This is a genomic window from Bradyrhizobium sp. SZCCHNRI1009 (assembly GCF_032487575.1).
Taxonomy (GTDB): Bacteria; Pseudomonadota; Alphaproteobacteria; order Rhizobiales; family Xanthobacteraceae; genus Bradyrhizobium.
On sequence record NZ_JAUEUL010000021.1, the window covers coordinates 1 to 57,508 of the forward strand.

Sequence of the window (57,508 nt, forward strand, 5' to 3'; positions counted from 1 at the left end):
CTTCAGGATGTGCCCAACACGTCTTCCTGTGGTTATGGGTCCCGGGTCAAGCCCGGGACGACAGCGGAGAACGAGGCGGGTGCGTGCCCATGCCATCAAGCTTGGCGCGCGCTCGACAACTACTTCCTGATCTTCACGCCCTTGGTCGTGAACCGCTGCGGGCGCGGCTCGGGCCGTACCGGCCGCCGCGTGACGGCAGCCTTTCCCGTCCCCGGCGGCTGATGTGCGGGCACCAGCTGATCCGGGCGCGAGCCGATCAAATCGGCGCGGCCCATGGCGCGCAGCGCGTCCCGCAGCACCGGCCAGTTGTCCGGGTCGTGATAGCGCAGGAACGCCTTGTGCAGGCGGCGCTGCTTCAGGCCCTTGATCGCCTCGACCTTGTCGCTGCCGCCATGGCGGACGCCGCGCAGCGGGTTGACGCCGGTGTGGTACATCGCGGTGGCCGTGGCCATCGGCGACGGCAGGAAGGTCTGGACCTGATCGGCGCGGTAGCGGTTCTTCTTCAGCCACAGCGCGAGGTTCATCATGTCCTCGTCGGACGTGCCGGGATGGGCGGCGATGAAATACGGGATCAGATAGTACTTCTTGCCCGCCTGCGCCGCGGCGGCATCGAACATCTGCTTGAAGCGGTGATAGGTGCCGATGCCCGGCTTCATCATCTTGTCGAGCGGACCGCGCTCGGTATGTTCCGGCGCGATCTTCAGGTAGCCTCCGACATGATGCGTCACGAGCTCCTTGATGTAGGCCGGGCTCTCGACCGCGAGGTCGTAGCGCACGCCGGAGGCGACCATCACGCGCTTGACGCCCTTGACCTCGCGCACCTTGCGATAGAGCCGGATGAGATCGTCATGCGAGGTGTTGAGGTTCGGGCAGATCTCCGGGAAGACGCAGGACGGCCGGCGGCACGCGGCCTCGACCTTGGGGTCCTTGCAAGCCATCCGGTACATGTTGGCGGTCGGGCCGCCGATGTCGGAGATCACGCCGGTGAAGCCCGGCGTCTTGTCCCGGATGCGCTCGATCTCCTGCAGGATCGAGCCTTCCGAGCGGCTCTGGATGATGCGGCCCTCATGCTCGGTGATCGAGCAGAAGGTGCAGCCGCCGAAGCAGCCGCGCATGATCGTCACCGAGAACTTGATCATGTCCCAGGCCGGGATCTTGGCGTCGCCATAGGACGGATGCGGCGCGCGGGCGTAGGGCAGATCGTAGACGCTATCCATCTCCGCCATGGTCAGCGGGATCGGCGGCGGGTTGAGCCAGAGGTCGCGGTCGCCATGACGCTGCACCAGGGGACGTGCATTGCCCGGATTGCTTTCCCGGTGCAGCACGCGCGAGGCGCGCGCATAGGCCTCCTTGTCGGCCTCGACCTGCTCGCAGGACGGCAGCCGGACCACGACACAGCCCTTCTCGCGCGCCGCGCCTTCATCGGCGGAGTCGAGATCGTCGGCGTGCAGCTCGATGTAGGTCTCGGGCACTTTCCGGAACAGCGCGGTGCCGCGCACCGACTGGATGTCCTTCGGCGCTTCGCCGCTGGCGATGCGGTGCGCGACCTCGATCACGGCGCGCTCGGCATTGCCGTAGATCAGGATGTCGGCCTTGGCGTCGGCCAGCACCGAGCGGCGCACCTTGTCGGACCAGTAGTCGTAATGCGCGATGCGGCGCAGCGAGGCCTCGATGCCGCCGAGCACGACCGGCACGTCCTTGAACGCCTCGCGGCAGCGCTGCGCATAGACCAGCGTGCAGCGGTCCGGCCGCCTGCCGCCTTCGCCGTTCGGCGTGTAGGCGTCGTCGCTGCGGATGCGGCGGTCGGCGGTGTAGCGGTTGACCATGGAGTCCATGTTGCCGCCGGTGACGCCGAAGAACACGCGCGGGCGTCCCAGCGCCTTGAACGGCTCGGCCGAATGCCAGTCGGGCTGGGAGATGATGCCGACGCGAAACCCCTGGGCCTCGAGCAGCCGGCCGATGATTGCCATGCCGAACGAGGGATGGTCGACATAGGCGTCGCCGGTCACCAGCACGATGTCGCAGACGTCCCAGCCGAGCGCGTCCATCTCCTTGCGGCTCATCGGCAGGAACGGCGCAGGCTTGAGGTCGGCGCGGTGGCGCGGCCAGGAACTCAACGGGGGGGCGGTGAGGGCGATGTTCATCGCCCACGCATAGAGCCGCGGCGCTGCGAGTTCAACCAAAGCCCCGGTCGCAGACGAGGGCCGGTGGTCAAATTGTCCGGAATGGTTCCCGCGGCTTTGCGCGGCCGACCAGCCGTCTCAGTTGAGGTGATGCGACGCGCCGTTGCGGCGCTTGAGCCAGCCATGGCCGAAATAGGCCAGCAGCGCGGCTGCGGCGAGCATGATCCAGATCGAGGGCATCTTCGAGCGCGGGCTGCCGCCGGCCTCGCCGACCGTGACCGGCCCGGTGCCGGGCTCGGTCATCGATACCAGCCGCAGGCCGGCAGCGTCGGTCGCGCGCCGCATGTCGGCGATGGCGGAATGGGGCAGCGGGTCGGCGGCGAACGGCCGACCAGTCGCCGGCGGGGGCTCGTCGGACGCGGCGAGGTCGCCCGGCGGCGGCTCCATCGCGGATTGCGCGGCGTGGCTGCCGGCGGGCAGCTGGGCGAAGGAGTTCAGGTTCGCCGGCCGATGCGGCTTCGGCCCATGCTGCGCCATCCGGTCCGGCTTCTCGGCCTTGTCCATCTTTTTCGGCGTCATGCTCTGCGGCACCGCGACCCGCACCTGCGGCCGCGAATAGGACGCGGGCTGGGTGACGGCCAGCATGCGGTCGGACCAGGCCATATAGGCCTTGCAGAGATCGTTGCAGTATTGGCCGTTGACCATGTCGGCGGATCCGGCCTGCGCGGCGCCGGGCGCGGCAACACAGATGATCGAGACCAGCGCGGCGGCCGCTCCGAGCCTCGACGATGTCAAAACAGGCAATGCGCTCAACTGGCCGATCATCGCAATTTCCCCCGTCGCGGTTTCACGCCGTTTGAGGAATAACGACAGCCGGTCTGGTCGAGAGTTGGATCAGATCGCGTCAACATCCGGATGAGTTGAGGTCAATTTGCTGATGCGAGGCGTTATCAATAAGCGGCGGGCTTTGCTGTTCGACATCGACGGCACGCTCGCCGATACCGACGCGCTGCACCTGCAGGCCTTCAACGCGGTGTTCGGGCCGTATGGCCATGTGTTCGACCGCGCGCGGGCGGCACGCGAACTGCTCGGCCGATCCAATTTGTCGATCTCCGCCCAATTTCTGCCCGATGAGCCGCCCGAGCGGCGCGCGGCGGTCATGGCGCAGAAGGAGGAGGTGTTTCGCAGCCTCGCCGCCGGCGCGGTGCAGCCGCTGCCGGGCCTGATGGCGTTGCTCGATCGGGCCGCGGCGGCGGCGATTCCGGTGGCGGCCGTCACCAACGCGCCGCGCGCCAATGCCGAGCTGATCCTGCACGGGCTCGGGCTGATGGACCGGTTTCGCGTCGTGATCATCGGCGACGAACTGCCGCACGGCAAGCCGCACCCGCTGCCCTATCTGGAAGGCCTGCGCGCGATCGACGCCGTGCCGGAATGGTCGGTCGCCTTCGAGGATTCCCGCGCCGGCATCGCGGCGGCGACGGCGGCTGGCATCGCCACCGTCGGCATGCGCACCAATCTCGCTCATGACGAGCTGATCGCGGCGGGCGCGGCGCTGACCGCGGCGGCGTTCGATGACGCCGACGTGCTCGATCTGGTGATGGCGCGGCTGGGAGAGCGACTGTGAGCGACGCCGCGGAGCTGACATGTCGCTGACATCAGGCAACAGCTTGCGGTCACCGCGCTTGCGCGATGGTCTCGACCAACGCGGCCGCTCGCTTGGCCGTCACGAGATCAAGGTGAGACGCATGCGCAAGTTGTTGATCGCGGCCGGCCCCTCGGAACAGCCGTTCCGGCTGATGTTGCAGGTCGATGACGAAGGATCAGTATCCAATCAGCGCGGCCGTCGCGGCAGTGGAGCCGGGCGAGCCAAGCGCGGCCGCGCCAAGCGTTCGGCCCGGCCGTTTCGCTGGGCGCAGCCGTCGCGCGCAATGGCCGCCATCCTTCGCGGCTTGCGGGCGACGCTGCTGGCTCTCTCTCCCGTGGAGATCCGGAACGATGTGAGCGTACGGCAGGAGGCCTTGCGGGACACGTCGCCGGTCGTGCCACGGCTTCGCGCCGTCAGCGGCTGCGGAGGAGCGCGCGAGGCCGCCGCCGCGCCGGCCGGCGCGCCCAACGCGGTCTTCTGCGCTGCGGCCACGCCGCGCCATCACGTCCGGTCGATGGAATCGCCGCGCGCCCAGCGCCGGCGGCTGCGGGCGCGCTGATCGCATCACCGCATGGGTGCCCTGCATGCTCCGTCCGTCGCCCCTTGCTTGTCTGCAGCCCGATGCCGTGATTGAAACGGACGGTGCGCGCCAGGCTCGCTGGGCTCGCCTCGCAGGAGGACGGATCGATCATGTTCGTGGCGCGTGTCGTGCCGATCGCCGTCGCCTTTTTCTGCGCGACCGCCGCCCTCGCGGCCGACAAGCCCGGCGAGACCAAAGGCACGGTGCTGGAGCCGTCGCCCGCCAATCTGGCGCTGACGTGGAGCGGGGCCAACCTGGTGTTGCCGGCGACGCTCGCCGGCGGACGGCGCTGGGAGGGCCGTGCGGAGGACGCGCCCGACGTGATCGGGATCGCGCCGCTCGCGATCGTGATGCACGGGTCAAGCGGCGTGGCGCCGGCCGTGAAGGAGTTCCAGGCCTGGCTCGCCGACGAGCTCGGCGTGGCGTCGGTGGCGCCCGACAGCCTCGCGATTCCCGACCGGCTGACCTACACCTCGCCGGTCGACGTCGCGACCTATGAGCGTGTCCACGCCCTGCGGCTGGCCGAGCTCGAGAACGCGCTGAAGGCGTCGCGCGACTGGAGCTGGGTCGACCGGCTGCGGATCGTGCTGGCGGGCACCAGCGAGGGTGCGGTGGCGGTCGGCCGCTACGCCGGCAAGGACGTGGCGGCGCGGCTGATCTATTCGTGGTCGTGCGAGGACAACTACTTCGTCAGCGCGCCCCGGCTCGGCATCGGTCCGAACGAGCCGGTGCTGAACGCGATTTCCGCGCGCGATCCGTATTTCACGGCCGCCAATCCCTGGAACAAGGACCGCGCCGTCACCGGCTCCTGCGCCGCCGCGCTCAAGGACGATGCCAAGGCGGAGGTGATGGTGATCGATGCCGACGTCCATACGATCCTGAACCGGCCGGAGGTGCACGAGCGGAGCGCGCGATTCCTGCGCGGCGTGTTGGAGCCATGATGGGCCGGGCGGAGGATTGACGACGTGCTGAGACTGCTCGTGCTCGAAGGCAATTCGCTGGACGGAAGGCGCCGCTGGGCCGAGATCGCAGGTGCCACGCCGTCGGAGAGCTACGCCGACGTGCTGCGCGCGCTCGCGCCAGAGGCGGCGATCGACATCGCCACGCCCGCCGATGCCGATGCGCGCCTGCCGCAGCCGATCGAGGCCTATCAGGGCATCGTCATCACGGGATCGGCGCTCAACATCTATCAGCGCGAGCCGGAATCGCTGCGCCAGATCGAGCTGGTGCGCACGGTCTTCGCGCGGGGCGTGCCGATGTTCGGCTCATGCTGGGGACTTCAGCTCGCCAGCGTTGCGGCCGGCGGCGAGGTTTCGCTCAATCCGGCCGGCCGCGAGGTCGGCTTCGCGCGCAAGATCGCGCTGACGGAGGCGGGCCGCGATCATCCGATGCATGCGGCGCGGGGCGCCGTGTTCGATGCACCGGCGATCCACAGCGACATCGTCACCAGGCTGCCGCCGGATGCGACGGTCACCGCGCGCAATGCAATGAGCGAGGTGCAGGCCGCGGAGATCCGCAGCGGCCGCGGCCGGTTCTGGGGCGTGCAGTATCATCCCGAATTCAGCCTGCAGGACATCGCCTGGGTGATCCGCCGCATCGGCCGGCCGCTGGTCGAGGAGGGGTTCTTCGCCGATCCGGCGGAGCTCGAGCGCTACGCCGCCGATCTCGCGACCCTGCATCATGACCGCGCCCGGCGCGACATTCTGTGGCGGCTCGGGCTCGATCAGGACGTCGCGAATGACCGGGTGCGGCAGGCCGAGATCAGCAACTGGATCGTCTCGCTCGGGCGGGGCTGAGCGCTCTACCGCATGAACTGAATGATGAGCGGCGCCAGCGTCACGTTCATCAGCCCGACCAGCACCATCACGAGGCCGGCGACCGCGCCTTCCTCGCGGCCGATCTGGTGGGCGCGTGCGGTGCCCGCGCCATGCGCGCCGACCCCGAACAGGGCGCCCTTGGCCAGCGTCGAGCGCAGCGGCAGCCGTGCGAGCACGACGTCGCCGACGGCCGCGCCGATGATGCCGGTGAGCACGACGAACACGGCGGTGAGATCGGGGATGCCGCCGATCTCGCCGGAGACTTCCATCGCGAACGGCGTGCTGATCGAGCGCGGCAGCAGGCTGAGGCGCAACTCGCCGTCGATGCCGAGCACATAGGCCAGCGCCCAGCTGGTCGCCACCGCGGTGAGGCTGCCTGCGACCATGCCGGCCAGCAGCAGCGGCCAGCGGCGGCGGATCAGAGCCCGCTGCTCGTAGATCGGCACGGCGAAGGCGACGGTGGCCGGCCCGAGCAGCGCCACCAGCCAATGCGTGCCGCGGATGTAATCGCGGTAGGAGACGTTGAGCGCGAGCGCCGCGATCATCAGCAGGGCCGGCGCCACCGCGAGCGGCATCAGCCACCAGCGCGGCCAGCGCCGGTGCACGCGCTTGGCGAGCAGATAGAGCAGGATCGTCGCGAGCGACCAGACCGCCGCCTGGATCAGCGGCTCACGCCACAGCGCGGCGAGGGTCATGACGCTCGGTCCAACGGTAGCAGAGGTCGATTGTGAGCGCGGTCACGCACATCACGGCGGTGGTGCTGACGACGATCAAGGCAAAGATCTTCAGGCCGAGCAGGCCAAACAGCTCACGATGGTCGAGCAGCGCCAGCACCGCCGGCACGAAGAACAGCAGCATCTCCGCCAGCATCCAGTTCGCGCCGCGCTTGATGCTCGCGACCTTCAGTCCGCCGGCCAGGATCAGGACGAGCGCCAGCGCCATGCCGATGATGCCGCCGGGCAATGGCAGGCCGGTCGTCCGGACCAGCGCCTCGCCGACGGCCCAGAACAGGCCGAGCAGACCGATCTGCGCCAGCCGGTTGCGGCGGATCAGGCGATGAACCCCAATGGAAATGCTGCGATGCATCATGCGGTGGCGTCCGAAAAGTGATTGCGCTTGCAATGTATGCCGCATCGCAGCATGTAGAAAGCGAATTGAATGAATGATAATAAGTCGAATATGGAATATTGGGCCTGATTATGGAACTTCGTACCCTCAGGACCTTCGTCGAGGTCGTCCGCCAAGGCGGCTTCTCCCAGGCCGCCAAGGTGGTGTTCGCGACCCAGTCGACCGTGAGCAAGGCCGTCAAGCAGCTCGAGGACGAGCTGGGATTGCCGCTCTTGGACCGGCTCGGCCACAAGAGCCGCATGACCGCCGCCGGCGAGATCGTCTATCGCCGTGCCATTCGTCTGCTGGCGGAGCGCGATGATCTGCAGGCGGAGCTCGCCGAGCTGCGCGGCTTGAAGCGCGGCGTGCTGCGTCTCGGCCTGCCGCCGATCGGATCGAGCACGCTGTTCGCGCCGTTGTTCGCGCTCTACCGCCAGCTCTATCCGGAGATCGAGATCCGGCTGGTCGAGCACGGCAGCGACCGGCTCAGCGAATTGCTGGCTGCAGGCGACATCGATTTCGCCGGCCTGCTGCCGCCGATCGCCGACGAGTTTGCCGCGCAGATCGTGCGCCGCGAGCCGCTGATGGCGCTCGTCGCGGTCGATCATCCGCTGGCCCGCCGCGAGACGATCACCCTTGCAGAGCTGCGCGAGACGCCGTTCGTGCTGTTCGAGGCCGGCTTCGCGCTCAATCGCATTCTTCGCGAGGCGTGCCGCCGCAACGGCTTCGAACCTGTCGTGGCGGCGCGCAGCACCCAGATCGATTTCATCGCCGAGCTCGCCGGCGCCGGTCTCGGCGTCGCCTTCCTGCCGCGCATGATCGCGACCCAGCGCACGCAGGTGCCGATCAGTCTCGTCCTGCTTGATGAGCCCGGCACCGAATGGACATTGGCGATGGCCTGGCGCCGCGGCGCCTATCTGTCGCCTGCGGCTGCGGCGTGGTTGAGGCTGGTACGCGAGCGCGGCGAGGCTTGAGCAATCACTGCGACGATGTCGCTTCAACGGTGAGAGACGTGCGGCAAGGGATCCCAGTCCTACGGCCTGACTCACAGCGCGCGACTCGCAGCGCGGAACCAGCTCTGCTCCGAAGGCGTTTCCGTATGATCCGAAAAGAACGTGACACGTTTTTGCGTGCCTCGAGCTCATTCATTGAACCGGAGGGCAAGGATGTGCCGTTGGATCGCCTATCGCGGAGAAACGACCGCCTTCGAGCATTATGTGACCGAGCCGGAACATTCCCTGGTGACGCAGAGCATCCGCGCGCTGGAATCGACCGCGGGCACCAATGGTGACGGCTTCGGTCTCGGTTGGTACGGCGATCATCCAGAGCCGGGGCTTTATCGCGAGACGCGGCCGGCCTGGTCGGATGAGAATCTCCGCTATCTCAGCCGGCATCTGCGCTCGCATCTGTTCTTCGCTCATGTCCGCGCCGCGACCGGCACGGCGGTCACTCGCCAGAACTGCCATCCCTTCGCCTGCGGCCGCTGGCTGTTCATGCACAACGGCTTCGTCGGCAGCTGGAACAGGCTGCGGCGCAAGGTCGAGGCTCTGATCCCGGACGCGCTGTATCCGTCACGGCTCGGCACGACCGACTCCGAAGCCGTGTTCCTCGCCATTGTCGGTGCCGGCATTGATCCGGACCCGATCGGCGCGACGCGCAAGGTGCTGCGATCACTCTGTGAGCTCGTCAATGAGGATGGTCTGCGTGAGCATCTGCGCTTCACCTCGGCGCTGTCCAACGGCCACGATCTCTATGCGTTTCGCTTCGCCGAGAATGACCGCGCCAATTCGCTGTATTTCCGCGAAGACGGCAATCAGGTGATCGCGGTCTCCGAGCCGTATGACAAGGAGTCTGACTGGATCGAGGTGCCGCCGGACCACCTGCTGGTCGCGCGCGCGGCAAAGCCCGCCGAAATTGTTCCGCTATTCGCCGCAGGGACTGCTGATTTTGCCGCGGAACGCAAGCGATCACAACGGGTTGTCGGAGGTACTTAGAACAGCAGGAACTGAAAGATCCCGCGATGTGCGGCATTTGTGGCGAAATCAGCTTTTCCGGAAGGCCCTCATTGTCCACGCTCGGCCGCATCAACGATGCGATGCAGGCGCGTGGTCCTGATGCGGCCGGCCTCTACGTGCAGGGCGGGCTTGCGCTCGGCCATCGCCGCCTGAGCATTCTCGATCTCTCGGCTGCGGCACAGCAGCCGATGATCGACGCAGCGCTAGGTCTCGGCCTGGCATTCAACGGCTGCATCTACAATTTCCGTGAACTTCGCGACGAGCTGAAGGCGAAGGGCTATCGCTTCTTTTCCGACGGCGACACCGAGGTCATCCTCAAGGCCTACCATGCCTGGGGCAAATCCTGCGTGCAGCGCTTCAAGGGGATGTTCGCCTTTGCGCTGTGGGAACGCGACAGCGGGCGCGTTCTGCTGGCGCGCGACCGTCTCGGCATCAAGCCGCTCTACTACACCGATGGTCCTCACGGCTTTCGCTTTGCGTCGTCATTGCCGGCGCTGCTGGCGGGCGGCGAGGTCGATACGGCGCTCGATCCGATCGCCTTGCATCACTTCTTCAGCTTCCACGCCGCCGTTCCGGCGCCGCGCACGATATTGCGCGGCCTGAAGAAGCTCGAGCCTGCCACTCTGCTCACGATCGAGCCCGACGGCACGCAGCATCGCGAGCGCTACTGGAGGTTCTCGGTCGGCGAGCAGCGTCCGACCGATCGCGCCATGAGCCAGGAGGAGTGGTCGGAGGCGCTGCTCGAGGCGATGACGACAGCGGTCGACCGCCGGCGCGTGGCCGACGTGCCGGTGGGCGTGCTGCTGTCCGGCGGCCTCGATTCGTCGCTGCTGGTCGCGCTGCTGTCGAAGCTCGGACACGACGACATCCGCACCTTTTCGATCGGGTTCGATGCGGTGGGCGCGCATTCCGGCGACGAGTTTCGTTACTCGGATATCATCGCGCGGACGTTCGGGACCAATCACGAGCAGATCAGGATCGGCGGCGACCGCGCGCTGCAGGCGCTCCCCGGCGCCATTGCTGCAATGTCGGAGCCGATGGTCAGCCATGACGCCGTCGCGTTCTATCTGCTGTCATCTGAGGTCGCCAAGCGCGTCAAGGTGGTGCAGAGCGGACAGGGAGCCGACGAAATATTCGGCGGCTACAGCTGGTATCCGGGCTTCCTCTCGGCCAATGATCCCGTTCAGCAATATCAGAACGCCTATTTCGACTGGACGCATTCCGACCTGCAGCGGCTGCTGGCACCGGAGATGCTTGGCGACGACGTCAGCCTAGCCTTCGTGGAGCGCTTCTTCGCCGACCACGCGGGCGCCTCCGCGATCGACAAGGTTCTGCAGATCGACACCGAGATCATGCTGGTCGACGACCCCGTGAAGCGGGTGGACAACATGACGATGGCGTTCGGGCTGGAAGCGCGGGTGCCGTTCCTGGATCACGAGGTCGTCGAGCTGGCCGCGCGCATGCCCGCCGAGCTGAAGGTGAAGAACGGCGGCAAGCATATTCTCAAGGAGGCGGCGCGCCGTTGCGTGCCGGCGGAGGTGATCGACCGCCCCAAGGGATACTTTCCGGTGCCTTCGCTGCGCTATCTGCGCGGCCCGTTTCTCGACTACGTCCGCGACCTGCTCAATGACGAGAAGGCGCGTGCACGCGGTCTCTACCGACGCGATTTCATCGACCACATGTTGCAGCACCCCGAGGCCGAGATGAGCCCGAAGGGACATTCGCGGTTGTGGCAGGCGGCCCTGCTGGAGGCATGGCTGCAGACTCACGGCATTTGACGTCGGAGAGGATTGATCACATGGGATTGGATCCACGCATCCTGGAGAAGCTGCGGCTCGGCCTGAGCGATGACGAGCGGCGTCTGGTGATCCGCTCAGCCACCGGCAGCGAGGAGGTCACGGAATATTCGTTCGGCATCGAGGAGGAATACTTTCTCGTCGACGCGCAGACGCGCGATGTCGCGATCCGGACGCCGGACGACCTGTTCGAGGCCGCCAACTGGTCGACCGGCGGACAGGCGATGCGCGAGATGCTGCAGGCCCAGCTCGAGGTCGCCACCAACGTCCATGTCGACGTCGGCGATGCGCGCGAGGAGCTGAAATTCCTGCGGCGCGAGGTTGCCAGCGTGGCGAGCCAGTATGGCCTGACCATCCTGGCCTGCTCCACGCATCCGACCGCGACGTGGCGCAGCTCACTGCCGAGCCCCAAGCCGCGCTACGCGGAGATGCTGGAAGACCTGCGCATCGTCGGCCAGCGCAACATGCTGTGCGGCATGCATGTGCATGTGCAGTTGCCGGACCCGGACCTGCGCTTCGCGGTGATGCGGGCGATGCTCCCCTACATCCCGGTGTTCATCGCGCTCTCGGCGTCCTCGCCGTTCTGGAATTCGCGCGAGACGGGCTTGAAGGGCTATCGGCTCGCCGCCTACGACGAGCTGCCGCGCAGCGGTCTGCCCGAGCTGTTCACCTCGAAGCAGCAATATGATCGCTATGTGGCGGCGCTGACGAAGTCCGGCGTGATGCCGGACGAGAGCCATGTCTGGTGGGCGATGCGCCCGTCGCTGCGGCATCCGACGCTGGAGCTGCGTGCCCCCGACGTCTGCACCTCGGTCGACGACGCCGTGGCAATTGCCTCGCTCTATCGCGCCTTGGCGCGCCATCTGTACCTGAACCCCGATCTTGCCGAGGCCGTCGGCAACGTCGAGCGTGCGATCGCGGTCGAAAACAAGTGGCGGGCGCAGCGCTATGGCACCGACTGTCTGTTCGTGACCGAGGACGGTCCGGTGACGGGCCAGGAGATCCTGAACCGCATGATCGCGGACGTCGCGCCGCATGCGGAGGCGCTGGGATGTCTCGCCGAGGTCGAGCACTGCCGCATCATCATGCAGTTCGGCAGCTCGGCCGACTATCAGCTGCAGGCCTATCGCGAGTCCGGCGGGCAGTTGTCGGCGGTGACGCGCTGGATCGAGGCCGCCACCGTGTCGCGCGCCGAGCCGCCGCGCCGGCAGGCACCGGTCGAGCCAGCCCAATGACGCCGGCCTAGATCGGTTGCCTGATCACACGGCCGTCGCGCGCCACGAGGCGGCCGTCCTTGTAGACCGAGCGGCCCTTTGGCAAGGCGACGACGGCCTGCGGAACGTGCTCGGCATCGAGGGTGACAAAGTCGGCCCGCGCGCCGGCGCGCAGGCCGTAATCGGCAAGCCTCAAGACCTTGGCGCCGGCCTCGGTGACGAGGTCGAAGGCCATCCGCAACTCGTCATCGACATAGAACCCGGAGCGGTAGCCGACCATCATGGCGCGGTTCAACAGATCGCCGTCGCCATAGGGCCACCAGGAGTCGCGGATGTTGTCGTTGCCGCTGAACACGGTGACGCCGGCCGCGCGCAGCAGCGCCACCGGCGGGAAGGGCCGCGCGCCCGGCGCATTGGTCATGATGGCGACGCCAGACGCCGCCAGGACGTCGGCAATCTTCTTCAGCGGGTCGGCGGGCAGGTCGCCGAGCGCATAGGCGTGGCTGACCGCGACGTGGCCCTGCATGCCGAGGGCGCGCGTGCGCGCCGCGATCTGCTCCAGCTCGAACAGCCCGAGCATGCCCGGATCGTGCAGATGGATATCGACGTCGACGCCGTGTTTCTGGGCTGTGCCGAACACGACGTCGAGATGCTTCTCGACGTCGCGGTCGAAGCTCGCGGGATCGAGCCCGCCGACGAGGTTGGCACCGAGCCTGATGGCCTCGTCGAGCAGCTCGGGCGTGCCCGGGCTCTTGAGGATGCCGCTCTGCGGAAAGGCGACGAGCTGGATCTCGATCAGCTCGCGATACTCGTCGCGTACGCGCAGGATCGTTTCCAGCGATGTGAGGCCGACGGAGCCGTCGACCATGACGTGGCTGCGCATCCGCGTGGTGCCGTGGCCGATGCAGAGATCGAGCTGGTTGCGGGCGCGCACGTCCATCGGCGCGGCCGCGGCCATGTTCTGGGCCTGGAAGGTGACGCGCTCATGCACGTCGAAGCCGTTGGTGCAGGGTTTGTGCGGCTTCCACGCATCGCCATAGAAGCTGGTGTCGAGATGGATGTGGCCCTCGACGAAGCCGGGCACGACCAGCGCGCCGCCGAGATCGACCACCTCGCGCGCCTCGGGGCGCTCGGTCTCGGCGAGAAGGCCGCTGATGCGGCCGCCGTCGACCGTGATCGTATGGCGCGCGCCGCGGTCGAGCCGCGCATTGATGAACAGCTTGTCGACGGCCATGCCCAAGATCCTTCCCATCCATCCGCCAGCATCGGAGCCGCGCGAGGGCGGTCCGATGCGTGATGAGACGACATTCTTGGTCAGGAGCGGCCGGAGCCGCAAGCATCTTCAGGCGGCAATCGCCTGCGGCAGTCCGGCGATCCAGTCGCGCGCCAGCGCGATGTCCGCCTGCGACAGCTGGTGCCCCGCCGGCAGCGTCGTGTGGGTCACGTCAGCGCCGGCCTCGGTGAGCTCGGTGCACAGCTTCGCCGAATTGCTGGCGGGCACGATCGGATCGGCCAGCCCCGACAGCATCAGCACCGGCTGACGCGTCAGCTTGACCGCCGGCGGCTGGCTCAGCGGCACCATGGCTCGGAACAGCACCGCGCCCGCCAGCGTCTCCGGCTGCAACAGCAGGAGCGCTGCGGCGATGTTGGCGCCGTTGGAGTAGCCGACCGCGACCGGCGCTCCGATCCCGTAGTGCCGACGCGCCTCGCCGACGAACGCGCCGAGCTCCCGCGCGCGGCGGCGGACGTCGTCCTCGTCGAACACACCTTCCGCCAGGCGGCGGAAGAAGCGCGGCATGCCGTGCTCGAGCACCTGCCCGCGTGGCGAGAGGAGAGCCGCGCCGGGCGAGAGCGTGGCGCCGAGCGGCAAGAGATCGTTCTCGTCGCCGCCGGTGCCGTGCAGGAGCAGCAGCGGCGCTGCGCCGTCCGCGCTTGCGGGCTGGAAGCGGTGGGTGAAGGACAATGTGGCGGTCATGATGCGGCCTCCTCGAGGTTGGGCAGCACGCCCTCGATCTGCTTGCGATGCGATTCGAGGAAAGCGGGCAGCTTCAGGTTTTGTCCGAGCTCGGCGACCGGCTCGTCGACCGCGAAGCCCGGGATGTCGGTCGCGATCTCGAACAGCACGCCGCCCGGCTCGCGGAAGTAGATCGAGCGGAAGTAGTTGCGGTCCTTCTGCTCGGTCGGATGCAGGCCGTGGCGATCGACCAGCCGCCGCGCCATCACGCCCTGTGCGGCGTCGTCGGCGGCGCGGAAGGCGATGTGGTGGACGGAGCCCGCGCCCTGCGCGCCGCGTAGAAAGCCCTTGGCCTCGTAGATGTCGACCACGCTGCCTTGCGCATCGCCCGGCGCCTTGAACCGGATCACCGAGCCTTCGCGGCCCGTCTCGGCAAAGCCGAACACGTCGGTCAGCACGGCTGCGGTCTTCTCGGCGGAGTCGAGCAGCAGCGTGACGCCGTGGAAGCCGCGGATGGCGTGCTCGGCCGGGATGTCGCCGTTGCTGTATCCGGGCTCGTTCTCCGCGCCGGGGATGCCGACCAGCGCGAGCGCCATGCCGTCCGGATCGGTGAACGGCAGCACGGATTCACCGAAGCGCTTTTCCAGCGCCTCATAGGCGATGCCCTTCTCGGTCAGGCGCTGCGTCCAGTAGCCGAGCGAGCGCTGCGGCACGCGGAACGCGGTCTGGTGGGTCTCGCCGACGCCGCGACGGCCCGGCCGCACGCCGGCCCAGGGGAAGAAGGTCAGGATGGTGCCGGGGCGGCCGGTCTCGTCGCCGTAATAGAAGTGATAGGTGCCGGGATCGTCGAAATTGACCGTCTTCTTGACGAAGCGCAGCCCGAGGTCGCGGGTGTAGAAGCCGAAATTGCGGATCGGGTCGCCGGCGATGGCGGTGACGTGGTGAAGTCCGGGCATGTGAATCTCCTGTCGGTAGGCCCAAAAGGGCCGCTTGAATTCCTGGACGCCATATTGGTCTGCTTTGATTTGGAGACAATCCGTGCTCTTGTGACGTCTCTGTCTACGATTTGGCGACAATGACGGCCCGGAGATCCCATGGACAAGCTGAGCAGCCTGCGGGCCTTCGTGAAGGTGGTCGAGAGCGGCAGCTTCGCCGAAGCCGGCCGGCAGCTTCGGCTGTCGCGCTCGGCAATCTCGAAATATATCGGCGAGCTCGAGCAGAGCCTCGGTGCGCAGTTGATCGTCCGCACCACCCGCCATGCCAGCCCGACCGAGACCGGACAGCTCTATTTCGAGCGCGCAGTCTCGATCCTCGCCGAGCTCGACGCCGCCGATCAGGCCGTCAGCCAGTCGCAGGCCGCGCCGCGTGGGCTGTTGCGCGTCAATGCGCCGATGTCGTTCGGCACCATGCGGCTCGGGCCGGTCGTGGCCGATTTCATGGCCCGCTATCCCGAGCTGCAGTTGCAGATCGTGCTTAGCGACGACCTGCTCGATCCGGTGCAGGACGGTTTCGACGTGACCTTGCGGATCGCCGAGCTGGAATCGTCGAGCCTGGTGGCGCGGCGGATCATGCCGGTGGAGCGCGTCATCTGCGCCGCGCCGGCCTATCTGGCGCGGCACGGCACGCCCGGCAGTCCGGAGGAGCTGCGCCGCCACACCGCGCTGACCTACGGCTTCCTGCTGACCGGCAATCAGTGGAAGCTCACCGGCCGCGACGGCGACCATTGGGTGCAGCCGGCGTGGTCGTTGTGCGTCAACAATGCCGAGGTGCTGCGCGATGTCGCCATCAAGGGACAGGGCATTGCGCTGATCCCGCGCTTCATCGCGGCGGACGCGCTCGAGAGCGGCGCGCTGACCGCGATCCTCGCCGATTACGCCGCGCCGCCGCTCGCGCTCTATGCGATCTATCCGCCGACGCGGCACCTCTCGGTCAAGGTGCGGCTGTTCATCGACTTCCTGGTCGAGCGGTTCGGCAGGGAGCGCGACGTGACCAGCCCATAGGCTGCAACTGAACGGCAAATCGCCTCGAACCTTTAACCGGGCGCTGATAGGGTTCCGAGCCGGCAGCAGAGAGGAAACGATGCATGGGGCGGCTGAGCACGCATATTCTGGATACGGTCAGGGGCAAGCCCGCGGCCGGTGTCGCGATCGATCTCGATGTCCTCGAACCGGACGGCTCCTGGCGCCGCGTCAAGCAGGTGCGGAGCAATGCGGACGGGCGGACCGATCAGCCGATGCTGGCGGACGATGACTTCGCCACCGGCACCTACATGCTGACCTTCCATATGGGAGCTTATTTCAAGACCCATGGCCTCGCCTTGGGCGACCCGCTGTTTCTCGATCTGATCCCGCTCCGCTTCTCCGTCGCCGATGCCGGCGCGCACTACCATGTGCCGCTGCTGGCGACGCCCTGGAGCTACCAGACCTATCGCGGGAGCTGAGCCGGATGAGTGCTGACGTCTATCCGCGCGACATGGTCGGCTACGGCCGCACGCCGCCGCATCCGCGCTGGCCCGGCGATGCCCGCATCGCGGTGCAGTTCGTGATCAACTACGAGGAGGGCGGCGAGAACAACATCCTCCACGGTGACGCTGCCTCCGAAGCCTTCCTGTCCGAGATCGTGGGCGCCCAGCCGTGGCCGGGCCAGCGCCACATGAACATGGAGTCGATCTACGAGTTCGGCTCGCGCGCCGGCTTCTGGCGGCTGTGGCGGATGTTCACCGCCCGCAAGCTGCCGGTCACGGTGTTCGCCATCGCCACCGCGATGGCCCGCAATCCAGATGCCGTGGCGGCGATGAAGGAGGCCGGCTGGGAGATCGCCTCCCACGGCCTGAAATGGATCGACTACCGCGATGTCCCCGAGGCCGACGAGCGCGCCGATATCGAGCAGGCGATCCGCCTCCACACCGAGCTGACCGGCGAGCGGCCGCTCGGCTTCTACCAGGGCCGCACGTCGGAGCGCACGCTCGACATCGTCCTCAACCAGCAGGGCTTCGTCTACAGCGCCGATTCCTATGCCGACGAATTGCCGTACTGGATCGCGGGGCCGCACGGCCCGCAACTGATCGTGCCCTATACGCTCGATGCCAACGACATGCGCTTCGCCACCCCGCAGGGCTTCAACTCCGGCGCCCAGTTCTTCGCCTATCTGAAGGACAGCTTTGATACGCTCTACGCAGAGGGCGCGGAGAGCCCGCGCATGATGTCGGTCGGACTGCACTGCCGGCTGGTCGGCCGCCCCGGGCGCGCGGCCGCGCTGGCGCGCTTCCTCGACTACATCACGGGTCATGACAAGGTCTGGGTCGCGACCCGGCTGGACATCGCCCGGCACTGGATCCGGACGCATCCGCCGGCTGGCGTATGGCGGCCGTCGCAGATGTCGCGCGTGCTGTTCGTCGAGCGCTATGGCGACATCTTCGAGCACTCCCCGGAGATTGCCGACCGCGCCTATCGTGCCGGCCTGTCCGCCTTCGACGACGCCGCGGATGCGCTGCATACGACGCTCATGAACGTCGTCCGCGCCATGAGCCGCGACGAGAAGCTGAAGCTGATCCGCGCCCATCCGGAGCTCGCCGGCCGCGAGGCGCTGGCGGGTGAGATGACGAACGACTCGATCGGCGAGCAGGGTCGGCTCGGCTTCACCGCGCTCTCGCGCGCCGAGTTCGAGCGCGTCGCCGACATCAACCGCCGCTACCGCGACAAGTTCGGCATGCCGCTGATCGTCGCTCTGGCGCTGCACGCCGACCGTCCCTCGGTCATCGCCGAGATGGAACGCCGCATCGGCAACGATATGGATACCGAGATCGCCAACGCGATCGACCAGATCGGCCACATCACGCGGGCGAGATTGGCGAAGAAGTTCGAGCAGGGGTGAGCAGGCGGGCTGGTGTCGTCGCCTGTTAGTTGGTTCGGTGCGCGCGCCTCGCAGCCGGTGGGCTCCCTCTCCCCGTTCTTACGGGGAGAGGGTTGGGGTGAGGGGCAGCCGCACGAGTGGTGTTCGTTGTTGGACCTGTACCCCCTCACCCGGATTGCATCTGGCGATGCAATCCGACCTCTCCCCGCAAGCGGGGCGAGGTTAAGACCGCCGTGAGCTCATTCAAACGAACCAAGCAACACTCTCTCCGCCCGCGCCGCCACGTCCAGCAGCATCCGATCGCGCCCGCGTGCGGCGATCAGTTGCAGGCCGAAGGGCAGGCCCTGCGAATTGGTCCCGCACGGAATCGAGATCGCCGGCACGCCGGCGTGGTTGGCGTAAGGCGTGAACACCGCGTGCGCCCGCGGCATGGCGGGTTTGCCACCAATCTCCGCTGGGCCGAGCTGCGTGAACGGCCAGGCGACGCAGGGCACGGTCGGCGCGAGCAGCACGTCGACCGCGGTGAAGAACGCCGCAAACGCGCGCGCGATCTGCGTGCTCGCTTCCATCGCGCGCGCCACGTCTGCGCCGCTCAGGCCGAGGCCGCGCTCGATCTGTTTGGCGATGTCCGGGTCGAACTGCGTGGGATCGCTGCGAAAGCCTTCGCCGTAGAGTGCGGCCAGCCCGGCGTGCTGCAGCGGCATCACCGCATCTTCGGCAAGCCCTGCCGGCCAGATCGGATTCTTGTCCTCGATTGTCATGCCACTGGCGCGGAGCCGGGCGACGGCCTGCTGCAAGCCGGCACTCACCTCGTGATCGACGGCGACATCCAAGCCGAGCCGCGGCGAGAATGTCACGCGAAGCGGCTTCTCCTGATCGGCCGCGGCCACATCGAACGCATCGGGATCGCGCGGATCGGCACCGGCCATGACCTCGAACGCAAGCCTGGCATCGGCGACATCGGCGGCGATCGGCGCGATCACCGAGATGCGCCAGAACGGCTCGGCAAAGCCAGGCCCATAGGGGATCGCGCCGTAGGACGGCTTGAATCCGACCACGCCGACATGGGCCGGCGGCCGGCGGCTCGAGCCGCCGGCATCGGTGCCGATCGCGAGCGGCACGAGCCCGGCCGCCACCGCCGCAGCCGGCCCGCCGGACGAGCCGCCGGGCGTGAGCTGCTGATCCAGCGGATGGCGGGTCGGCCCGTACAGGAGCGAGGTCGTCACGCCCTTGCAAGCGAATTCGGAGGTCGCGCCGATGCCGACAATGACGGCGCCAGCGCGCCGCACCCGCGCGATGGCGATCGCATCCTCTGGCGCAATGAAATCGGTGAACAGCCGCGAGCCCTGCGTGATGCGCCAACCCTCGACCCAGATGTTGTCCTTGACCACGATCGGCACGCCAGCCAGCGGGAGCTGCTCTCCGACTGCAACACGCGCGTCGACGGCATCGGCCTCAGCGTACGTACGTTCGGGATCGATCGTGACGACGGCGTTGAGGTGGCGCGCCGCGGCAATGCGCGCAAGCGCCTGCTCGGCCGTCTCTCTGGCCGATGCCTGCCGTTCCAGGACAGCGCTTGCGATCTGGGATGCCGTCACGGACATGATGTCTCAGTCCATTGCGTGGCTGGCGCGACGACCGATTTCGCGTCTATCATCGCAGCAAAGACAGGATGAGGTGGGTGATGGCCGGCGGGATCTCGGTTCATGCGGTTGACGTGGCGAACGGGCGCCCCGCGCGTGGCCTGCGCGTCGCGATTTGGCGCGTGACGCCGGATCGCACCTTGCTCGCGGAGGGACAGCTCGGCGCCGACGGCACGCTGCAGGCGCCAGTCGTCAAGGGCGAGGGCGTCACGGCCGGCGAGTATGAGGTGCTGTTCCATGTCGGCGAGTTCTTCGGGGCAAACGCTCAAACGAAATTCCTCACCACTGTGCCGTTTCGCTTCGCGATCGACAAGGTCGAGGAGCATTTTCACCTGCCGCTGAAATTCACGCCCTGGGGCTATTCGATCTTTCGTGGGGCCTAGTGCGTCGCGCGCGGCCGTCCTTCGAGACGCCCGCCTGCGGCGGGCTCCTCAGGATGAGGGCTGATTTCGCGGCGAGATATTCACCCTCTCCATGAACACACGGCTCATAGTTCACGTGTAGCTCCAGCTTCGGCGCCGGACTCTCTTCTCGCTTCCCGATCTCTGGTCTTTTGATGCAACCTCCGCAACGCTGCGCGATGCAGTGCCCTCGCCCCTTGTGGGAGAGGGCATCGCCGGCTGATCCTCAGGCTCGGTCGGGTGAGGGGTCCTCTCCGCGAGCGCAACTCGTTGAGACAGACCCCTCACCCGACCGAGATCGTTGCGCTATTGTAAATGCCCTCTCCCATAAGGGGCGAGGGCGCAGTCACGGCCGTCCCGCCCGCGGCAAGGTCGATCGGTTTCTCGCTTCTCCATGAGGTTGCTCTCCATGAACACGCTGACAGCATGTTCATGGTCCTGTGTGCAGCGGCCGCTCCGCCGCTTGACCCTCATGGTAAGGAGCGCCGCCTCGCGGCGCGTCTCGATCCATGAGGCCCCCGACCTCGCGCCACTAATCCGTCAGCCGCTTCGACAGTCCCGTCGTCCTCTCCATGATCGCCATCAGCGCGATCGTGGCGATGATCAGCACGCTCGACAGTGCAGCGATGGTGACGTCGAGCTTGCCTTCGAGGTCCTGCCACATCCGGATCGGCAGCATGTCGGTGGCGGCATCGCGCAGGAACAGCGACACCGGCACGTTGTCGAACGACGACATGAAGGCGATGAACGCGCCGGAGATGATGCCGGGGCGGATCAGCGGCAGCACGATGCGGCGGAACGTGTAGAGCCTGCTGGCACCGAGGATCGCCGAGCTTTCCAGCAAGGTCGGCTCGAGCTGGGCCAGGGCGGCGACGGTGTTGCGGACGACGTAAGGCACGCAGACGATGGTGTGGCCGATGACGAGTGTCAGCAGCGACACCGGCAGGCCGACCAGCGAGAAGAACATCAGCGCCGCAAGCCCGAAGGCGAGCGCGGGCAGCACCAGCGGCGACATGAACAAGGAGTCCAGGAGCTTTGCGGTCAGCGTCCTGGAGCGCGAGATCGCCAGCGCCGCGGCGACCCCGAGCACGATCGAGAGCCCCGTCGACCACAGCGCGACGACGACGCTGTTGCGCGCGGCGAATTGCAGTTGCCAGGCGTTCCACAATTCGACGTACCAGCGCGTCGAATAACCGGGCGGCGGGAATTTCAGCGAGAAGCCGGACGTGAAGGAGACGATGACCACGACCAGCGACGGCGAGACGATCAGGATCAGCGCCATGATGGCAATGACCGTCATCACGATCTGGAAGCTCAGCGCTTCCCAGTTTTTTCGCCGCCTGCTCATCGCGCCTCTCCATAGCCGCGGGCACGCCGCCCGAGCATCGAGAACAGCGCGACGATGGCGAGCACCGCGAACAGGAAGATGATCGAGATCGCCGCCGCGAACGGCCAGTTCTGCAGGGTCGAAGCCTGCTGGTACAGATACATCGGCATGAACAGCATCTGGCCGCCGCCAACCAGCGACTGGGTGATGAAGGCGGTGATCGCCGCAGCATAGGTCAATGTGCAGCCGGCGATGATGCCGGGCATCGACAGCGGCAGCATCACCTTGAAGAAGGTGCGCCAGCTGCCGGCGCCGAGCGAGGCCGAGGCGTCGGAGAGGTTGGGATCGATGCGGCCGATCGCCGTGATCAGGGGCAGCACCATCAGCGGCATCTGCACCTGCGCAAGCGCGGCGATGAGCCCGCCTTGCGTGTAGATCATGCGCAGCGGCGTGCCGATCAACCCGAGTGATTGCAGAACGGAGTTGATGATGCCCTGCCGTCCCAGAATGACGATCCAGGCGAAGGTCCTGACCACGACGCTGGTGAGCAGCGGCAGCAGCACGATCATGATGATGAGCGTCTGCACCCGGCTGCCGGAGCGCTGGTACAGCCAGGCGATGGGATAGCCGAGCACGAGGCAGGCGAGCGTCACCTCGGCGCCGAGCAGCAAGGTCGAGCCGAGCACGGCGAGGCTGAAGGGGTCGGTCAGGAACTTGATGTACTGGCCGAGCCCCCACACCGTCGCCGCGGTGTCGTTGTGCAGCGAGAGAAAAAGAAGTTGCGCCAGCGGCAGCACGAAGAAGATGGCGAATGCCAGGCTCAGGGGCAGCGCAAGCCCCAGGCTGAAGCTGGTCACGTCTCCAGGCGCTGCCGTCGCGCTCTTCATCGCGTCAGATCTTGATGTCGCGGTTGAACTTCTCGATCCAGGACGCGCGCTGCTCGTTGATCTTCTTCCAGTCCTGGAACACGAACTTCTTCTTCAGCTCCGCGGTGTCCTTGGCCAGCACCTTGGCGATCTCGCCGGTCATCGCGACCTTGGTGTTGGTCGGCACGATCAGGTAGGGCGGGTTCATCAGCGCCGTCTGCACCTCCGGCGACAGCGCCGCCTCGATCAGCTTGAAGGCGAGCTCCTTGTTCGGCGAGTTCTTGACGATGTGGATGGTGGTCTTGAAGGCGATGGCGCCTTCCTTCGGCGCCACGAACTCGACCGGCACGCCCCGGGCCTTCAGGATCTGGATGGCGTTGAAATTGCCGGGCGAGATGTCGATCTGGCCCTGCTGGAACAGGGTCGCCAGCGCGCCCGGATTGGCGGCGACGGCGGCGAGGTTCGGCTTCAGCTCCTCCAGCGCCTTGAAGCCCTCATCGACATTGGCCTCCGAGCCGCCGCGCATGCGCGCGATCTCGACCAGCCAGCCGGTGCCGAGCGTGGAGTTCAGATTGGTGATGCCGACCTTGCCCTTGAATTCGGGCTTCCACAGATCGGCCCACGACGTCGGCGGCGTCTTCACCGTCTCGGGATTGTAGGTGAGGCCGACGACCTGGAAGAACGGCGCCGGGCCCATGGCGTCCTGCGCTTCGGGAATCAGGTCCTTGAAATAGGTGCTCTTGTCGGCCGGGTAGGGCTCGACGAGATCCTGTCCGATCGCGACCAGCGCCGGACCGGGATCGTGCAGCATGACGTCGATCGGCGGATTGGCCTTGGCGGCGTTGACCTTGGCGATCTGGTCGACCGACAGCATCGGATCGAGCACGATCGCGGCATCAGCGTTGGCCTTGCGGAAGGCGGGCACCAGCACCGCCTTGTGCGCCTCCTCCCAGCTTCCGGTGAAGGTCGCGAACACCAGCGGACGCGCCTGCGCGAGGCTGAGACCGGGGAAGGCGTGCATGGCTCCCAGCGTCAACGCGCTGGTCAGGAGCCGGCGGCGATCAAGCATCATGTTTCACTCCGATGTGTCGGTTGGTTCATTGGGGGAAGACGGTGGCGAGGCCCGGCGCGAGCGGCGCGACGCGCACCGGCGTGCCGGCCTCGCGCAAAGGCGTGCCGCCGGTGCGGGCCTGCGAAATCTTGATGCTCGATCCGTCGCGCGCCTTGATCTCATGGACCACCGTGGCGCCGAGCGGCAGCGCCATGCCGATCTCGCCGGCAAAGCCGGAGTCATCGCCGACGAAGGTGAGATGCTCGGGACGCAGGCAGACGGTGACCTTGTCGGAGGCACGGACCGGCTGCGGCGCTCGGGCGATGATCTCGCCGCCGGCCTCCAGCGCGACCTTGACGCCGTTAGCATCGGCCGTCACGACCACGCCCTTCATCTTGTTCGCGGTGCCGACGAAGCTGTTCACGAACAGCGTCTGCGGCTGGTCGTAGATCTCGGACGGTGTGCCGAACTGTTCGAGATGGCCATGGCTGAGCACCGCGACGCGATCGGCCATCGACAGCGCCTCCTCCTGGTCGTGGGTCACGATCAGCGTGGTCGTGCCGGCCATGCGCTGCAGCCGCTTGACCTCGATCTGCATGTCCAGCCGCAGATTCTTGTCGAGCGCGGCGAACGGCTCATCGAGCAGCAGGATCGACGGCTTGATCGCGAGCGCGCGCGCCAGCGCCACGCGCTGCTGCTGGCCGCCGGACAATTGTCGCGGCAGCCGCTCGCCGAACGGGCCGAGCTGCACCATGTCGAGCAGCCGCTGCGCCTCCTTGTTGCGCGTCGCCTTGTCGACGCCGCGCGCGGCGAGGCCGTAGCCGACATTCTCGGTGATCGAGAGATGCGGAAACAGCGCGTAGTTCTGGAACACGATGCCGACCGCGCGGCGATTGGGCGGCAGCGCGTCGACGACGTCGTTGCCGATGATGACGCGCCCCTCGCTCTGGCCGATGAAGCCGGCGATGATGCGCAAAAGCGTGGTCTTGCCGCAGCCCGAGGGCCCGAGCAGGGCAATGATCTCGCCGCCTTTCACGTCGAGATTGATGTCGGAGACGGCCATCGTTCCGCTGGCGAAGCGATGCGTGATCCGATCCAGAACGAGCGACTTGGCGTCCGATACGCTGACCATGGGCTTCCTGCTCTATTCGTTTAAAAAAGCAAGAAGCGTGCCGCCTTTTCAGGCAGCGGCGGCGGCTTGTGTACAGAAGTGGAAGTGGGGGTAGGGGAGTAGGACGAGTTTCGCCCCGAGCGCCAGCTAACAAGATTGGCTCGGCCCAACTATCCGTCGCGATGCTCCAGTCGCGCGGCCAAGGCCTCCGGCAGCCCCGTCGTCGGCTTCGCGGCCGGGCGGCGGAAGGTGCCGGCGGTGGCCTTGCGCATCCTCAGCGCCAGCAGTGCCTCGGCCTGCTTCACCGCCGCGATCACCTGGTCGACCACGGGCACGGGAATGCGGTGCGCGACGCGCGCGGCAAGGCCCGACAGCGGCGCGCCGGCAAAGATCAGCACGTCGGCGTCGTTCTCCTCGACCGCGCGCAGCGCCAACTCGACCAGCAGCTCTTCCTTCTCGTGCTGCACGTCGGAGATCTGCTTGAAGCTGCCGTCGAGCATGCGGATGCCGGCGCAGCGCTCCATCAGCCCGTGCATGCGCACGCACTCCTCGTACCAGGGGCCAAGCGCCTGCGCGAAGGTGACGATCGCGAAGCGCCGGCCGGCCATGCAGGCCGTCAGCATCGCCGCTTCCGCAAGCCCGATCACCGGCACGTCGAACAGCTCGCGCGCCGCGAACAGGCCGGGATCGCCGAACGCGGCGATGATCGCGGCATCGAACGTGCCGTTGCGTTCCGCCAGCATCTCAAGCGCCACCGCGCCGCCGATCTGCGCTTCGGCGCGGGTGGCGATATAGGGTACGCCGCGCGGCGCGGTGCAGGGGATCAGCGTGGTGCCGGGCGCGGCGGCCTCGCGGCCGACCTGCAGCATCAGCTCGGTGATGTCGGTGCGGATGTTGGGATTGAGCAGCAGGATGTTCATGGCGCCTCGCGAGTGGATATGCGAGCTTGCCCGAGGGATTGCTGCGTTGTCCAGAACGGTGGCCGTCAGGGCGCGCCTTCGACCACGATGCCTATCAGCGTGGCAAGCAGAGAGAGGATCGCACCGATGCTGAGCAGCCGCCGCAGCTTCAGGAACCAGGCGCGCGGGTCGTCGCCGCCGAAGCTGTACTCATCGGAGATCAGCGCCGTCAGCAGCGCGACTGCGAGCAGCACCAAAGCGGGCAGCGGCGGCAGCAGCAGCGCGACCCAGCCGAGCAAAGACGGTGTCACCCCCCAGCTGATGCGCGGCCAGCCGGCCAGGGCCGGCGTCTGCACGGCGACGCCCCAATGGATCGCGCCGAGAAAGCTCACGATGACCGCGCCATAGCCGATCTGCGCGCGCAGCGCGGCCTGCCGGATCGGATCGTCACCTGCGATCACCAATGCCGCGAGGCTCGCGAATGGAATCAGCCCGGCAAGGCCGAGAATGCGCATCGGAGCGGGGACGCCGGACATCATGATGCTAGCTCTCCTCGGCTCCTGGGCATCGCAGCGGCCGTCCGGCCGCGGTCGGATCGGCAGCGGTCCGAGCAGTATTTCACCTCGTCCCAATCGCGTGCCCATTTGCGCCGCCACGCAAATGGGCGGCCGCACGCAGCGCATAGTTTGGTCGGCAAGTCCGCCTTGCGCCGCATCTTCGGCATGGCGTCACCACGAGACGGGCGTGCCGCGCCGGGCCAGGGCCGCTTTTGCCGCCGCCGTGCCGGAACGGGTCGCGATCCGTTCGCTCATCATGTTCGTCCTCGCCGACCAGTGCGCGGCGCCGGCTCCGGCCGGCACCATCCACGCTGGGCAACGATCGACGGGCAACGACGGATCAGTGGCCCGTGGTCGCGGCTCAGGCTTTGGTCACATGCACGGCGGGTGTCGCACCGCCGTTCCACTTGCCGTCGATCGCGCGCTCGATCTGGGCTGCGAGCTGCAGCAGCAGGCCGTCGTCGGCCTGCTTGCCGATCGCCTGGATGCCGAGCGGCAGGCCGTGCTCGTTGGTCGCGAGCGGCAGCGAGATCGCAGGGATGCCGCAGAGATTGGCGAGCGGCGTGAAGGCGAAGTTGCGCCACAGGTTCTCGAACCAGTCGAGCACGGACGGATTGTCGCTGATGGTCAGATATTCGGTGGTGCCGATCTTCGGCGTCGGCAGGGCCGTGATCGGAGTGAGGATGATGTCCCAATCCTCGAAGAAGGCACCGAAGGTACGCGACGTCGTGTTGAACACCGCCTGCATCGCCGCGCGCTCGGCAAAGCTCGTATCGCGACCCGCTTCCCAGATGCGGATGTTGATCGGCTCGATCAGCTCGGCCGGCGGCCGCTCGAGCTTGCGCGACGCGAGCAGGTTGTTGATGACGATCGCGAAGTTGGAGATGTAGCAGGTCGTCTGCGCGGCGAACGCGGCGCGATAATCGACGTCCGGCAGCGCGTAGCCGACGTGATGGCCGAGGCCTTCCAGGAACTTGCCGACGCGCGCCAGCTCGGCCGCGATGTGCGGGGTGGCGCGATAGTCGCCCCATTGATGCGACAGCGCGATTTTCAGCTTGCCGGGATCGCGCTTGATCAGCTCGACATACGGCTCCGGCGTGGTCCAGTACGGCATGAACTCACCCGGCGCGCCGCCGCGGCAATGGTCGACGAACGCCGCGGTGTCGCGCACGCTGCGCGACTGGCAGCCCTGGATCGAGACCAGCCCGGAGAGATCCGACAGATGCGGCGCGATCGAGAACACGCCGCGCGAGACCTTCAGGCCGATATTGCCGTTGACGCCGGCGGGAATCCGGATCGAGCCGCCGCCATCGGTCGCATGCGCGATCGGCACGACGCCGGCGGCGACCATCGCCGCGCTGCCGGCCGAGGAGCCGCAGGTCGTGTAGTCCGTGTTCCAGGGATTGCGCGTGACGTAGACGGCCGGGTTCTCCGCCGAGCTGCAGACGCCGAACTCCGGCGTCGTGGTGCGCCCCATCAGGTTGAGGCCGGCCTTGCGCATCTTCCCCGTGAGATGCGTGTCGGCGGCGGGGCGGTTGCCGCGCATGTAGAGCGAGCCCTGCTCCTGCAGCCGCCCGGCCATGGTCGGTCCGAGATCCTTCATCAGGAACGGCAGGCCGGCGAAGGCGCCGTCGGCATTGGCGCCCGCCTTGATGGGATCTTCGACGGCGTCGGCAAAGACCTCGACCACGCCCGACAGCGCGGGATCGACCTTGGCAATGCCTTCAGCCGCCTGCCGCGCCAGCTCCGCCGCCGTCAGTTCGCCATTGCGAACGCGCGCCGCCAGCGCCATGCCATCATGCCGGGCCCACTCGTCCCAGCTCATCGCCAACGTCATCTGTCTTCCGATCCTTCGCGCGGCGCATCGCGTGTTCGATGAGTTCGCGCCCTGCATGTTCCGCGACGCGAACCTTAGTTTGCGAAGGCGGCGAGTCAATCAAGCACGCTGCATGCCGCCAATACGGCGCGCTCATGCGCCACGGCTTGCCGGTGATCGCACGGGTCCACGCGCGTTCCGGAAATCGGCACTCGGGCGCTCCTTCGGCCGATCGCGGCGGATGCACGCTGTGCCGCGCCAGGCGCGCCGTTCCCGGTTCCTCTTGTTACATTGTTGCTGATCGACAACCGCGCCGGCCGCGTGCTATCCGCTGGCCGAACAGGGGGCGCGGTGCGCAGCATTGGCAAACGAGACATCACGAGTCGTCCGCGCATGCTGCGCCGGATCGTGGCTGCCTGCCTGATGCTCGCCTATGTTCTCGCCGGCGCGCTGCACGGCGCCTGTGACATCGACGTCGCCCATCCCTTCGCCGGCAAGCCGGAGATCGCGTCGCTGCTCGACCGGGCGGGCCACACCGATCAGCGCGGCGTCGCCGACCATCATTGCCATGGCTGCTTCTCGGTGGCCGTGCCGCAGCCGCAGTTTGCCGCCGTCCCGGCCGAGGTCGTGGCCGCGACCGGCTGGGCCGTTCCCCTGCTCAGTGCAGGCATCCTTCCCGAGTCCGAGTCTCCGCCGCCAAGACACCTGAGCTGACGCAACGTGCCGGACGGCCGACGCCGTCCATCCTTGCCCGTCCAGACAGGTTCATCTCATGCCATTCCCCGGGATGGCTGCGCGCGCCATCGGCGCCGCGGCCCTGCTCGTTCTGTCCGTGCACGCGTCAGCGGCGCAGACGCTGACCCTCCGCGCGGCGCTGTCGCGCGCGCTCGCCGCCAATCCGCGGCTGTCCGCCGCCGACCGCGACATCGGCATCGCCTCCGGCCAGCGGCTGCAGGCGGGCGCGCTGCTCAATCCCGAGCTGTCCTATGAGCAGGACAATTCATTCGGCTCGGGTCAATATCGCGGCACGCGGTCGGCCGAGACCACCTTGCAGATCAGCCAGGCGTTCGAATGGTTCGGCAAGCGTGACGCGCGCATCGCCGCCGGCCAGGCCGGCGTACGGGTCGCCGAGATCCAGCGCCAGGCGGTGCGGCTGGAAGTGCTGTCGGAGACCGCGATCGCCTTCGTCACCGTGCTCGCCACGCAGCGGCGCATCCAGATCCTCGACGATCAGGTCGCAGCGCTCGATCGCCTGACGCCGCTGCTGCGCCGTCGCGTCGAGGCGGGCGCGTCGTCGCCGGCGGAGACCGGCCGTGCCGAGGTCGCCTCGGCGCTGGTGCGGGCCGATCGCGAGCGCGTCAAGGCGACGCTGTCGAGCGCGCGCCGCGAGCTCGCCGTGCTGATCGGCGACAGCTCGGCGAAGCTTCCGGCCGTCACCGGCCGTTTCGATGCGACCGGCCAGCCGCCGGCGTTCCAAACCGTGATCGCGGCCGTCGATGCCAATCCGCAGCTCGTCCGCTGGACCGCGGTCTACGCCCAGCGTAATGCCGAGCTGCTGCTGGCCCGGCTCAAGCCCTATCCCGATGTCCGCGTCGGCGCCGGCTGGCGCCACTTCAACGACACCCAGGACGATGCGGTCAGGCTCAGCGTCTCCGTGCCGATCCCGGTGTTCGACCAGAACCAGGGCAACATCCTCTCGGCGCAGGAAAGCCTCGCCAAGACCGAAGCCGAGCGCAAGGCCAACCGCAACGCGCTGCTGGTGATCGCCGGCCGCGCCTACGATTCGCTGCAAGGCTCGCTGCGCGAATTGTCCGTGCTGCGCGAGATCGCAATACCGAAGGCGCAGGAGGCCGCCGACGAGATCGCGCAGGGCTACAGCGCCGGCCGCTTCTCTTTGCTCGAAGTGCTGGACGCGCAGGCGAGCGTAGCGCAGGCGCGGCTGCGCGAGCAGGAGGCGCTGCAGAACATCCATGTCGCCGTGGCGACGATCGAAGGCCTGGTCGGCCGTCCCTTCACCCTGGCACGGGAGACCGCGCGATGAGACCATTCACCGTCATCCTGATTGCCGTCCTCGCCGCCGCGGCCGGCGCCGGCGCATCGCGCCTGCTGGGCGAGGCGGAGCCGCATGCCGACGCAACGGTCGGCCATGCCGATCATGCCGAGAAGGCGGCGCCGAAGGATCATGTCGAGCAGGACGAACATGGCGCCGACCGCATCCGCATCAGCGACGTGAAGCTCGCCGCGGCCGGCGTCGCGCTCGCCGAAGCCGGACCCGCGACCTTGTCGGATACGCTATCGTTCAACGGCGTGCTGCGCGCCAACCAGGAAGCATTGGTGCAGGTGACGCCGCGCTTTCCCGGCATCGTCCGTGCCATCAAGAAGCGCATCGGCGACACCGTCGCCAAGGACGAGCTGCTCGCCGCGATCGAGAGCAATCAGAGCCTGACGGCGTATGATCTCAAGGCGCCGATCGGCGGCACCATCATCGACCGCCAGATCTCGCTCGGCGAATACGCCTCCGAGCAGAAGCCGGCCTTCGTGGTCGCCGATCTCTCCACGATCTGGGTCGACCTGTCGATCTACCGCCAGGATCTCCGGCGCGTCCGCCTCGACGACGAGGTGCTGATCGACCCCGATGACGGCCGCGGCGCGATCCGCGGCCACGTCTCCTACATCGCGCCGGTCGGCGCCAGCGAAACGCAGACCGCGCTCGCCCGCGTCGTGCTGGCCAATCCCGACGGCCGGCTGCGTCCGGGCCTGTTCGTCACCGCGCAGCTGGTTCTCGCCAAGCGCAGCGTCGCCGTGGCGGTCCGCGCCAGCGCGATCCAGACCCTGGAGAACAAGACCGTCGTGTTCGTGCGCGAGGAGGGCGACAAGATCGAGGCGCGCCCGGTGGTCACCGGCGAATCCGACCCGACCCATGTCGAGATCCGCGACGGCCTCGCCGCCGGTGAACACTACGTCGCCGAGAACAGTTTTGTGGTGAAAGCGGAGATGGGCAAGGGGGAGGCCGAGCATGATTGACGCGCTCCTCGCCTTCGCCGTGCGCCAGCGCTGGCTGGTGCTGCTCGTCGCGCTCGCCGCGGCCGGCTTCGGCGCCTGGAATTTCACCCGGCTGCCGATCGACGCCGTGCCAGATATCACCAACGTGCAGGTGCAGATCAACACCAAGGCGCCCGGCTACTCGCCGCTCGAGACCGAGCAGCGCATCACCTTCCCGGTCGAGACCGCGATGGGCGGCCTGCCGAAGTTGGACTACACCCGCTCGCTGTCGCGCTATGGGCTGAGCCAGGTCACCGTCGTGTTCCAGGACGGCACCGACATCTATTTCGCCCGCCAGCTCGTCAACGAGCGCATCCAGCAGATCAAGGACCAGCTGCCGCCGGGCGTCGAGGTGGCGATGGGACCGCTCTCGACCGGGCTCGGCGAGATCTTCATGTATGCGGTCGAAGCCAGGCCCGGCGCCAAGACGCCTGACGGCGCGGACTACTCGCCGACCGATCTGCGCACCATTCAGGACTGGATCATCCGGCCACAGCTGCGCGGCGTGCCGGGCGTGATCGAGGTCAACACCATCGGCGGCTTCGAGCGCCAGTTCCACGTGCTGCCCGATCCCGGCCGCCTGATGGCCTACAAGATCAGCTTCCGCGACGTCATCGCCGCGCTGGCGTCCAACAACGCCAATGTCGGCGCCGGCTATATCGAGCGCAATGGCGAGCAATATCTGGTGCGTGCGCCGGGCCAGGTCGGCAGCGCCGCCGAGCTGAAGGACATCGTGATCGGCGCCCGCGGCGGCACGCCGGTGCGCATCGGCGACGTCGCCGAGGTCAGCGAAGGGCGCGACCTGCGCACGGGAGCGGCGACGCTCAACGGCGAGGAGACGATCCTCGGCACGGCGATGCTCCTGATCGGCGAGAACAGCCGCGCCGTGGCGCAGCGCGTCGCGGCCCGGCTCGACGACATCGCCAAATCGCTGCCCGAGGGCGTGGTCACGCGCACGCTCTACGACCGCACCCATCTGGTCGAAGCGACGATCCGCACCGTGGAGAAGAACCTGCTCGAAGGCGCCGCGCTGGTCGTCGTCGTGCTGTTCCTGCTGCTCGGCAACATCCGGGCCGCGCTGGTCACCGCCTGCATCATCCCGCTGTCGATGGCGATGACCATCACCGGCATGGTCGAGAGCAAGGTCAGCGCCAACCTGATGAGTCTTGGCGCGATCGATTTCGGCATCATCGTCGATGGCGCCGTCATCATCGTCGAGAACTGCCTGCGGCTGCTGGCCCAGGCGCAGCATCGCAAGGGCGGACGGCTCACGACCGCCGAGCGGTTGCAGACCATCGTCAGCGGCGCGCGCGAGGTGATCGGGCCGAGCCTGTTCGGCACCGGCATCATCGCCGTGGTCTATCTGCCGGTGCTGACCCTGACCGGCGTCGAGGGCAAGATGTTCACGCCGATGGCGCTGACGGTGCTGATGGCGCTCGCCGCCGCCGTGCTGTTCTCCATCACCTTCGTGCCGGCTGCGGTCGCGATCTTCGTCACCGGCGAGGTCTCCGAACAGGAGAATCTCGTCATGCGCGGCGCGCGGCGGATCTACGCGCCGCTGCTGCGCGGCGTGATCGCGCACCGCCTGATGGTCGCGGCGGTCGCCGTGATGATCGTCGCGGCGAGCGGCTTTGCCGCGACGCGCATGGGCGGCGAGTTCATCCCGAGCCTCGACGAGGGCGACGTCGCGCTCGCGGCGTTGCGCATCCCCGGAACGAGCCTCACCCTCTCGGTCGATCTGCAGAAGGCGCTTGATGCGCGGCTGCGGCGCATCCCCGAAGTAAAGGACGTCTTCACCCGCATCGGCACGGCGGAGGTGGCGACCGATCCGATGGCGCCGTCGCAGGGTGACGGTTACATCATGCTGAAGCCGCGCGAGGAGTGGCCCGACCATGCGAAGCCGAAGGCGCAGCTCGTCGCCGAGATCGAGGCGGCGGCCGACGAGATCCCCGGCAGCAACTACGAGATCTCGCAGCCGATCCAGTTGCGCTTCAACGAGCTGATCTCCGGCGTGCGCAGCGACGTCGGCATCAAGATCTTCGGCGACGATCTCGACATCCTGCAGGGGGCGGCGCGCCAGGTCGAAGCCGCGATCCGCGGCGTCAATGGCGCCACCGACGTCAAGACCGAGCAGGTCGCGGGCCTGCCGATCCTGACCGTCAGGATCGACCGTCAGGCGCTGTCGCGTTACGGCCTCAGCGTGGCCGAGGTGCAGAGCGTGGTGGAGATCGCGATCGGCGGCAAGGCCGCTGGGAAGCTGTTCGACGGCGACCGCCGCTTCGACATCGTCGTCCGGCTCCCCGAGCGTCTGCGCGGCAATCTCGATGCGATCCGCGCGATCCCGATTCCGCTGCCGGCGGGTGAGGAGGCGAATGCCGCGCCGCTGCGCACCGCGTTCTCCTCGGTCACACAGCCGCGCTATGTGCCGCTGTCGTCGGTGGCCGCGGTCGCCTCGGCGCCGGGGCCGAACCAGGTCAGTCGCGAGAACGGCAAGCGGCGGATCGTCGTGTCAGCCAATGTTCGCGCCCGCGACCTCGGCTCGTTCGTGACCGACGCGCAGGCCGCGGTCGCCGAGAAGGTCAAGCTGCCGCCGGGCTATTGGATCGGCTGGGGCGGCCAGTTCGAGCAACTGGTGTCGGCGACCAAGCGTCTCACGATCGTGGTGCCGATCGCGCTGGCGCTGGTGTTCCTGCTGCTGTTCATGAGCATGGGCTCGTTTGCCGACGCCGCGCTGGTGTTCTCCGGCGTGCCATTGGCGCTGACCGGCGGCATCGCCGCGCTGCTGCTGCGCGGCCTGCCGCTGTCGATCTCGGCCGGCGTCGGATTCATCGCGCTGTCAGGCGTCGCCGTGCTCAATGGCCTGGTCATCATCGCCTTCATCGAACGGCTGCGCCAGGAGGGCCGCTCCGTCCGCGCGGCGGTGGAGGAGGGCGCGCTGGCGCGATTGCGGCCGGTGCTGATGACGGCGCTCGTCGCCTCGCTCGGCTTCGTGCCGATGGCGATCGCGACCGGCGCCGGCGCCGAGGTCCAGCGCCCGCTCGCCACTGTCGTGATCGGCGGCATCATCTCGTCGACGGTGCTGACGCTGCTGGTGCTGCCGGCGCTGTACGTGCTGTTCAGACGCGAGGCGCGGAGCGTGTAGGCGGAAGCGGCATGCAGCTCGCGACTTCGTAGCTGCATGCCGCGCGCGCTGGCGTCGAGACCTAGTTGAACGCCATCGGCGCCGCGCTGGCCATCCAGCCGTCGGTCCGTGCATTGCGGGCGAACCGCTGATATCTCGGCGCACGGGCTTCGCGCGTGACACGCGCCGCTGCGCCGAACATCGTGGAACCGCCAGTCGGGTTCACGATCGTGTAGCCGGCAATCGAGCGCGGATGCTCGCGGGTGACGTGACCGCCGGAATTGCCGTCATGCACATACCAGATGTTGCCCGCAACCTGCTGCTGCAGGATCATGACGTGGCCGGAGCGGACCGCAGCCATGCCCGGTGCGGGAGCCGCGCGTGGAAAGCGACGCCAGTTGGATGCGAGATTCAACTCGGGAATGACCCGGCCGAACGTGTAGAGCGACGCTTCGCAGCCGCAGAAGGCATGCGGGCATCCCGACGGCCGGCCACCGACAACGCGGCCCTCGCCGGGGATCGAGGCCATGGCGTCCATGACGGAGTGATGGTGACGGTACGAGTAGTGATGATGATGGTGACGAGGACGCGCCTCGGCTTGAACGGAGAGAGCCAGCAATGCGGCGACGACAATAACAACGCGGTACATTTGGAGGACTCCTGTACGCTGTGAAATCCCCCTGCCGCGCGCCAATCAACCTCTAAACATGTCCTCAAAGTGACCGAATCCCCTGTGAGCCATGCATTTGCGCGACAGCGCTGTCCGGTCATCCCGGTTCCAATTCATCAGGAGTGATTGACTCTCGATGTCGAGGATGACTCACAAACAGTCGAGTGTTCCGCGTGGGAAGACCATGCTACCTACTAACAATGCGGCGACCGAGGCGGGCCTTCAGTCGTCCTGATAGCTGCAAGGATGCAGTCGGTATAAGTAACATCCTCCACGCGTGCGGCGCTCTTGGACATTCCAGTGCACTCATAGGAGATCGTCATGACCACGTTCCGCGGCAGTTGCCTCTGCGGCCGGGTCGGCTTCGAGGTCGATGGGCCGTTCGACAAATTCCTCAATTGCCATTGCTCGCGCTGTCGCAAGGCCAGCGGCGCGGCGCACTCCTGTGAGGTCGTCGTCAAGGCGGCGGCGCTGCGCTGGCTGGGCGGCGAGACGAACGTCACGCGGTTCGACCTGCCGCAGGCGCGCAGCTTCGCCACGGCCTTCTGCAGCACGTGCGGCAGTCCGGTGCCGCATCTGACGCGCAGCGGCCGAGAAGCGATCATTCCTGCCGGCGGCTTCGATGAGCCGCTCGGCACCGTTCCCGATCGCCACGCGCACTGGGCGTCACGCGCCGACTGGTACGTTGATGATGGTGGGCTGCGCGTCGACGACTGACGCGATCGAGAACGCCGCCCGTCGGGCGACTCATGCCCTCGCGCTGAGATGAACAAGCTCGTTCCAGCCCCTGATCCGTTCGATCGCTGCTGCGTCTGGAGACTGATTTCACGAGCAGGTTCAGGCTGATTTGGGCTGTCCAGTCCCGGCAGAAAAAATATCCTGCTTGGCGTTTTCGGAAAATCATGATTGTTTGTCGCTGTCCCGCCTCATCGACGAGGGGCGTATCGCGGTCGTCACGACACGTGGAGGCGGGATGTGATGGGCGGGCCGGTTTGCAGCGTGGTCATTCGCGCGGACGAACAACATCGGCTCGCACGGTCAAGTCGCGTGGTCCTGATACTCCGATGCCAGTATCAAGCCTGCGTTGGCGCCAATGGCGCCGCGTGGGTGACGGTGACCAAAAAGCCCGGCGCACCGGGGAGAACGCGAAGCAGCCGTAAAGCCATCGCGCAGGGAGGGCCGGATCATCCGGCTGGACCTGTGGTACCTGCCGCCTGCATTTTTTGAGCAGGCGGGCCACGGGCCTCAGTCGAGGTCCGGCCTTCCCTGCACCCTTTCGTTTGAAGAGGGTGAGACCACCGTATCACTCGGACGCCTGGGGCGCCGCGAGGCCATGGACGCACATCCCCATATGCCGCTCAAAATTGTTGATCACGACGCGCCACTGGCTCAGTGCCGACCCTCCCCCTCCAGGGCAGGGCTATCGCATATGGAGATACAGGGCCATCGCGATGAACGATTCTGCAGGTTAGTTACTCCGTCATGCCCGCCTTGCCCGGGCATCCACGTCGTTCTCAGCATGATGACGCGGAGAGAGGTAAGCGCAAAACCTCGATCGCCATATGTGATAGCCCTGCCCTCCGAGGCAGAGCGGCACCGAGCTCGGGGCTCAGCTTTGGAAAGCGACGGGTGCGGACCCACAGGGCCGTTTTGAGGTGTCAGCCATGTCTCCGAACGCCTTCACGGCAGTTGTCAGCGCCATGCTCGGCGGCGACAAGGGCGGAGAGGCGATGCCGGAGTCGCCCCCGTTCGCCATTGACCGCCCGACCGTTTGGCCTATCTCTTCAACACTGCAAAGAAACGGAACTGGACCCTCCTGATGACCGCACATTTCAGCAACTTCGATGCCGCCATCGATCCCGTGAAGCTCGACCGCCTGGCCGAGGTCGCGGTGAAGGTCGGCTTGCAGCTTCGGCCCGGTCAGGATCTGCTGCTGACCGCGCCGTCGGTGGCGCTGCCGCTGGTGCGCAAGGTCGCCGAGCACGCCTACAAGGCCGGCGCGGGGATCGTGACCTCGTTCTTCTCCGACGAGGAGCTGACCTTGGCGCGCTACCGTTTCGGCCATGACAACAGCTTCGATCGCGCCGCCGACTGGCTCTATCAGGGCATGGCCAAGGCGTTCTCGGAGAACACCGCGCGGCTCGCCATCGTCGGCGACAATCCGATGCTGCTGTCCGGCCAGGATCCGGCCAAGGTGGCGCGCGCCAGCAAGGCCAACTCCAAGGCCTATCAGCCGGCGCTGGAGAAGATCACGAATTTCGAGACCAACTGGAACATCATCGCCTATCCGAGCCTCTCCTGGGCCAAGCTGGTCTTCCCGGATGTCCCGGAAGAGGTCGCGGTGGCGAAGCTCGCGGACGCGATCTTCGCGGCGTCGCGCGTCGATCGCGAGGATGCGGTGTCGGCCTGGGAGCGCCACAACGCGGTGCTGCGCGAGCGCACCGAATGGCTCAACGGCCAGCGCTTCAGTGCGCTGCATTACACCGGACCCGGCATGGACCTGACGATCGGTCTCGCCGACGGCCATGAATGGGAGGGCGGCGCCTCGACCGCCAAGAACGGCATCACCTGCAATGCCAACATCCCGACCGAGGAAGTGTTCACGACGCCGCATTGCCGTCGCGTGTCGGGTCACGTCGTCAGCTCCAAGCCGCTGTCCTATCAGGGCACGCTGATCGACAACATCCAGGTGAAGTTCGAGGAGGGCCGCATCGTCGAGGCCAGGGCCTCGAAGGGCGAGGAAGTGCTGAACAAGGTGCTCGACACCGACGAGGGCGCGCGTCGGCTCGGCGAAGTCGCGCTGGTGCCGCACTCCTCGCCGATCTCCAAGAGCGGCCTGTTGTTCTACAACACGCTGTTCGACGAGAACGCCGCCTCGCACATCGCGCTCGGCCAGTGCTACTCGAAGTGCTTCGTCAACGGAACGTCGCTGTCGCCGCAGCAGATCGCCGCCCAGGGCGGCAACCAGAGCCTGATCCACATCGACTGGATGATCGGCGCGGCCGACACCGACATCGACGGCCTCCATGAAGACGGCCGCCGCGTGCCGGTGTTCCGCAAGGGCGAGTGGGCTTGAAGGACGAGTGGGCCTGACGCATGACGGGCCGGCGCCACGCGTGCACCGGCCCGAAGCGGGCCGCGAGCGATGCTCGCGGCGGGGTCGTCGTCGGTCGAACGGTCCTACTGCTTGGCGCTGCCGGTGGTGGCCTGCACGTCGATCGTGATCCGTTCCGACATGACCGGCTTGTTGTGCGGGATATGGCTCCAGTCGCCGAGCACGAGCTGCAAGGTGTGCTTGCCCGGCGTGAGATTGACCGAGGCTTCGGTCTGGCCCTTCCCGAAATGCACGTGGCCGGCATCGACCGGGATCGCCTCGTTGAGCGCATCGCCCTCGAGCGCGGGCGCGTCGATCAGCAGATGGTGGTGGCCGGTGTTGGGAGCCTCGGTGCCGGACGGCGCGACGCCCATGCCGGACAGGCCGAAGCGGATCAGCACCGGCGAGGAGACGGTGTCGCCGTCCTTGAGGTTGATGAAGTAGGCCTTGGCATTCTCGGGGGCGGGCGTTTCGCCCGCCATGACGACGCCGGTGGTTGCAAGGGTGGCGGCAGACAGCGTGAGGGCGAAGGCGAGGCTCAGTCGGCGCATCCTGGGAAATCCTTATCTCTGCGAAGGCGGCAAATCTCTAAAGGTGACGGCACAACTCAGGATGGGCAGGGCGACCGGAGGGGCGCCTGTCCGCATCTTGCAGTGCGGCTAAACAGTAGATCAGCAGGTTTGGCGAGGCCGCGAACAAATTGCGGCGTTCGCGTGAAGTTTATAGCGCTGGCGTGGTTGTGATGCGACGGCTGGTCGCGGCGATTGGTTCAAATCTTAACGACTGCGGAAAGCAGCCATTAGGTGCAACCGGCTACGGTCGCAGGCTCATGCCGGCGTTCGCCCGGTCATTTCAGTCCCATGCATTTGAGGTCCACGATGTCGCCGTCCTTGATCGAAACCGCCAACCTCACCGTCGACCTGGCGCCCGCTCCGATCGAGCCGTCGTGGATCATCGAGGGCACTCCGACCGCGACCTCCTGCACCATCGCGCGCAGCAGCGACGGGCTGGGCTCGACCATCGTCTGGCATTGCACCGAGGGCAAGTTCAACTGGTACTACGATTTCGACGAGACCATCCTGATCCTCGAAGGCGCGATCGTGCTGGAGAGCGATGGGCTCCCGGCAAAGCGCTATGGGCCGGGCGACGTGATCTTCTTCCGCGACGGCGCGCATGCCAAATGGCATGTCGAGGGCCACGTCAAGAAGCTCGCCTTCTGCCTGAAGACGCAGCCCTATGTGCTCGGCCTCGCGGTGCGCGTGATCAACAAGCTCAAGCGCATGTTCCTGACGCCCGAAGGCCGCCGCGGCACCAGCCTCGCGGGCGCCTAGACTCCGTCGAGGATGATCACCGTCGGCATCGACGGCAGCAGCTCGCGCGACAACTTCAACGTCCGCTCGCCGCGCCGGTCGATCTCGAACTGCTGGCCAATCCTGCGCATGAACTCGTCGAGCGGCGTCGCGAAGCGGTGCATCGGCAGCACCACCGAGGCGCGCAGACGCCTGGTGATCTCGGAGATGCCGTCGAGCGACATCGTGTAGGTGCCGTCGATCGGCACCATGACCACGTCGAGCCGGCCGATCGCGGCGAAATGCGTCTCGTCCAGCTTGACATGCAAATGGCCGAGATGGCCGATGCACAGGCCGGCGACCTCGAAGATGAAGATCGAGTTGCCGTCCTTGATCATGTCGGCGCCGATCGAATCGCTGAAATAGCGCCGGATGTCGGTGGTGATGTTGCGGATCAGCACGTCGCCGATCCGCTCGTAGATCTGAGCCGGCTTGCCGTCGTCGCCCCAGCCATGCAGCACGTGCGGGATGCGCGGATCGGGCGCCAGCGTGTAGTGCGTCGAATGCGCCCGGTTCATCGTGATGACGTCGGGCAGCCGTCCGACCTGATAGGCGCCGCTGTAGTCGGTCGCGATGCGGATGCCCATCGGCGTGTCGATGAAGTAGGTCGAATGGCCGGCATAGGTGATCGTCACCTCGTTGCCGGCAGCCGCCGTCCGGCGCAGGCTGACCGGCATGGCGCGCGGCGGGCCGCCGGCCATCGCCAGGCACTCGCTGGTGCGCGGCCCCGATTGCGCCACCGCGGGCGATGCGAATGCGACCAGGACGGCAAGCAGCGAGACCAGCGAGCGCAGCATGGCAGTTCCCCTCCAACAGCGCGTGCGAGTGTAGCGGGGAATTTCGATCAGAACTATCCTCGGCGCTGCGCCCGGCTCGAGAGCGCGGCGCGATGCGGGAGGATGGCATGACGGATCAGGTGTTGCGGCCGCTACGGGAGATCGACGCTGGCGTGCTCCGCATTGCCTATGTCGAGAGCGGGCCGGCCGACGGTCCCGTCGTCATCCTGCTGCACGGTTATCCCTACGATATCCACTCCTATGTCGAGGTCGCGCCGCGGCTCGCGGCACAAGGCTGCCGCGTCATCGTACCCTATCTGCGCGGCTATGGACCCACTCGTTTCCGCGACGCATCGACGCCGCGCTCGGGCCAGCAGGCCGCGGTCGGCGCCGACCTGGTCGCGCTGATGGATGCGCTGGCGATCCCTCGCGCGGTGTTCGCCGGTTATGATTGGGGTGGCCGCGCGGCCTGCGTCGGCGCGGCGCTGTGGGCCGAGCGCTGCACGGGCCTGGTCTCCGTGAACGGCTACCTGATCCAGGACATCGCGCGGGCGCTGGAGCCGGCGCCGGTGCCGCGCGAGTTCGCGTTCTGGTATCAATGGTACTTCCAGACCGAGCGCGGACGGGCCGGGCTCGCGGCCCACCGCGCCGAAATTGCACGGCTGCTGTGGCAGCAATGGTCACCGCACTGGCGCTTCGACGATGCGACCTTCGCGCGCGCGGCGGAGGCGTTCGACAATCCCGATCACGTCGATGTCGTGATCCACAGCTATCGGCATCGCTACGGGCTGGCCGAGGGGGACCCGCGCTATCAGGACATCGAGCAGCGGCTGGCGAGCCTGCCTGTCATCGCGGTGCCCACGATCACGCTCGATGGCGACGCCGACGGCGTGATCCCGGCGACGGACGGCCAGGCGCATGCTGCGAAGTTCAGCAACCGGATCGGCCATCGCGTGATCCCTCGGGCCGGCCACAATTTGCCGCAGGAAGAGCCGGCGGCGTTCGCCGCCGCCGTGATGGAGGTGTTGCGCTGAACGCTTCAGGTCCGTGCCGGGCTCAGCTTCCAGGCCGCGAGCAAGAGGCCCGCGGTCATCAGGCCGCAGACGATCGCAGCCTCGGGCAGCGCGAGCGCCAGCGCCGCGGTCGCCGCCCAGCCGATCGAGGAGAAGGCCTCGGCAAAGGTCGCCAGCCGCGACGAGGTCTGGCGGCGCCGGAACTGGCTGCGCCGCGCCTGGATCCGGAACCAGAGCTGGATGGCCGTGGAGGAGACGGTCGCAACCAGCACGGCCACCGCTGTGACCACCGCCTGCGCCGGCGCGACCCAGCCGAGCGCGAGCACGAGAGGCGCAAAGATCATCGCGATCGTGATCAGCACGACCTCGACCTTGGCGCGCACGATGCGCGTCCCCGGCAGCGGCGCCGTCGCCACCAGTTCGGGCGCGTCCTCGCCGGAGATGGTGAGCCAAGCGAGGCCGCCCGCGAGCTGGCCCGCCGCCATCACGACGACCGGTGTGATCAGGAACACCGCCTGCGAGCTGTCCGAGTAGCTGCGCCACAGCAGCAGCGCCGGGGGCACCAGATAGAGCAGTTGCATCAGCGTCTGCGAGATCAGCCAGGGATCGCGCCGCAGCAGCATGAACTCCTTGCGCCGCAGCGCCTGCTGCCGCGAGCCGCCGCGAAACGACCTGACGCGTGCGCCGGCGCGGCTGGAGACGCCCTGGGCCGCGGCGCTGATCGCGGTGTCGGCGAAACGCGGCGAGAACATGATCATGACGACGCCGAGCAGCAGCAGTCCGGTGGCCAGCAGAATCAGCAGCGCCTGGCCGTCGCCGAGCGCCGCTCGGGCCGGCAGCCAGACAAGACTGTCGGGATCGGGCGCGATGGCGGCCGCGGCATCCGAGGTGAGGACGGCGAAGCGCGACAGCGTGCCATAGGAGACGATCGCAGCGATCTGCAGCACGATGACGAAGCCGGCGCCGATCACGGCCGCCAGGATCTGGGCGACCAGCCGCGTTCGCGCCGGGCCGATCAGGCGGAACAGGACGATCGTGATGGCGATGGCGATAGCCGCCGCCGACAGGCCGACGGCTGCGACCACGACGAACGCCGCGAGCCAGCGCGCGCCACCCTCGATCAGCAGCACGTCGACGAAGGGGGTCGCGAGCAGCAGCGCCATGCTGGTCACGGAGAGCGCGATCGCCGCGATCCGGACGGAGAAGATCTCGGCCAGCCGCACCGGCGACGACATGATGAGATCGAGGTCGGCTCGGGCGTAGAACACGCGGGTGACGGATTCGATCGCCTGCGACAGCATCAAGGCCCAGGACAGCATGATGGTCGCGGTGATGACGATCAGCGCGGTCTTGTCGAGCGGCGGCGCGAGATCGGCGTAGCGGCCGACCACGACCCAGGCCGGCAGATGCATGAGGGCGCCGAACAGCACGAGACCGATGATGGCGGCCCGCGTGCGGCGCCGCCGGCCGGCCGTGATCATGCCGAGCCATTCCCGCCAGGCGAGCCGGAGCTCGTGACGGGCGAACCAGGCGAGCGTCGCCGCCCGCGTCATGCCGCGGACTCGACGTCGACCAGCGCGATGAACAGCTCCTCCAGGCTGGTGTCGGTGCGCCCGTTCTGCTGGCGGAGCTCGGCGAGCGTGCCCTCGGCGACGACGCGTCCGGCGGCGATGACGCCGATCCGGTCGGCCATGCGCTCGGCGACTTCGAGAATGTGCGTGGTCATGATCACCGTGCCGCCGCGGCGGACGCGCTCGGCCAGCAGGCCCTTGACGTGCCGCGCCGACACCGCGTCCAGGCCGGTCAGCGGCTCGTCCAGGATGATCAGCCGCGGGTCGTGGATCAGCGCGCCGGCGAGCGCCACCTTCTGGCGCATACCCTTGGAAAAGCCTTCGCAGCGCTCGTGCAGATGCGGCTCCAGCCCGAGCGAGACCAGAAGCTCGGTTGCCGCCTCACCTGATCTCGCGGGATCGATGCCCCACAGTCCGGCGACGAATTCGAGATATTCGAGCGGCGTGAGCTTGTCGTAGATCATGGGCTCGTCGGAGACCCAGGCCATCACCTGCTTGGCCGCGATCGGGTCGCGCAGCGCGTCGATGCCGAAGATCTCGATCCGCCCGGCATCCGGCCGCAGCAGGCCCGCGACCATGCGCAGCGTGGTCGTCTTGCCGGCGCCGTTCGGGCCGACCAGTGCGTAGAATTCACCCGAGCGCACCACGAGGTCGAGCGCATCGACCGCCGGCCGCTCGAAACATTTCGTCAGTCCTCGCACGGCGAGGGCGGGGCTGCCTGGGATCATGACGGCACTATCGCCTCGTTCGGTTGGCGTCTGCAATGTGGATGCAACTCGTTGCGGCGTGGTGAACGGACCCGCGGTGCCGACCGGTTCCGCGCTCCCGCCGTGGTCCTGCGCCATTGGAGAGCTGCACCGCTGCGGGCGATGGTCAATGGTTCACGGAACCCGTGCTGTCTGGCGACAGCGCCTGGGCCTCTGCCATCAGCGGCAACGGCTGATAACGGGAGATGCCGGTCTCGTCGATCACGAACAGCGGCCGTACCTGCCGCGCGTCGCTGTCCTGGACCATCGCCATGCGCTGATTGTCGAGCATGAGCCAGCGCCCGTCGAGACGCGCGGCCGCGACGGCGTGATCTTCGCCGCGCGCCTCGTCGTGCAGGATCACGATCCGCAGATCGTCGGCGGCAATGCCGGCCATCTGAAGCGCGACGAACTTGGCGATCGCGTAGTCCTCACAGTCGCCGGCCCGGTGCTCGAACGTCACGAGAGGAGAGGCCCAGACGTCCATCTGGCCATATTGAGCGAGGTCGCTGGTGGGGCGGATGGCCAGGTTGATCGCGCGATTGATCTCCCCCAGCCGTGCCCGTCCTTCGCGGAAACGGCCTTGATCGATGATTGCGAGCAGGCGGAGGGCGGCGGGGGAAACGCAGCGCTCGCGGTCACCATCGCACAGCGCAAGCTGCACGCGCTCGTCATCGAGCTTGCGCACGAGCGCCAGCCACTTGTCGCGCAACGCGCCGGCATCGAGGACCACCCGCGGCAGGGCGAAAGGCTCCGCATCCTCGATGGCGGCGAGCCCCGATGGCCGCGCGACAGGACCGGCGCTCGCCGGACTGCCGATCCACATGGCGGCGCTGGCGGCCGCGGCCGCCAGCGATGCGCGCATCAGCGCGAGAAAATTCATGTGACGCCCCGTGCCCGGATCTCGGCCGGCGCGACGCAGCGCCTGACGGAACCGGATGCTTGTTGGCGGTCAGCATGGATGTGGAGGCTTGGCCTCTGCTTAAAACCGGCACGCGGGCGATCAAATCGCAGGATTTACGCTGAACGTTGTGTTGCTCCGATGCGACAAATCCTAGCGAAAGCTGAGCGATGGTCGCGAAGGTCGGAAGGGTTCGCGGTGAAGTTGTGCTTTGAACTCAGCCGCCGCTCCCGCCAAATTGATGCAATTCGTCGATTCTTGTTCTCCCACCCACAGTCCTGCACTTGAAATCCGTTGTCAGGGGTAAGCCGGTGCGGATGTCGATGTCGGCAAAGGTATTGGCTGGTCTATGAATACTTGGAATTACTTCTATTTTCTGGAGAGACGTGAATTTTGACTTGGCCGGTTCCGCCCGGAGCCAGCTGTAAAGAGGGCAGAAACTCGCCAACATCGTAGCGATCCCGCGGAAGCCGCCGTTTTTGGCCACCTGAAGCACAAGCTGAAGGTGGTTCCGCCAGACACTTGCCAGTGATATGCACGCCTTGAACACTCATTCTTATGTATTCATTAACCATAGTCGGTGGCCCCGTGAATTACGCTGGCAATTCTGACGCCGCGCTTTTCTCCGACGGCCGGGGCGCCTCCTCGCACGGTCACGTGCGACTGGAGGCGCCGCACGCCCATGCGCCGACGGACGCGATCGTCGTTCCGGACGCGCATTTTCTGTTCAACGCCGATTTCAAGCGGTCCGGCCTCGACCTGATCCTCTCGTCCGATGGGCGCGAGATGGTGCTGCCGGACTATTTCAGGGGCGAGAAACGGGCGCCCCTGGCGTCACCCGATGGTGCGCATCTGACCGGCGACCTCGTCAATGCGCTCTCCGGCGCGGTGCAGGTCAGCCAGGCCGGGGCGGCTGCGAGTGTGAGCAAGGTCATCGGCCATGTGACCAAGCTGCAGGGCACCGCGACGGTCATCCGCAACGGCGTTTCGATTCTCCTGCACAACGGCGACAACGTCGAGAAGGGCGACGTCGTCCAGTCGGGATCGGATTCGACGCTCGGCATCACCTTCATCGACGGCACCGTGTTCGGCCTGTCGTCCAATGCGCGGATGGTGCTGAATGAAATGGTGTACGACCCCAATGGGTCGAACAATTCCTCGCTGATCAGCCTCGTCGCCGGCACGATCTCGTTCGTGGCCGGCGAGACCGCCAAGCACGGCGACATGAAGGTCGACACGCCCGTGGCGACCATGGGCATTCGCGGCACGGCGGTGCTGGTCGAGATCGATTTCACAGTGCCGGGGCAGGGCAGTCTGCCCGATGCCAAGTTCCAGGTGCTGGTCGAGCCGGACGGCCACACCGGCTCCTACGTCCTGTTCGACAAGACGACGCTGCAGCCGATCGCTGTGGTGAATCAGGCCGGACAGCAGATCCAGATCAGCAACGGAATCGTGAATCAGAGCGCCGTCCCGCTCACGCCGGACATCCAGAAGCTCATCAACGACGTCTTCTCGATCAAGTTCACCGACAACACCAATCCGAAGTCGAACACCCACTTCACCGATATCGGGGTGCCGCAGACGCTGACGCCGCTGACCTTGCCCAACGGCACCAGCGCAACGCCGGTGGTTCGCGTGGTCGACGACTCCGGCCCGACGACCGGGACTGGCCAGACCGGCGAGCAGCCGTCGCACATCCCAGGTCCGCCGGACGTCAGGATTCTCGATGCTGGCGGCCGGCTGACGACGGCCTTCGGATTGATGGAGCGTGCCGGTCAGACCGGGAACGGCACCGATCTCGACACCGTTCTCAGCCGCATCAATTTCGTCGACATCAACGGCATCGACCGGCCGACGGTGTCGGTGAGCTTCAAGTCCTATGCCTACAAGAGCGCGCAGCAGACTGATGTCACGGGCTCGTTGAACGCCCTGCAACTGCAGGACGTCATGGCGACGGCCGTGAAGATCGCGGTCACGCCCGATCCGAACAACAAGAACTATGGCACGGCGACGCTGACCTACAGCGTTCCCGACAACTACTTCGACTTTCTCGCGGCAGGCGAGACGCTCACGCTGACCTACCTCGTACGCGTCGACAACAATTTCGCGCCGTCCAATGAATTCACCGTGGTGCCGATCACGATCACGGTGACGGGCACCAATGACAAGCCCGAGATCGTCGCAACCGTGCAGACGATCGCGTTCGAGGGCGGCACCAGCGTGCCCGGCGGGCCGCTGACCTCGGACGATCCGACCTCGGGCACGCTGACCTTCAAGGATGTCGACCTCACCGACAGCCATACCGTCTCGGCCAAGCTGACCGGCGCGGTTCTGGAAGGCGGCGGCAGCATTCCGCCGGCCCCACTGGCGCTGTTCGAACAGGCGCTGACGGCATCACTGGCCTCCGACAGCACCGGGAGCGGCACCGGCAAGATCAATTGGAGCTTCGCCAACCTGCCGGTCTATGTCGCGGATTTCATCCCCGCAGGCCAGACGCTGACGCTCACCTACACGGTGACCGTGACGGACTCGCAAGGCGCGACATCGACGCAGACGGTCACGGTCACGATCACGGGCACCGACGATCCGGCGGTGGTCTGGATTGCCACGACGCAGCCTGGCGAGAGCAGCGGCGGGCAGGTTCATCTGTGGAGCGACGGCGCGAACTGGGCAACCGGTCTGGCTCCGACCGCCGATGATGACGTCATCATCATCACCGATCAGCTGCACGGCCTGACGCCGGCCTTCCCGGTGACGATCGATGACGGCGCCTACGCCTCCGCCAAATCGGTCACGCTGAATGACTTTGGCGGCGGCGCCGTCCCCGAACTCGACAATCACGGCTTGCTGACGATCGGCGGCGCGCTGACGGCAAAGGCCGACTCTCGCATCGTTAACTTCTCGGGCGCCACGATTACGGTGAATGGTTCGGCGCAGATGCTGGGCCAGAGCGAGCTGCACAATGCCGGCGCTGTGGTGCTGGATGGCGGCGGCGTATTCGGGGCTGCGGCCAGCATCATCAACACCGGGACGGTCGAGCTGTCGGCTGGCACGCTGACCGTGCATGGCAACGTCGCGAATGCCGATCAGGACAGCTCCGGCTTGATCAGGGTCGACCTGGGCGCCACCCTGACACTCGACGGCGGCAGCATCGACGGCGGCACCATCCTGATCGATGGCGTGCCGATCGTTCAGAATATCGGCACGCTGGACGAAGGTGGGCAGACGCCACCGCAAGCCAACGGCCTGCTCGCCCTGAAAGACGGGGCCGAGATCAGCAATGGCGAACTGACCAATTTCGGTACGATCGATGTGTCTGGCGCCGGAAATGCCATCTCGAACGAGATCGTCACGAACGCCGGCCTGATCGACATCAAGCCGGATGGCGCGCTCGCGCTCGACGACGACACCAGCGTCGACAATACCGACGGTACGATCACGGTCGAAGACGGCGCGACGCTGACCCTCTCGCAGGCGCGCATCAGCGGCGGCACGCTGACCAATGAGTCCGGTGGAACCGTCGCCCTGACCGGCGCAGCCGCGCTGATCGGCGGCACGCTCGACAATTCCGGCATCGTCGCCGTGTCCGGCAGCGGCAATACGTTCGAAGACGAGACGATCACGAATGCGAGCGCCGCCGCGATCACTATTGCGGTGAGCAGCGCGTTGTCTCTGTCCGGCACGAGCATCGCCGGCGGCGCTATCAGCAACGACGGGACGGTCTCCGTCGATGGCGACAGCACGATCGACGGCAGCGCCGTCGCGGGCGGCGCGCTGCTGATCGGCGAGACCGGTCCGCTCGCGGAGATGACGGCCATCCTCACCGTCCAGGGTGGCGCGTCGTTGACCGGCGTCGACGTCACGATCGGCGACGGGTCGAGGCTCGAGGTCGCCGCAGAGGAGAGCGCCAACCTGGTCGGCGTCACCGTCGACAATTTCGGCACGGTCCAGGTGGACGAAGCCGCGCTGCTGCTGATCGAGCACAGCACGATCACCGGCGGCGATCTCATCAACCACGGCATCGTGCATGTCGAGACCGAGGCGGCGACGACCTTCGACAATGTCACCATCGACAACACCGGCGGCCAGATCATCATCGATGAGGACGGTGTGGTCCCGGTGGCGTCGACCCTGGTGCTCGATGGAAGCACGATGATCACCGGCGGCACGTTGGACATTCGGATCGCCGGCACGTTGGAGATTGCCGGCCACGATGTCGTGACCCTTTCGGGCGTGGACGTCGACAATGTCGGCAAAATGACCGTCGATCTCGGTGCGACGCTCGATCTCGCCGGCACTGCGGTGAGCGGTGATGGCAGTCTCTATATCTATGGGACGATCACAGCGAGCGGCGCGAGCGGACTCAGCGGAACCATCTACAACGACGGCACGATCGAGATCACGGCCGGGACGTTCGAGATCAACGGGGATGTCACCGGCTCGGGGCTGATCAAGGTGGATGCCGGCGCGACGCTGACCGTCGATGGCCACGTCGACCAGGTCATCGACTTCAGCAGCGAAGGCAGCAGCGAGATCGTCATCGACGGCGCCAGCTTCTCCGCCAAACTCGCCGGCCTCGGAGCAGACGACAAGATCGATCTCCAGACGATCAAATGGAGTGACGCGACGACGGCGTCCTATGATGCCGAAACGGGCGTGCTCACCGTGATCGACGGTGAAGGGCACAGCATCGCTCTGACCCTCGTCGGCGATTTCAGCGACTTGCATTTCGCCGGCAGCAAAGACGCCAATGGCGGGACGTTGATCACGGTGACGGCCAAGGACGACGTGCCGGTGGTTACAGATCCCGGCAAGCCGGGTGCGTTGACCGAAACGGGGGCTCAGACGGGCTCGTCTGATCTGCAAAGCGTCACCGGGACCATTCATTTCAGCGACGTTGACCTTACCGATCGCCCGACAGCGTCGATCCTGCCTCATGCGCAGAGCGTGACATGGGTCGCGGCCGATGGGCACACCGACTTGTCCAGCCAGCTCACGCCGGAGCAGATCGCCGCGTTCGAGCAGGCGCTGCAACTGAGCCAGGGCGGCAATGCCAACAATGGCAAGGTCGGCTGGACCTATGCCATCGCCGACGGCAAGCTCGATTTTCTTGGCGCCGGGCAGACCATCAAGGTCACCACCACGGTGACGCTCGACGATCATCATGAAGGCGGGACCGCGACGTCGACGATCGTCGTCACCATCACGGGCGCCAACGATCTGCCGGTCGTGACGAGCGAAGCGCAGGCGGCCGTCGTCGCGGAGCGCACGGCCAAGTCAGGATCGGACCTGCCCGACACCGCGAGCGGCACCATCACCTTCACGGACGCTGATATCACCGACACGCATGTCCTGAAGGTGATCGGCGACGTCGCGACCTCGGGTAACGACGGCGGCCTGCCGTCGGACATGTCCGTGCTCAAGAGCTGGCTGTCGCTCGGCGCGCTCACCGAATCCGGCAAGGGGACGGGGTCGCAGGCCTGGAGCTTCGCTGCCGGCGACAAGGCGTTCGACTACCTCGGCGTCGGCCAGCAGGTGACGCTGACCTACACGGTTGCCATCGATGACGGCCATGGCGGCGTGGTCGAGGTGCCCGTCACCATCACCGTCAACGGTGCCGAGGATGCGCCCGTCATCACCGGTGAGACGAACCCGCCGGTCCAGACTGTCATCTTGGCAGAGCAGGCGAGGGTGCTGGCGAGTACCGCCAAAACGAATACGGAGGGCATGCCCACCGAGACGTTCGATCACGTGTCGGAAGGCGCGATCTCCGACAATGGACGCGGCCACGGCAGCTTCTACAGCGAGGCGCTGCACGCGACGTTCACGGCCTCCGGCAATGCGGGAATCGTGCACGGCTCGTCGCCGGTATCTGCAGCGCCCTACATGGTCGACGGGGCGGACAAGACCAACTATCTCAGCATCGGCAGCCAAGCCCAGGAGACGATCACCTTCGACAGCGCCAAGAACAGCTTCGGGCTGTATTGGGGGTCGGTCGACAGCTACAACAGCATCTCGTTCTACAACGGCAACAAGCTGGTGGCGTCCTACTCGGGCAGCGACGTCGCGCCGCTGCTCGCCAATGGCGGGCAGGCGTCGCTGGCCTCGAACGGCTATGTCGAGTTTCTCGGGCTGTCGCCGTTCAACAAGGTGGTGCTCGCCAGCAGCCAGAATGCGTTCGAGCTCGACAACGTCTCGGCGGGCACCATCGCCGATCAGCCGGTGAAATTGGCGAGCGACATGTCCGGCACCTTGACGGTGCTCGACAAGGATGTCGGCGACACGCTGACCGCTTCGGTGCACGACAATGGCGTGATCAAATACAATGGCTCTCTCAGCCTGCCCTCGAATGCCCATGTCCAGGCGCTGGCCGATGCCCACGCGATCACCTTCGACAGCGCGACATCCGATGGCGGTGCCGATGTCCTGCACTGGACGTATCATCCGGCCGACGTGAACCTGGATTTCCTCAATCCCGGCGACACGCTGACCGTGACCTATCAGGCGGAGGTCAGCGACGGCCACGGCGGCACTGCGAGCAAGGCACTGACCGTCACGTTGGCCGGCAACAGCGCCTCGACGATCAACGGCACCGATCAGAACGACGATTTCGTCAATGTCGGCGGCGGTGTCACGATCTTCGGCAAGGGCGGTAACGACACCTTCGTCTTCAATCCGCATTTCGGCAGCGCCACGATCGGCGATTTCGATCTCAACAAGGACATCGTCGAGCTCGATCATTCGCTGTTCGCCAGCGTGGACGCGATGGTGGCCGCCGCGCAGTCGGCCAACAACGGCCACGACACCGTCATCACCGATGCGGCGCATGATACGCTCACGCTCAAGGGCGTGACGCTGGATCAATTCAAGGCGCATCACGACGGCTTTCACCTGGTCTGAGTCCGCGGCGTTCGGGCTGCAGGCCACGGTGTGATATCGGTTGCTGCATGAAGCGATTGAGAGCAGTTCCCCGGTGGTTTGCACGCAGGTTTGGCTATGCGCGCCTGATCTGCCTGCTGCTGCTGGTCGCGTTCGCGGCGCTGCGCGTCGCTGATCCGGCCCTGGTGCAGGAGTTGCGTCTTCGTACCTTCGATAATTTCCAGGCGCTCAGTCCGCGGCCCAAGACGGTTCGCCCGGTCACCATTGTCGACATCGACGAGAAGAGCCTCGCTGATCCCAAGCTCGGCCAGTGGCCATGGCCGCGGACGCGCATCGCCGAGATCATCGAGAAACTGACCCAGCTCGGCGCCCTTGTCATCGCCTTCGACGTCGTGTTTGCCGAGCCGGACCGGCTCAATCCGGCTATCGCGGCGGATACCTTCCCCGGTCTGGATGAGGTGACACGCGAGAAGCTGAAGGCGTTGCCGTCAAACGATCAGGTGTTCGCCGAGGCCTTGCGAAGATCGCGCATCGTGCTCGGTGAGACGGCCAGCCTCGAGAAGCGCACCGATCTGGACAAGACACTGCCCGTGACCGGCTTTGCGATGCTGGGTGACCCGATCCCGTTCATGGAGCCGTTTCCTGGGCTGCTGCGCAACGTGCCGGTGATCGAGCATGCGGCGGCGGGGCGTGGCCTGTTCACGATCCCGCCCGAGCGCGACGGCATCATCCGCCGGGTGCCGATGATCATGCGGGCACAGGACGTCACGATGCTGGCGCTGAGCTTCGAGATGCTGCGGGTTCTGACCGCCACGGACACGGTGTTCGTCAAGGCTGAGGAGGGCGGCATCACCAGCCTTGGCCTGCGTGGGTTTCAGATTCCGACCGACGGCAACGGCAAGATCTGGGTGCACTACGCCAATCATGATCCATCCATCTATGTCTCTGCCATCGACGTGCTCGAAGGCCGCGTGTCACCGGAGAAGATTGCGCGGAAGCTGATCCTGATCGGCCCGTCCGCCATCGGGTTGAACGACATCAAGACCACTCCGGTGTACTCGGCCATGCCGGGCGTCGAGGTACACGCCCAGGTGCTGGAGTCGGTGCTGACAGGCTCAATTCTGACACGGCCTTATTGGGGCGTTGTGGTCGAGTTCCTTGGGGCCGTCCTGCTCGGTTTTCTCGTCATTGTGTTCGCGCCGCAGCTCGGCGCCATCACCCTGGTGATGGTTGGGGGACTGTTCGCGAGCGCGCTGCTCGGCCTCTCCTGGTACTTCTACACCCAGCACCGGCTGATGATCGACTTCACCTATCCGATGCTGTCGACAACCGCGGTCTACCTGACGCTGATCTTCGCCAATTTCGTCCGCGAGCAGGAGCAGCGCCGGCAGATGCGCTCCGTGTTCGGGCAATATCTGTCGCCCGTTCTGGTCGAGCAGTTGGCGGACTCGCCGCCCAAGCTCGGCGGCGAGGAGCGCGAGATCACGGTCATGTTCTCGGACGTGCGCGGTTTCACCACGATCTCGGAGAGCTACAAGCACGATCCGCAAGGCTTGACCCAGCTCATGAACCGGTTCCTGACGCCGCTCACCGACGCCATCATCGCCCGCAAGGGCTATGTCGACAAATATATGGGTGACGCCATCATGGCGTTCTGGAACGCGCCGCTCGCCGACAAGGACCATCAGATCAACGCCTGCGAAGCCGCGCTCGACATGCTCGACCGGATCGACCGGGTGAACGGCGAGCGCGAGCAGGAGGCCGGGCATGGCGGCCACGTCTACATTCCGCTCAAGGTCGGCATCGGCCTCAACACCGGCATCGGCGTGGTCGGCAACATGGGCTCCGATCTGAAGTTCAACTATTCGGCGCTCGGCGACAGCGTCAACCTCGCCTCCCGCCTCGAAGGACAATCCAAGGAATACGGCTTCCCGATCATCGTCGGCTCGGCGACGGCCATGGCAGTCAAGGACAGGCTCGCCATCCTCGAGCTCGACTTCATCATGGTGAAGGGCAAGACCGAGCCGGAGGTGATCTATGCCATCACCGGCCGCGAGGACGTGATGCATTCCGAGCGCTTCCAGCTGCTGCGCAACCTCACCATCGAGATGCTGGCCGCCTATCGCAACTGCGACTGGGACGAGGCGCTGGCTGCAATCGAACGAGGGCGGAGGAAGGACGAGGCGAAGGAGCTGGCTAAGCTCTACGATCTCTACGAGGCGCGCATCCGCCACTATCGGGTCGATCCGCCGCCCGAGGATTGGAACGGCGCCTACGCGCTGTTGACGAAGTAGCAATCCGTCGAAGGATGGACCCGGCCGCGCTGACGGGCATGGCGCGGCGACGATGGTAATCAATTGCAGATCACATAGGCCGAATAGGGCGGGCAACGCGTGCTGCGTTTCTCCGTGCCGGGAGCGTGGCGGGCGGGACGCGACGGCGGAAGGCTCCGTTTGATACGCGGTGGCTTGCCTCCCTCGTGCGCCAGCGGCGATGGCGCGACGACGTTGCCAGGCTTCGTGGAGGATGTCTGCGCGTCCACCACCGCGATGTTGCCGGCAAGCGCGAGCGTGACGACAACGAGTTTGACTGAACGAAAGCGCCTCCGGCGCTGCAGGATCGGCACGGCGTCGGCGCGATCCAGCAGATGTCGAGCGCTTGGCGTTTGTTGCGCGGCTGCAACAGCGGGATAGGAAAGATTCGGGAGCATGTGCGTCGGATTGTACTCGTTATAGACGTGCAATACCATAATGAACCACTTAAGGTGGCAAAATGCTGCAAATGGGGGGCATTGATGCAGTCTTTCGAGGATACAAGTGCGGCTGCTCCAATGAAGGAGAAGCCGGCATGGGGGCCAGTCAAGCGTTTCGCTCCGCCATATCGTTTCACTCGGCCACACTGGGGCAGCCTCATCGCGGCGGCAGCGTGTGTGCTTGGGGCCAGCGGGGTGTCCGCTGCGGATCTTCCGGTCAAGGCGCCGCCGGCGCCGGTTTCGCTGTGGGAGTTCGAGGTCGGCGCTCGCTATTTCTACAGTTCGGGCCGTACCCGTTACACGCTGGGTGATCCTTTCGTCGCAGGCCAGATCAATTCCCAGCTGACCTACAAGAATCTCAACAGCCATGCCGGCGAAGGCTTCGCCAGGGTCGATCACAATGTCGGCTTCTTCGCCAAGGGATTTGCTGGCGGCGGAAACATCTTCAGCGGCACGCTCAACGACGAAGACTATCCGCCGGCAGTCATTCCATACTCAAACACGGTCAGCGACGTGAACAGCGGCAGGCTGTGGTACGGCACGATCGACGCCGGCTACAATTTCTGGAGAGGGCCTGCGTTCAAGGTCGGCGCCTTCATCGGCTACAACCATTTCTATGAGACCGTTAACGCGTACGGATGTACTCAGGTCGCGACCAACCCGTTCATCTGTGGTCTCGCTCCGGTTGCCGGAGGCGTGCTGGTGCTCAGCAAGACCGAGAACTGGGACTCGCTTCGTGTGGGGTTGAACGGCGTCTTCCATCTGGGTCAGAACTGGAACGTCACCCTCGATGGCGCCGTTCTGCCCTATGTCCGGCTGAGCGGATTCGATAATCATTGGCTGCGGCCCGACATCAATCCGCTTCCGCAGTCCGGAAACGGCTGGGGCTATCAGCTCGAAGGTATCGTGTCTTACGACGTGACGAGAAACTTCAGCGTCGGTCTCGGGGGGCGCTATTGGTACGCTCGGACGACATCCGGGACCACGCAATTCCCGGGCGTCCCGGGATCGCCCACGACATTCAGCTACGAGCGGTACGGCGGCTTTCTCCAAGCATCATACAAATTTGACTCGGGCGCGTTCGTCGTCGGCAAATGACATATTGGCTGTTGTGCTGAAGAAGAAGCCCGGCAGACGGCCGGGCTTCTTTGCGAGTGCGACGGCAACCGGCGCCGAACCGCTACTCCACGCCGATCGTGGTCAGGTCCTGGAACCAGTGCTGGGCCTGCACGAACTTCTTCACTTTGGGCGACAGCGCGTGCGGGTTGGTGTCATGGACGACCCACACCAGCGCGGCATCGTCGACGACCAGCGCATGCGCCTGTGCGATCAGCTCGTCCTGCTTCGCCGGATCGAAGGTCTGCTTCGCCTCGCTGATCAGCGCATCGACCTTCGGGTTCTTGTAGCCGCCCCAGTTGACGCCGGTGGGCGCGATCTGGTCGGAGGCGAAGAAGCGCACGATCGCGTAGAGCGGATCGGAGGTCACATAGGCGATGTTGTTGGCGGTGATGCCGGCGTTCATCTCGTCGGCGGCGCCCTTGCGCCAATGCGTGTACAGCGTCTCCAGCTCGACGACCTTGAAGTCGATGTCGATGCCGATCTCCTTGAAGCTCTGCTGCAGATATTCGTTCATCGGCAGCGACAGCATCTGGCCCGTGCCGCCCTGTGCGATGATGAAGGTCGTCTTCAGCGGTTTGTCCTTGGAGTAGCCGGCATCCTCGACCAGCTTCTTTGCTGCGGCGAGATCATATTTCAGGTCGAAGGTGGGCTTGCCGAACCACGGGCTCGACGGGTCGACCTGGCCCTTGGCGGGCTTCGCCAGGCCGTTCATCAGACCGACCACCTCGTCGCGATTGATCGCGAGGTTGAGCGCCTTGCGCAGCCGGATGTCGGTCCAGGGCGATCCCGGCAGCACGCTGAGATGATAGTTCCAGACGTGCGGCGTGACGTTGTCGACCAGCTTCATGCCGGCGGCCTTGAGCTGCGGCACGGCGTCGGGCGCCGGCGTTTCGATCAGATCGACTTGGCCGGCGAGCAGCGCGTTGGTGCGCGTCAGCGCCTCGGGCATCGGCACCAGCACGAGCTTGTCCGTCTTCGGGATGCGATCCTTGTTCCAATATTCGGAATTCTTCGTGAGCTCGGCCAACTCGCGCGGCACCAGCTTGGTCAGCTTGAATGGACCGGTGCCCGAGGGCTGGCTGGCGAACTTGTCCCAGTCCTTGCCGAGCTTCTCGTATTGCGCCGGGCTCGAAATCAGGAACCACAGCATCTGATAGGGGAAGAACGAGTCGACCGTCTTGGTCGTGATCTCCACTGTGGAGTCGTCGATCTTGGCGTAGCTCGCCACCGACGGAAGCCGCGTCTTCACCTGCGCGCTCTGCCGCTTGTCGAACTGAGGTGCCTTATCGTTGAGCACCTTGTCCAGATTCCAGATCACCGCGTCGGCATTGAAGTCGCTGCCGTCGTGGAACTTGACGCCCTTGCGCAGGGTGAAGCGCCACTTCGTCTTGTCGGCGTCGTCGACCTTCCATTCGCTGGCGAGGCCCGGAACGAGCCTGCCCGGTTTGTCGGCGACGCTCATGTCCCAGGCCACTAGCGGATCATAGATCGTGTAGCCGGTAAACTGATAGGCGCCGGCGCCGCGATCGGGCTGGCCCGTCGTCAGCGGAATGTCCGCCATCGAGATGCCGTAACGCAGGACGGTTTCGGCGCGCGCGGCAACCATGGAGAGGCCGAGGGCAAGCGCCGTGGCGAGCAGGGACAATCTAGTACGCATCAGGATGAAGCTCCGTGGGGACCCGGATCAAATTCGATGCCAAAATCCTGCAATCCGGGTGCCAAAGCTCAAAACGGATCATTTGAGTACAAACGTTGTGACCTCGCGTCGCAGGGCGACGGTCCGGCGCAGCGCTGGCATAGCCGTTGCATAACGCTGCACAGAATTTAGCCAGCTGATCGGAGATAAGATCGTGCTCTCGCGTATTGCGACTTCAATCGACAAACATGCAGCCGTTGCGGCCGCGATGATGACGACCGTAGCGGTCCTCGCGCTACCGGCAACGGCCGGCGCGGAATCGGTGCTGCGCATCGGCATGACTGCCGCAGATATTCCGCGCACGCTCGGCCAGCCCGATCAGGGCTTCGAGGGCAACCGCTTCACCGGCCTCACGATGTACGACGCGCTGACGATGTGGGACCTGTCGTCGGCGGAGAAGCCGAGCGTCGTCATTCCCGGCCTCGCCAGCGAGTGGAAGGTCGACGAGTCCGACAAGACCAAGTGGACGTTCAAGCTGCGTCCCGGCGTCACCTTCCATGACGGCGCGCCGTTCAATGCCGACGCCGTGGTGTGGAACGTCGAGAAGGTGCTGAAGCAGGACGCGCCGCAGTTCGATCCGAGCCAGGTCGGCGTCACCGCCTCGCGCATGCCGACGCTGGCGTCGGCGCGCAAGATCGACGATCTCACCGTCGAGCTGACGACCAAGGAGCCGGACAGCTTCCTGCCGATCAACCTCACCAATCTGTTCATGGCGAGCCCGACGAAGTGGCAGAAGCTCTATGAGTCCGCGACCGGCGCCGACGACAAGGCGAAGTCGCAAGCCGCCTGGGCCGCCTTCGCCAAGGACGCCTCAGGCACCGGTCCGTGGAAGATGGCGAAGTTCACGCCACGCGAGCGGCTGGAGCTCGTCAGGAACGAGGCCTACTGGGACAAGGCACGCATTCCCAAGTCCGACAAGATGATCCTGCTGCCGATGCCGGAGGCGAACGCGCGCACCGCGGCGCTGCTGTCCGGCCAGGTCGACTGGGTCGAGGCGCCGGCGCC

The 57,508-nt window shown here is 66.4% G+C and carries 48 protein-coding genes (1 of these 48 cut by a window edge); 24 read left to right on the top strand and 24 right to left on the bottom strand.

Features of this window, described 5'->3' with window-relative positions:
* Positions 1–119 precede the first annotated feature (119 nt).
* Complete coding sequence (locus tag QX010_RS26395; protein ID WP_316182803.1) at positions 120–2,144, bottom strand: YgiQ family radical SAM protein; 2,025 nt, start codon at positions 2,142–2,144, stop codon at positions 120–122.
* Between the two features lie 117 nt (positions 2,145–2,261).
* Entirely contained in the window at positions 2,262–2,948 is a 687-nt protein-coding gene (locus QX010_RS26400) for a hypothetical protein (protein WP_316182804.1), read from the bottom strand.
* Between the two features lie 106 nt (positions 2,949–3,054).
* Here QX010_RS26400 and QX010_RS26405 point away from each other — a divergent pair, with 106 nt between their 5' ends.
* The 4 genes from QX010_RS26405 (at position 3,055) to QX010_RS26420 (ending at position 6,144) form a co-directional block, all read left to right on the top strand.
* Positions 3,055–3,747: an HAD-IA family hydrolase gene (locus QX010_RS26405; protein ID WP_316182805.1), complete on the top strand. Its 693-nt coding sequence runs from the start codon at positions 3,055–3,057 to the stop codon at positions 3,745–3,747.
* A gap of 121 nt (positions 3,748–3,868) precedes the next feature.
* Positions 3,869–4,327, top strand: coding sequence for a hypothetical protein (locus QX010_RS26410; RefSeq protein WP_316182806.1), 459 nt, complete (start codon positions 3,869–3,871; stop codon positions 4,325–4,327).
* A 131-nt stretch (positions 4,328–4,458) separates the two neighbouring features.
* Entirely contained in the window at positions 4,459–5,289 is an 831-nt protein-coding gene (locus QX010_RS26415) for a hypothetical protein (protein WP_316182876.1), read from the top strand.
* Positions 5,290–5,313: 24 nt separating this feature from the next.
* Positions 5,314–6,144 (top strand): type 1 glutamine amidotransferase, encoded by an 831-nt coding sequence (locus QX010_RS26420; protein ID WP_316182807.1) that lies wholly within the window; start codon positions 5,314–5,316, stop codon positions 6,142–6,144.
* 5 nt (positions 6,145–6,149) lie between these two features.
* Here the strand turns inward: QX010_RS26420 and QX010_RS26425 are convergent, their stop codons facing one another.
* Together QX010_RS26425 and QX010_RS26430 are read right to left on the bottom strand one after the other, a co-directional pair.
* Positions 6,150–6,860 (bottom strand): LrgB family protein, encoded by a 711-nt coding sequence (locus tag QX010_RS26425; RefSeq protein WP_316182808.1) that lies wholly within the window; start codon positions 6,858–6,860, stop codon positions 6,150–6,152.
* Entirely contained in the window at positions 6,835–7,254 is a 420-nt protein-coding gene (locus QX010_RS26430) for a CidA/LrgA family protein (RefSeq protein ID WP_315805260.1), read from the bottom strand. The genes QX010_RS26425 and QX010_RS26430 overlap by 26 nt, the downstream gene beginning before the upstream one ends.
* Positions 7,255–7,364: 110 nt before the next feature.
* On the opposite strand from QX010_RS26430, the gene QX010_RS26435 reads away from it, so the two are divergent.
* From QX010_RS26435 to QX010_RS26450, 4 genes are all read left to right on the top strand, one after another.
* Complete coding sequence (locus QX010_RS26435; protein WP_315805259.1) at positions 7,365–8,246, top strand: LysR family transcriptional regulator; 882 nt, start codon at positions 7,365–7,367, stop codon at positions 8,244–8,246.
* A gap of 192 nt (positions 8,247–8,438) precedes the next feature.
* Positions 8,439–9,266: a class II glutamine amidotransferase gene (locus QX010_RS26440; protein WP_316182809.1), complete on the top strand. Its 828-nt coding sequence runs from the start codon at positions 8,439–8,441 to the stop codon at positions 9,264–9,266.
* Positions 9,267–9,292: 26 nt separating this feature from the next.
* Positions 9,293–11,065: an N-acetylglutaminylglutamine amidotransferase gene (locus QX010_RS26445; RefSeq protein ID WP_316182810.1), complete on the top strand. Its 1,773-nt coding sequence runs from the start codon at positions 9,293–9,295 to the stop codon at positions 11,063–11,065.
* Positions 11,066–11,085: 20 nt separating this feature from the next.
* Complete coding sequence (locus QX010_RS26450) at positions 11,086–12,318, top strand: carboxylate-amine ligase (protein WP_316182811.1); 1,233 nt, start codon at positions 11,086–11,088, stop codon at positions 12,316–12,318.
* A gap of 7 nt (positions 12,319–12,325) precedes the next feature.
* On the opposite strand, the gene QX010_RS26455 is transcribed toward QX010_RS26450, so the two are convergent.
* The 3 genes from QX010_RS26455 to QX010_RS26465 all read right to left on the bottom strand — a co-directional run bounded on the left by QX010_RS26455 (position 12,326) and on the right by QX010_RS26465 (position 15,207).
* Positions 12,326–13,531 (bottom strand): amidohydrolase family protein, encoded by a 1,206-nt coding sequence (locus QX010_RS26455; RefSeq protein ID WP_316182812.1) that lies wholly within the window; start codon positions 13,529–13,531, stop codon positions 12,326–12,328.
* A gap of 108 nt (positions 13,532–13,639) precedes the next feature.
* Positions 13,640–14,272, bottom strand: coding sequence for an alpha/beta hydrolase (locus tag QX010_RS26460; protein WP_316182813.1), 633 nt, complete (start codon positions 14,270–14,272; stop codon positions 13,640–13,642).
* Positions 14,269–15,207 (bottom strand): ring-cleaving dioxygenase, encoded by a 939-nt coding sequence (locus QX010_RS26465; protein ID WP_316182814.1) that lies wholly within the window; start codon positions 15,205–15,207, stop codon positions 14,269–14,271. The genes QX010_RS26460 and QX010_RS26465 overlap by 4 nt, the downstream gene beginning before the upstream one ends.
* Before the next feature lie 138 nt (positions 15,208–15,345).
* Between QX010_RS26465 and QX010_RS26470 the strand changes: the two genes are divergently transcribed.
* The 3 genes from QX010_RS26470 (at position 15,346) to puuE (ending at position 18,124) form a co-directional block, all read left to right on the top strand.
* The gene (locus tag QX010_RS26470) at positions 15,346–16,251 is read left to right on the top strand and encodes a LysR family transcriptional regulator (protein ID WP_316182815.1); all 906 of its coding nucleotides are present in this window, start codon (positions 15,346–15,348) and stop codon (positions 16,249–16,251) included.
* An 83-nt stretch (positions 16,252–16,334) separates the two neighbouring features.
* On the top strand, positions 16,335–16,691 hold the full coding sequence (gene uraH / locus QX010_RS26475) for a hydroxyisourate hydrolase (RefSeq protein WP_315805251.1): 357 nt from the start codon (positions 16,335–16,337) through the stop codon (positions 16,689–16,691).
* A 5-nt stretch (positions 16,692–16,696) separates the two neighbouring features.
* Positions 16,697–18,124, top strand: a complete 1,428-nt coding sequence (gene puuE / locus QX010_RS26480; RefSeq protein WP_316182816.1) for an allantoinase PuuE — start codon at positions 16,697–16,699, stop codon at positions 18,122–18,124.
* A gap of 218 nt (positions 18,125–18,342) precedes the next feature.
* Here puuE and QX010_RS26485 read toward each other — a convergent pair whose 3' ends face one another.
* Positions 18,343–19,707: an amidase gene (locus QX010_RS26485; protein WP_316182817.1), complete on the bottom strand. Its 1,365-nt coding sequence runs from the start codon at positions 19,705–19,707 to the stop codon at positions 18,343–18,345.
* Positions 19,708–19,787: 80 nt separating this feature from the next.
* Here QX010_RS26485 and uraH (QX010_RS26490) point away from each other — a divergent pair, with 80 nt between their 5' ends.
* Positions 19,788–20,129 carry a hydroxyisourate hydrolase gene (uraH, locus tag QX010_RS26490; protein WP_316182818.1) on the top strand — a complete coding sequence of 114 codons (342 nt, stop codon included), beginning with the start codon at positions 19,788–19,790 and terminating at the stop codon, positions 20,127–20,129.
* A gap of 550 nt (positions 20,130–20,679) precedes the next feature.
* On the opposite strand, the gene QX010_RS26495 is transcribed toward uraH (QX010_RS26490), so the two are convergent.
* The 8 genes from QX010_RS26495 to QX010_RS26530 form a co-directional block, all read right to left on the bottom strand.
* Complete coding sequence (locus tag QX010_RS26495; RefSeq protein WP_316182819.1) at positions 20,680–21,495, bottom strand: ABC transporter permease; 816 nt, start codon at positions 21,493–21,495, stop codon at positions 20,680–20,682.
* Positions 21,492–22,361 carry an ABC transporter permease gene (locus tag QX010_RS26500; RefSeq protein ID WP_316182820.1) on the bottom strand — a complete coding sequence of 290 codons (870 nt, stop codon included), beginning with the start codon at positions 22,359–22,361 and terminating at the stop codon, positions 21,492–21,494. The genes QX010_RS26495 and QX010_RS26500 overlap by 4 nt, the downstream gene beginning before the upstream one ends.
* A 4-nt stretch (positions 22,362–22,365) precedes the next feature.
* On the bottom strand, positions 22,366–23,412 hold the full coding sequence (locus QX010_RS26505; protein ID WP_315805245.1) for an ABC transporter substrate-binding protein: 1,047 nt from the start codon (positions 23,410–23,412) through the stop codon (positions 22,366–22,368).
* Positions 23,413–23,437: 25 nt separating this feature from the next.
* Entirely contained in the window at positions 23,438–24,523 is a 1,086-nt protein-coding gene (locus QX010_RS26510; protein WP_316182821.1) for an ABC transporter ATP-binding protein, read from the bottom strand.
* A gap of 149 nt (positions 24,524–24,672) precedes the next feature.
* Positions 24,673–25,422: an aspartate/glutamate racemase family protein gene (locus QX010_RS26515; protein WP_316182822.1), complete on the bottom strand. Its 750-nt coding sequence runs from the start codon at positions 25,420–25,422 to the stop codon at positions 24,673–24,675.
* A gap of 65 nt (positions 25,423–25,487) precedes the next feature.
* On the bottom strand, positions 25,488–25,940 hold the full coding sequence (locus tag QX010_RS26520; RefSeq protein WP_316182823.1) for a DUF3429 domain-containing protein: 453 nt from the start codon (positions 25,938–25,940) through the stop codon (positions 25,488–25,490).
* Positions 25,937–26,125 (bottom strand): DUF2256 domain-containing protein, encoded by a 189-nt coding sequence (locus tag QX010_RS26525; RefSeq protein ID WP_316182824.1) that lies wholly within the window; start codon positions 26,123–26,125, stop codon positions 25,937–25,939. Before QX010_RS26525 ends, QX010_RS26520 begins: the two co-directional genes overlap by 4 nt.
* Before the next feature lie 194 nt (positions 26,126–26,319).
* On the bottom strand, positions 26,320–27,795 hold the full coding sequence (locus QX010_RS26530; RefSeq protein WP_316182825.1) for an amidase: 1,476 nt from the start codon (positions 27,793–27,795) through the stop codon (positions 26,320–26,322).
* 273 nt (positions 27,796–28,068) lie between these two features.
* On the opposite strand from QX010_RS26530, the gene QX010_RS26535 reads away from it, so the two are divergent.
* From QX010_RS26535 to QX010_RS26550, 4 genes are read left to right on the top strand one after another with little or no spacing between them, the layout of a single operon-like run.
* The gene (locus QX010_RS26535; RefSeq protein WP_316182826.1) at positions 28,069–28,488 is read left to right on the top strand and encodes a hypothetical protein; all 420 of its coding nucleotides are present in this window, start codon (positions 28,069–28,071) and stop codon (positions 28,486–28,488) included.
* Positions 28,489–28,546: 58 nt separating this feature from the next.
* Positions 28,547–29,815 carry a divalent metal ion exporter subunit IhpA gene (gene ihpA / locus QX010_RS26540; protein ID WP_316182827.1) on the top strand — a complete coding sequence of 423 codons (1,269 nt, stop codon included), beginning with the start codon at positions 28,547–28,549 and terminating at the stop codon, positions 29,813–29,815.
* On the top strand, positions 29,812–30,798 hold the full coding sequence (ihpB, locus tag QX010_RS26545; RefSeq protein WP_316182828.1) for a divalent metal ion exporter adaptor subunit IhpB: 987 nt from the start codon (positions 29,812–29,814) through the stop codon (positions 30,796–30,798). The genes ihpA and ihpB overlap by 4 nt, the downstream gene beginning before the upstream one ends.
* Positions 30,791–33,958 (top strand): CusA/CzcA family heavy metal efflux RND transporter, encoded by a 3,168-nt coding sequence (locus tag QX010_RS26550; protein ID WP_316182829.1) that lies wholly within the window; start codon positions 30,791–30,793, stop codon positions 33,956–33,958. Before ihpB ends, QX010_RS26550 begins: the two co-directional genes overlap by 8 nt.
* A gap of 61 nt (positions 33,959–34,019) precedes the next feature.
* Here the strand turns inward: QX010_RS26550 and QX010_RS26555 are convergent, their stop codons facing one another.
* Complete coding sequence (locus QX010_RS26555; RefSeq protein ID WP_316182830.1) at positions 34,020–34,586, bottom strand: hypothetical protein; 567 nt, start codon at positions 34,584–34,586, stop codon at positions 34,020–34,022.
* 342 nt (positions 34,587–34,928) lie between these two features.
* Between QX010_RS26555 and QX010_RS26560 the strand changes: the two genes are divergently transcribed.
* Positions 34,929–35,324: a GFA family protein gene (locus tag QX010_RS26560; RefSeq protein WP_316182831.1), complete on the top strand. Its 396-nt coding sequence runs from the start codon at positions 34,929–34,931 to the stop codon at positions 35,322–35,324.
* A gap of 1,102 nt (positions 35,325–36,426) precedes the next feature.
* The gene (locus QX010_RS26565; RefSeq protein WP_316182832.1) at positions 36,427–37,683 is read left to right on the top strand and encodes an aminopeptidase; all 1,257 of its coding nucleotides are present in this window, start codon (positions 36,427–36,429) and stop codon (positions 37,681–37,683) included.
* A gap of 104 nt (positions 37,684–37,787) precedes the next feature.
* On the opposite strand, the gene QX010_RS26570 is transcribed toward QX010_RS26565, so the two are convergent.
* Positions 37,788–38,252 (bottom strand): DUF4399 domain-containing protein, encoded by a 465-nt coding sequence (locus tag QX010_RS26570; RefSeq protein WP_315805232.1) that lies wholly within the window; start codon positions 38,250–38,252, stop codon positions 37,788–37,790.
* A 327-nt stretch (positions 38,253–38,579) separates the two neighbouring features.
* Between QX010_RS26570 and QX010_RS26575 the strand changes: the two genes are divergently transcribed.
* On the top strand, positions 38,580–39,032 hold the full coding sequence (locus QX010_RS26575; protein ID WP_316182833.1) for a cupin domain-containing protein: 453 nt from the start codon (positions 38,580–38,582) through the stop codon (positions 39,030–39,032).
* Here the strand turns inward: QX010_RS26575 and QX010_RS26580 are convergent.
* Positions 39,029–39,847 (bottom strand): MBL fold metallo-hydrolase, encoded by an 819-nt coding sequence (locus QX010_RS26580; protein WP_316182834.1) that lies wholly within the window; start codon positions 39,845–39,847, stop codon positions 39,029–39,031. The genes QX010_RS26575 and QX010_RS26580 overlap by 4 nt on opposite strands.
* A 107-nt stretch (positions 39,848–39,954) precedes the next feature.
* On the opposite strand from QX010_RS26580, the gene QX010_RS26585 reads away from it, so the two are divergent.
* Complete coding sequence (locus tag QX010_RS26585; protein ID WP_316182835.1) at positions 39,955–40,860, top strand: alpha/beta hydrolase; 906 nt, start codon at positions 39,955–39,957, stop codon at positions 40,858–40,860.
* A 5-nt stretch (positions 40,861–40,865) separates the two neighbouring features.
* Here the strand turns inward: QX010_RS26585 and QX010_RS26590 are convergent, their stop codons facing one another.
* From QX010_RS26590 to QX010_RS26600, 3 genes are all read right to left on the bottom strand, one after another.
* Positions 40,866–42,392 carry a permease gene (locus QX010_RS26590; protein WP_315805228.1) on the bottom strand — a complete coding sequence of 509 codons (1,527 nt, stop codon included), beginning with the start codon at positions 42,390–42,392 and terminating at the stop codon, positions 40,866–40,868.
* On the bottom strand, positions 42,389–43,138 hold the full coding sequence (locus tag QX010_RS26595) for an ABC transporter ATP-binding protein (protein WP_316182836.1): 750 nt from the start codon (positions 43,136–43,138) through the stop codon (positions 42,389–42,391). The genes QX010_RS26590 and QX010_RS26595 overlap by 4 nt, the downstream gene beginning before the upstream one ends.
* Before the next feature lie 145 nt (positions 43,139–43,283).
* Positions 43,284–44,039 carry a transglutaminase-like cysteine peptidase gene (locus tag QX010_RS26600; protein WP_316182837.1) on the bottom strand — a complete coding sequence of 252 codons (756 nt, stop codon included), beginning with the start codon at positions 44,037–44,039 and terminating at the stop codon, positions 43,284–43,286.
* Between the two features lie 606 nt (positions 44,040–44,645).
* Here QX010_RS26600 and QX010_RS26605 point away from each other — a divergent pair.
* Both QX010_RS26605 and QX010_RS26610 read left to right on the top strand, forming a co-directional pair.
* Positions 44,646–50,957, top strand: coding sequence for a VCBS domain-containing protein (locus QX010_RS26605; protein WP_316182838.1), 6,312 nt, complete (start codon positions 44,646–44,648; stop codon positions 50,955–50,957).
* Between the two features lie 47 nt (positions 50,958–51,004).
* Entirely contained in the window at positions 51,005–53,230 is a 2,226-nt protein-coding gene (locus QX010_RS26610; protein ID WP_316182839.1) for an adenylate/guanylate cyclase domain-containing protein, read from the top strand.
* A 59-nt stretch (positions 53,231–53,289) separates the two neighbouring features.
* On the opposite strand, the gene QX010_RS26615 is transcribed toward QX010_RS26610, so the two are convergent.
* Positions 53,290–53,685 carry a hypothetical protein gene (locus tag QX010_RS26615; protein WP_315805224.1) on the bottom strand — a complete coding sequence of 132 codons (396 nt, stop codon included), beginning with the start codon at positions 53,683–53,685 and terminating at the stop codon, positions 53,290–53,292.
* A gap of 81 nt (positions 53,686–53,766) precedes the next feature.
* Between QX010_RS26615 and QX010_RS26620 the strand changes: the two genes are divergently transcribed.
* Complete coding sequence (locus tag QX010_RS26620) at positions 53,767–54,786, top strand: hypothetical protein (protein ID WP_315805223.1); 1,020 nt, start codon at positions 53,767–53,769, stop codon at positions 54,784–54,786.
* An 82-nt stretch (positions 54,787–54,868) separates the two neighbouring features.
* Here QX010_RS26620 and QX010_RS26625 read toward each other — a convergent pair whose 3' ends face one another.
* Positions 54,869–56,464 carry an ABC transporter substrate-binding protein gene (locus tag QX010_RS26625; RefSeq protein ID WP_316182840.1) on the bottom strand — a complete coding sequence of 532 codons (1,596 nt, stop codon included), beginning with the start codon at positions 56,462–56,464 and terminating at the stop codon, positions 54,869–54,871.
* Between the two features lie 247 nt (positions 56,465–56,711).
* Here QX010_RS26625 and QX010_RS26630 point away from each other — a divergent pair, with 247 nt between their 5' ends.
* A protein-coding gene (locus QX010_RS26630) for an ABC transporter substrate-binding protein (RefSeq protein WP_316182841.1) crosses the window boundary here: on the top strand, positions 56,712–57,508 show its start. Its footprint extends 823 nt past the window's final position; 797 of the gene's 1,620 nt are visible here — the first part of the coding sequence; its start codon is at positions 56,712–56,714; the stop codon falls past the right edge of the window.

Bases quoted from the DNA above. Each gene is read 5' to 3' on its own strand.
- QX010_RS26485 (WP_316182817.1), bottom strand. From the start codon at position 19,707: ATGTCCGTGACGGCATCCCAGATCGCAAGCGCTGTCCTGGAACGGCAG.
- QX010_RS26550 (WP_316182829.1), top strand. From the start codon at position 30,791: ATGATTGACGCGCTCCTCGCCTTCGCCGTGCGCCAGCGCTGGCTGGTG.
- QX010_RS26595 (WP_316182836.1), bottom strand. From the start codon at position 43,138: ATGATCCCAGGCAGCCCCGCCCTCGCCGTGCGAGGACTGACGAAATGT.
- QX010_RS26575 (WP_316182833.1), top strand. From the start codon at position 38,580: ATGTCGCCGTCCTTGATCGAAACCGCCAACCTCACCGTCGACCTGGCG.
- QX010_RS26495 (WP_316182819.1), bottom strand. From the start codon at position 21,495: ATGAGCAGGCGGCGAAAAAACTGGGAAGCGCTGAGCTTCCAGATCGTG.
- QX010_RS26590 (WP_315805228.1), bottom strand. From the start codon at position 42,392: ATGACGCGGGCGGCGACGCTCGCCTGGTTCGCCCGTCACGAGCTCCGG.
- QX010_RS26625 (WP_316182840.1), bottom strand. From the start codon at position 56,464: ATGCGTACTAGATTGTCCCTGCTCGCCACGGCGCTTGCCCTCGGCCTC.
- QX010_RS26500 (WP_316182820.1), bottom strand. From the start codon at position 22,361: ATGAAGAGCGCGACGGCAGCGCCTGGAGACGTGACCAGCTTCAGCCTG.
- QX010_RS26430 (WP_315805260.1), bottom strand. From the start codon at position 7,254: ATGATGCATCGCAGCATTTCCATTGGGGTTCATCGCCTGATCCGCCGC.
- uraH (WP_315805251.1), top strand. From the start codon at position 16,335: ATGGGGCGGCTGAGCACGCATATTCTGGATACGGTCAGGGGCAAGCCC.
- QX010_RS26445 (WP_316182810.1), top strand. From the start codon at position 9,293: ATGTGCGGCATTTGTGGCGAAATCAGCTTTTCCGGAAGGCCCTCATTG.
- QX010_RS26585 (WP_316182835.1), top strand. From the start codon at position 39,955: ATGACGGATCAGGTGTTGCGGCCGCTACGGGAGATCGACGCTGGCGTG.
- QX010_RS26570 (WP_315805232.1), bottom strand. From the start codon at position 38,252: ATGCGCCGACTGAGCCTCGCCTTCGCCCTCACGCTGTCTGCCGCCACC.
- QX010_RS26515 (WP_316182822.1), bottom strand. From the start codon at position 25,422: ATGAACATCCTGCTGCTCAATCCCAACATCCGCACCGACATCACCGAG.
- QX010_RS26460 (WP_316182813.1), bottom strand. From the start codon at position 14,272: ATGACCGCCACATTGTCCTTCACCCACCGCTTCCAGCCCGCAAGCGCG.
- QX010_RS26560 (WP_316182831.1), top strand. From the start codon at position 34,929: ATGACCACGTTCCGCGGCAGTTGCCTCTGCGGCCGGGTCGGCTTCGAG.
- QX010_RS26455 (WP_316182812.1), bottom strand. From the start codon at position 13,531: ATGGCCGTCGACAAGCTGTTCATCAATGCGCGGCTCGACCGCGGCGCG.
- QX010_RS26525 (WP_316182824.1), bottom strand. From the start codon at position 26,125: ATGCCGAAGATGCGGCGCAAGGCGGACTTGCCGACCAAACTATGCGCT.
- QX010_RS26620 (WP_315805223.1), top strand. From the start codon at position 53,767: ATGAAGGAGAAGCCGGCATGGGGGCCAGTCAAGCGTTTCGCTCCGCCA.
- puuE (WP_316182816.1), top strand. From the start codon at position 16,697: ATGAGTGCTGACGTCTATCCGCGCGACATGGTCGGCTACGGCCGCACG.
- QX010_RS26505 (WP_315805245.1), bottom strand. From the start codon at position 23,412: ATGATGCTTGATCGCCGCCGGCTCCTGACCAGCGCGTTGACGCTGGGA.
- QX010_RS26470 (WP_316182815.1), top strand. From the start codon at position 15,346: ATGGACAAGCTGAGCAGCCTGCGGGCCTTCGTGAAGGTGGTCGAGAGC.
- QX010_RS26465 (WP_316182814.1), bottom strand. From the start codon at position 15,207: ATGCCCGGACTTCACCACGTCACCGCCATCGCCGGCGACCCGATCCGC.
- ihpB (WP_316182828.1), top strand. From the start codon at position 29,812: ATGAGACCATTCACCGTCATCCTGATTGCCGTCCTCGCCGCCGCGGCC.
- QX010_RS26555 (WP_316182830.1), bottom strand. From the start codon at position 34,586: ATGTACCGCGTTGTTATTGTCGTCGCCGCATTGCTGGCTCTCTCCGTT.
- QX010_RS26600 (WP_316182837.1), bottom strand. From the start codon at position 44,039: ATGAATTTTCTCGCGCTGATGCGCGCATCGCTGGCGGCCGCGGCCGCC.
- uraH (WP_316182818.1), top strand. From the start codon at position 19,788: ATGGCCGGCGGGATCTCGGTTCATGCGGTTGACGTGGCGAACGGGCGC.
- QX010_RS26450 (WP_316182811.1), top strand. From the start codon at position 11,086: ATGGGATTGGATCCACGCATCCTGGAGAAGCTGCGGCTCGGCCTGAGC.
- QX010_RS26410 (WP_316182806.1), top strand. From the start codon at position 3,869: ATGCGCAAGTTGTTGATCGCGGCCGGCCCCTCGGAACAGCCGTTCCGG.
- QX010_RS26400 (WP_316182804.1), bottom strand. From the start codon at position 2,948: ATGATCGGCCAGTTGAGCGCATTGCCTGTTTTGACATCGTCGAGGCTC.
- QX010_RS26425 (WP_316182808.1), bottom strand. From the start codon at position 6,860: ATGACCCTCGCCGCGCTGTGGCGTGAGCCGCTGATCCAGGCGGCGGTC.
- QX010_RS26580 (WP_316182834.1), bottom strand. From the start codon at position 39,847: ATGCTGCGCTCGCTGGTCTCGCTGCTTGCCGTCCTGGTCGCATTCGCA.
- ihpA (WP_316182827.1), top strand. From the start codon at position 28,547: ATGCCATTCCCCGGGATGGCTGCGCGCGCCATCGGCGCCGCGGCCCTG.
- QX010_RS26435 (WP_315805259.1), top strand. From the start codon at position 7,365: ATGGAACTTCGTACCCTCAGGACCTTCGTCGAGGTCGTCCGCCAAGGC.
- QX010_RS26415 (WP_316182876.1), top strand. From the start codon at position 4,459: ATGTTCGTGGCGCGTGTCGTGCCGATCGCCGTCGCCTTTTTCTGCGCG.
- QX010_RS26615 (WP_315805224.1), bottom strand. From the start codon at position 53,685: ATGGTATTGCACGTCTATAACGAGTACAATCCGACGCACATGCTCCCG.
- QX010_RS26440 (WP_316182809.1), top strand. From the start codon at position 8,439: ATGTGCCGTTGGATCGCCTATCGCGGAGAAACGACCGCCTTCGAGCAT.
- QX010_RS26565 (WP_316182832.1), top strand. From the start codon at position 36,427: ATGACCGCACATTTCAGCAACTTCGATGCCGCCATCGATCCCGTGAAG.
- QX010_RS26530 (WP_316182825.1), bottom strand. From the start codon at position 27,795: ATGACGTTGGCGATGAGCTGGGACGAGTGGGCCCGGCATGATGGCATG.
- QX010_RS26395 (WP_316182803.1), bottom strand. From the start codon at position 2,144: ATGAACATCGCCCTCACCGCCCCCCCGTTGAGTTCCTGGCCGCGCCAC.
- QX010_RS26510 (WP_316182821.1), bottom strand. From the start codon at position 24,523: ATGGTCAGCGTATCGGACGCCAAGTCGCTCGTTCTGGATCGGATCACG.
- QX010_RS26610 (WP_316182839.1), top strand. From the start codon at position 51,005: ATGAAGCGATTGAGAGCAGTTCCCCGGTGGTTTGCACGCAGGTTTGGC.
- QX010_RS26520 (WP_316182823.1), bottom strand. From the start codon at position 25,940: ATGATGTCCGGCGTCCCCGCTCCGATGCGCATTCTCGGCCTTGCCGGG.